Annotated in this window: 40 protein-coding genes and 2 tRNA genes; 12 read left to right on the top strand and 30 right to left on the bottom strand. The window is 70.8% G+C overall.

All coding sequences use genetic code 11. The annotated features are described in order from the left end of the window. Window positions 1-221 precede the first annotated feature (221 nt). On the bottom strand, window positions 222-476 hold the full coding sequence (locus ACFYWI_RS21640; protein WP_389234829.1) for a hypothetical protein: 255 nt from the start codon (window positions 474-476) through the stop codon (window positions 222-224). Window positions 477-1,182: 706 nt separating this feature from the next. Here ACFYWI_RS21640 and ACFYWI_RS21635 point away from each other — a divergent pair. Then, window positions 1,183-1,584: a cyclic nucleotide-binding/CBS domain-containing protein gene (locus ACFYWI_RS21635; protein WP_389234826.1), complete on the top strand. Its 402-nt coding sequence runs from the start codon at window positions 1,183-1,185 to the stop codon at window positions 1,582-1,584. A 75-nt stretch (window positions 1,585-1,659) separates the two neighbouring features. On the opposite strand, the gene ACFYWI_RS21630 is transcribed toward ACFYWI_RS21635, so the two are convergent. Then, the gene (locus ACFYWI_RS21630) at window positions 1,660-3,111 is read right to left on the bottom strand and encodes a catalase (RefSeq protein WP_389234823.1); all 1,452 of its coding nucleotides are present in this window, start codon (window positions 3,109-3,111) and stop codon (window positions 1,660-1,662) included. Between the two features lie 146 nt (window positions 3,112-3,257). Here ACFYWI_RS21630 and ACFYWI_RS21625 point away from each other — a divergent pair, with 146 nt between their 5' ends. After that, the gene (locus ACFYWI_RS21625; RefSeq protein ID WP_389234820.1) at window positions 3,258-3,674 is read left to right on the top strand and encodes a Fur family transcriptional regulator; all 417 of its coding nucleotides are present in this window, start codon (window positions 3,258-3,260) and stop codon (window positions 3,672-3,674) included. A gap of 171 nt (window positions 3,675-3,845) precedes the next feature. On the opposite strand, the gene ACFYWI_RS21620 is transcribed toward ACFYWI_RS21625, so the two are convergent. The 4 genes from ACFYWI_RS21620 to ACFYWI_RS21605 all read right to left on the bottom strand — a co-directional run bounded on the left by ACFYWI_RS21620 (window position 3,846) and on the right by ACFYWI_RS21605 (window position 9,353). Continuing rightward, window positions 3,846-3,919 (bottom strand) — tRNA-Met (locus ACFYWI_RS21620). A 67-nt stretch (window positions 3,920-3,986) separates the two neighbouring features. After that, window positions 3,987-6,119 (bottom strand): sel1 repeat family protein, encoded by a 2,133-nt coding sequence (locus tag ACFYWI_RS21615; protein ID WP_389234818.1) that lies wholly within the window; start codon window positions 6,117-6,119, stop codon window positions 3,987-3,989. Window positions 6,120-6,345: 226 nt separating this feature from the next. Next, a tRNA-Met gene (locus tag ACFYWI_RS21610) sits at window positions 6,346-6,419 on the bottom strand. A 42-nt stretch (window positions 6,420-6,461) separates the two neighbouring features. Beyond that, window positions 6,462-9,353: a UPF0182 family protein gene (locus ACFYWI_RS21605; RefSeq protein ID WP_389234850.1), complete on the bottom strand. Its 2,892-nt coding sequence runs from the start codon at window positions 9,351-9,353 to the stop codon at window positions 6,462-6,464. Between the two features lie 136 nt (window positions 9,354-9,489). Here ACFYWI_RS21605 and ACFYWI_RS21600 point away from each other — a divergent pair, with 136 nt between their 5' ends. Beyond that, window positions 9,490-10,047, top strand: a complete 558-nt coding sequence (locus tag ACFYWI_RS21600; RefSeq protein WP_389234815.1) for a PPA1309 family protein — start codon at window positions 9,490-9,492, stop codon at window positions 10,045-10,047. A 58-nt stretch (window positions 10,048-10,105) separates the two neighbouring features. On the opposite strand, the gene ACFYWI_RS21595 is transcribed toward ACFYWI_RS21600, so the two are convergent. The 4 genes from ACFYWI_RS21595 to ACFYWI_RS21580 form a co-directional block, all read right to left on the bottom strand. After that, window positions 10,106-11,197: a PDZ domain-containing protein gene (locus ACFYWI_RS21595; RefSeq protein ID WP_389234812.1), complete on the bottom strand. Its 1,092-nt coding sequence runs from the start codon at window positions 11,195-11,197 to the stop codon at window positions 10,106-10,108. An 83-nt stretch (window positions 11,198-11,280) separates the two neighbouring features. Continuing rightward, window positions 11,281-11,457 (bottom strand): hypothetical protein, encoded by a 177-nt coding sequence (locus ACFYWI_RS21590; RefSeq protein WP_389234809.1) that lies wholly within the window; start codon window positions 11,455-11,457, stop codon window positions 11,281-11,283. A 199-nt stretch (window positions 11,458-11,656) separates the two neighbouring features. Then, entirely contained in the window at window positions 11,657-12,115 is a 459-nt protein-coding gene (locus ACFYWI_RS21585) for a molybdenum cofactor biosynthesis protein MoaE (protein ID WP_389234806.1), read from the bottom strand. A gap of 164 nt (window positions 12,116-12,279) precedes the next feature. Then, a complete protein-coding gene (locus tag ACFYWI_RS21580) occupies window positions 12,280-13,407 on the bottom strand; it encodes an SDR family oxidoreductase (protein WP_389234803.1) in 1,128 nt (375 codons plus the stop codon). A 190-nt stretch (window positions 13,408-13,597) separates the two neighbouring features. On the opposite strand from ACFYWI_RS21580, the gene ACFYWI_RS21575 reads away from it, so the two are divergent. Both ACFYWI_RS21575 and ACFYWI_RS21570 read left to right on the top strand, forming a co-directional pair. Then, window positions 13,598-15,028: a zinc-dependent metalloprotease gene (locus ACFYWI_RS21575; RefSeq protein ID WP_389234800.1), complete on the top strand. Its 1,431-nt coding sequence runs from the start codon at window positions 13,598-13,600 to the stop codon at window positions 15,026-15,028. After that, a complete protein-coding gene (locus tag ACFYWI_RS21570; protein WP_389234796.1) occupies window positions 15,025-15,546 on the top strand; it encodes an NUDIX hydrolase in 522 nt (173 codons plus the stop codon). The genes ACFYWI_RS21575 and ACFYWI_RS21570 overlap by 4 nt, the downstream gene beginning before the upstream one ends. Before the next feature lie 119 nt (window positions 15,547-15,665). Here the strand turns inward: ACFYWI_RS21570 and ACFYWI_RS21565 are convergent, their stop codons facing one another. The 4 genes from ACFYWI_RS21565 to ACFYWI_RS21550 all read right to left on the bottom strand — a co-directional run bounded on the left by ACFYWI_RS21565 (window position 15,666) and on the right by ACFYWI_RS21550 (window position 19,484). Beyond that, on the bottom strand, window positions 15,666-16,421 hold the full coding sequence (locus ACFYWI_RS21565) for an AIM24 family protein (RefSeq protein WP_389234792.1): 756 nt from the start codon (window positions 16,419-16,421) through the stop codon (window positions 15,666-15,668). A gap of 18 nt (window positions 16,422-16,439) precedes the next feature. Next, a complete protein-coding gene (locus tag ACFYWI_RS21560; RefSeq protein ID WP_389234787.1) occupies window positions 16,440-17,120 on the bottom strand; it encodes an AIM24 family protein in 681 nt (226 codons plus the stop codon). A 13-nt stretch (window positions 17,121-17,133) separates the two neighbouring features. Then, complete coding sequence (locus ACFYWI_RS21555; RefSeq protein ID WP_389234783.1) at window positions 17,134-18,753, bottom strand: TerD family protein; 1,620 nt, start codon at window positions 18,751-18,753, stop codon at window positions 17,134-17,136. A gap of 107 nt (window positions 18,754-18,860) precedes the next feature. Continuing rightward, entirely contained in the window at window positions 18,861-19,484 is a 624-nt protein-coding gene (locus ACFYWI_RS21550) for a M48 family metallopeptidase (RefSeq protein ID WP_389234779.1), read from the bottom strand. Window positions 19,485-19,707: 223 nt separating this feature from the next. On the opposite strand from ACFYWI_RS21550, the gene ACFYWI_RS21545 reads away from it, so the two are divergent. Together ACFYWI_RS21545 and ACFYWI_RS21540 are read left to right on the top strand one after the other, a co-directional pair. Beyond that, entirely contained in the window at window positions 19,708-20,886 is a 1,179-nt protein-coding gene (locus ACFYWI_RS21545) for a ThiF family adenylyltransferase (RefSeq protein WP_389234776.1), read from the top strand. A 39-nt stretch (window positions 20,887-20,925) separates the two neighbouring features. Beyond that, a complete protein-coding gene (locus tag ACFYWI_RS21540) occupies window positions 20,926-22,323 on the top strand; it encodes an ABC1 kinase family protein (protein WP_389234772.1) in 1,398 nt (465 codons plus the stop codon). A 15-nt stretch (window positions 22,324-22,338) separates the two neighbouring features. On the opposite strand, the gene ACFYWI_RS21535 is transcribed toward ACFYWI_RS21540, so the two are convergent. From ACFYWI_RS21535 to ACFYWI_RS21515, 5 genes are all read right to left on the bottom strand, one after another. After that, entirely contained in the window at window positions 22,339-22,539 is a 201-nt protein-coding gene (locus ACFYWI_RS21535) for a hypothetical protein (RefSeq protein ID WP_389234769.1), read from the bottom strand. Window positions 22,540-22,635: 96 nt separating this feature from the next. After that, window positions 22,636-22,959 carry a hypothetical protein gene (locus ACFYWI_RS21530; RefSeq protein WP_389234766.1) on the bottom strand — a complete coding sequence of 108 codons (324 nt, stop codon included), beginning with the start codon at window positions 22,957-22,959 and terminating at the stop codon, window positions 22,636-22,638. Beyond that, a complete protein-coding gene (locus tag ACFYWI_RS21525) occupies window positions 22,956-23,324 on the bottom strand; it encodes a WhiB family transcriptional regulator (protein ID WP_389234763.1) in 369 nt (122 codons plus the stop codon). The genes ACFYWI_RS21530 and ACFYWI_RS21525 overlap by 4 nt, the downstream gene beginning before the upstream one ends. A gap of 191 nt (window positions 23,325-23,515) precedes the next feature. Next, window positions 23,516-23,839 carry a hypothetical protein gene (locus tag ACFYWI_RS21520; protein WP_389234759.1) on the bottom strand — a complete coding sequence of 108 codons (324 nt, stop codon included), beginning with the start codon at window positions 23,837-23,839 and terminating at the stop codon, window positions 23,516-23,518. Between the two features lie 165 nt (window positions 23,840-24,004). Next, on the bottom strand, window positions 24,005-26,179 hold the full coding sequence (locus tag ACFYWI_RS21515; protein ID WP_389234756.1) for an ATP-dependent DNA helicase UvrD2: 2,175 nt from the start codon (window positions 26,177-26,179) through the stop codon (window positions 24,005-24,007). Window positions 26,180-26,379: 200 nt separating this feature from the next. On the opposite strand from ACFYWI_RS21515, the gene ACFYWI_RS21510 reads away from it, so the two are divergent. After that, window positions 26,380-26,637 (top strand): mycoredoxin, encoded by a 258-nt coding sequence (locus tag ACFYWI_RS21510; protein WP_389234753.1) that lies wholly within the window; start codon window positions 26,380-26,382, stop codon window positions 26,635-26,637. Between the two features lie 76 nt (window positions 26,638-26,713). Here ACFYWI_RS21510 and nudC read toward each other — a convergent pair whose 3' ends face one another. The 6 genes from nudC to ACFYWI_RS21480 all read right to left on the bottom strand — a co-directional run bounded on the left by nudC (window position 26,714) and on the right by ACFYWI_RS21480 (window position 38,023). Next, the gene (gene nudC / locus ACFYWI_RS21505; RefSeq protein ID WP_389234750.1) at window positions 26,714-27,685 is read right to left on the bottom strand and encodes an NAD(+) diphosphatase; all 972 of its coding nucleotides are present in this window, start codon (window positions 27,683-27,685) and stop codon (window positions 26,714-26,716) included. A gap of 39 nt (window positions 27,686-27,724) precedes the next feature. After that, window positions 27,725-29,122 carry a dipeptidase gene (locus ACFYWI_RS21500; RefSeq protein WP_389234747.1) on the bottom strand — a complete coding sequence of 466 codons (1,398 nt, stop codon included), beginning with the start codon at window positions 29,120-29,122 and terminating at the stop codon, window positions 27,725-27,727. A 10-nt stretch (window positions 29,123-29,132) separates the two neighbouring features. Next, the gene (locus ACFYWI_RS21495; RefSeq protein WP_389234744.1) at window positions 29,133-32,666 is read right to left on the bottom strand and encodes a UvrD-helicase domain-containing protein; all 3,534 of its coding nucleotides are present in this window, start codon (window positions 32,664-32,666) and stop codon (window positions 29,133-29,135) included. Between the two features lie 111 nt (window positions 32,667-32,777). Next, window positions 32,778-33,614, bottom strand: a complete 837-nt coding sequence (locus ACFYWI_RS21490; RefSeq protein ID WP_389234741.1) for a hypothetical protein — start codon at window positions 33,612-33,614, stop codon at window positions 32,778-32,780. Between the two features lie 108 nt (window positions 33,615-33,722). Continuing rightward, on the bottom strand, window positions 33,723-37,487 hold the full coding sequence (locus tag ACFYWI_RS21485) for an ATP-dependent helicase (protein ID WP_389234738.1): 3,765 nt from the start codon (window positions 37,485-37,487) through the stop codon (window positions 33,723-33,725). A 101-nt stretch (window positions 37,488-37,588) separates the two neighbouring features. Continuing rightward, on the bottom strand, window positions 37,589-38,023 hold the full coding sequence (locus ACFYWI_RS21480) for an MGMT family protein (RefSeq protein ID WP_389234734.1): 435 nt from the start codon (window positions 38,021-38,023) through the stop codon (window positions 37,589-37,591). Between the two features lie 161 nt (window positions 38,024-38,184). Here ACFYWI_RS21480 and ACFYWI_RS21475 point away from each other — a divergent pair, with 161 nt between their 5' ends. From ACFYWI_RS21475 to ACFYWI_RS21460, 4 genes are all read left to right on the top strand, one after another. After that, window positions 38,185-41,190 (top strand): lysylphosphatidylglycerol synthase domain-containing protein, encoded by a 3,006-nt coding sequence (locus ACFYWI_RS21475; protein ID WP_389234731.1) that lies wholly within the window; start codon window positions 38,185-38,187, stop codon window positions 41,188-41,190. Window positions 41,191-41,265: 75 nt separating this feature from the next. Further along, on the top strand, window positions 41,266-42,846 hold the full coding sequence (locus tag ACFYWI_RS21470; RefSeq protein ID WP_389234727.1) for an alpha/beta hydrolase: 1,581 nt from the start codon (window positions 41,266-41,268) through the stop codon (window positions 42,844-42,846). 48 nt (window positions 42,847-42,894) lie between these two features. Next, window positions 42,895-44,478 carry an alpha/beta hydrolase gene (locus ACFYWI_RS21465; protein WP_389234724.1) on the top strand — a complete coding sequence of 528 codons (1,584 nt, stop codon included), beginning with the start codon at window positions 42,895-42,897 and terminating at the stop codon, window positions 44,476-44,478. A 244-nt stretch (window positions 44,479-44,722) separates the two neighbouring features. Next, the gene (locus ACFYWI_RS21460) at window positions 44,723-45,094 is read left to right on the top strand and encodes an amphi-Trp domain-containing protein (protein ID WP_389234721.1); all 372 of its coding nucleotides are present in this window, start codon (window positions 44,723-44,725) and stop codon (window positions 45,092-45,094) included. A gap of 445 nt (window positions 45,095-45,539) precedes the next feature. Here the strand turns inward: ACFYWI_RS21460 and moeZ are convergent, their stop codons facing one another. From moeZ to pelF, 5 genes are all read right to left on the bottom strand, one after another. Then, window positions 45,540-46,718 (bottom strand): adenylyltransferase/sulfurtransferase MoeZ, encoded by a 1,179-nt coding sequence (gene moeZ, locus ACFYWI_RS21455; protein WP_389234718.1) that lies wholly within the window; start codon window positions 46,716-46,718, stop codon window positions 45,540-45,542. A 72-nt stretch (window positions 46,719-46,790) separates the two neighbouring features. Further along, entirely contained in the window at window positions 46,791-47,552 is a 762-nt protein-coding gene (locus ACFYWI_RS21450; protein ID WP_389234715.1) for a spherulation-specific family 4 protein, read from the bottom strand. Further along, on the bottom strand, window positions 47,540-48,499 hold the full coding sequence (locus tag ACFYWI_RS21445) for an NAD-dependent epimerase/dehydratase family protein (RefSeq protein WP_389234712.1): 960 nt from the start codon (window positions 48,497-48,499) through the stop codon (window positions 47,540-47,542). The genes ACFYWI_RS21450 and ACFYWI_RS21445 overlap by 13 nt, the downstream gene beginning before the upstream one ends. Before the next feature lie 142 nt (window positions 48,500-48,641). Beyond that, window positions 48,642-50,132 carry a hypothetical protein gene (locus ACFYWI_RS21440; protein ID WP_389234708.1) on the bottom strand — a complete coding sequence of 497 codons (1,491 nt, stop codon included), beginning with the start codon at window positions 50,130-50,132 and terminating at the stop codon, window positions 48,642-48,644. Continuing rightward, window positions 50,129-51,808 (bottom strand): GT4 family glycosyltransferase PelF, encoded by a 1,680-nt coding sequence (pelF, locus tag ACFYWI_RS21435; protein ID WP_389234705.1) that lies wholly within the window; start codon window positions 51,806-51,808, stop codon window positions 50,129-50,131. The genes ACFYWI_RS21440 and pelF overlap by 4 nt, the downstream gene beginning before the upstream one ends. Window positions 51,809-52,007: the final 199 nt, after the last annotated feature.

Raw genomic sequence — 52,007 nt, 5'->3', positions numbered from 1 at the left:
GACATCAACGTCGGCGGACAGCAGAAGTCCAGAGCAACCACGGGCGGCTACGTCGTCCAGGGCCGAGGCGGCGCCGCGTGGTGCCCGATCGAACTTACAAGGCAGGTGTCGGCGGCGGCCCGCGTGCCAGATCCGTGCCAGAACGAGCGGTCAGCCAGCTCAACATGAGCTGCGGAAGTGCTGGATTTTCGGATCAGACTCCGCCGACCTCGGTGTCTGCGCTACACCACTCGGAACTGAGGGATGCTCCCAGGCGGGCAGACCATCACTTCATCGGGGCCGTGCAGCACGAGTGCCCGGCCGCCGTTCTCCATCAGGTATTGCCTTAGCCTTTCTCCCAGGTCCATGCGGAGGCCGTCACCCGTCAGGTTCTGGTCTGGTTCCAAGGAGAGCCATGGCTCCTTAAATGCGGTGATGCGGGTTACCTCGAGGTGTCGGCCATCGGCCATCAGGGCTGTTACAAGTACTTGGCTCATGTACTCCACCCTGTACTCCGAGGCAGCTCTGCGCCCATGTGGCTGAGCCAGCCGCCGTACGCAGGCGCCGTGGCGTGAGGCAACGTACAGCAGCGAATGCAGCATCTACAGCAACCGATGGCGACCGACAACGGACACAAGCCCACGGCTGACCAGCCCGGGAGACCTCAGCGACCTCCCCGCCGGTAGTTCGGGACGAGAGGGGCAGCCCGTGGCTTACGGCAGCCAAGCGCACACCCGAACGTCAGCCACCGTCATGCCGGTAGTTCGCATCGAGACGCACACGGCGCAGCACCCCCACTCGGGCCGTCTCCGGGGCCGTGCGGGGGCGCTCAGCGGTGACCGACGACGACAACCGCCGACAGCTCATCCGCAGCTCAGGCGATCGATCGACAACTCAGGCCCTGGCCAGGGATCCGGCGCGTCACTTCCAGCGCTACTGAGCAGGCTTCGGCGCGGCGGCCGGGACGGTTTCCGGGCCGGCGCCGGGACGGTACCGACGCGGTACCGACCCGCCCCGGCGCGGCCCTGGCACAGCGGCGACCGGCGTACGCCCCTCATCAGCGCCTTCTCCGCGCCGCCCCATCGGGTCATGCGCGCCCTCTTGCTGCCGTCCCTCAGGACTGCGACTCTGAGAGTCCCCCCACTTGTGAACTTGTGAATCGGTTCTCTAACGGCCCGATCCACCAAGGAGGTGGCTCCGTCCATGCTCGTCCGTGACGCCATGAGCACGGTGGTCCTCACCATCGGACCCGCACACACACTCCGCCAGGCAGCCCGCCTGATGGCCGCGCGATGCATCGGCGCAGCGGTCGTCCTCGACACCGACGCCGACGGACTCGGCATTCTGACCGAGCGCGACATCCTCAATTCGGTGGGTATGGGGCAGGACCCCGACCGGGAGACCGCCGGCACCCACACCACCACCGACGTCGTCTTCGCCGCACCGTCCTGGACCCTGGAGGAGGCGGCCGAGGCAATGGCGCACGGCGGCTTCCGTCATCTGATCGTGCTGGAGAACGGCGGCCCGGTCGGCGTCGTCTCCGTGCGCGACATCATCCGCTGCTGGGCCCCGGTCCGGCGCCGGACGGCCACTCTGACCGGCTGAACGACAGGAGGGCCGGATCCCTGACCAGGGGGTCAGGGATCCGGCCCTCCGCTCGACGGCAGCCGGTCCCAGGTCCTAGCCGCGAAGAGCCTGGACCGCGGCGTCGAGCCGCTTGCCGAAGTCTCCGTCCGCCTGACGGAAGTTGTTGACCGCGCGCTCCGCGATGTCGTCGCGCGACACCTTCGAGATGAACTGCGCAAGGTTCTCGATCAAACGAGTCTTTTCGTCCTCGGACATCAGGCGGTAGAGGTTGCCCGCCTGGACGAAGTCGTTGTCCTCGGCATGCGCGGGCGCCTCGTGGTCGCCGGTGGCACCGGACACCGGGATCGGCCGCCACAGCGGGCGGTCGGTCTGGCGCGGTCCGCCGAAGCTGTTCGGCTCGTAGTTCTTCGCACCCTTGTGGCGACCGTCGTACAGGAAGCCGTCACGGGAGTTGGTGCGCGCCTCGGTGGCGCGCGGGCGGTTCACCGGCAGGTGGTCTGCGTTGATTCCGACGCGGTAGCGGTGTGCGTCGCCGTACGCGAACAGGCGGCCCTGGAGCATCTTGTCCGGGGAGGGACCGATGCCCGGCACGAAGTGCGCGGGGCTGAAGACGGACTGCTCGACCTCCGCGAAGACGTTCTCCGGGTTGCGGTTGAGCTCCAGCTTGCCGATCTCGATCGGCGGATAGTCCTCGTGCGGCCAGACCTTGGTCAGGTCGAACGGGTTGAAGCGGTAGTCCGCCGCCTCGGCCGCCGGCATGATCTGGACCTGCACGGTCCAGGTCGGGAAGTCACCGCGCTCGATGGACTCGCGGAGATCGCGCTGGTGGGAGTCCGGGTCCACGCCGGAGAGGCGGTTGGCCTCGTCCGTGGTCAGGTTCTTGATGCCCTGGTCGGTCTTGAAGTGGTACTTGACCCAGAAGACCTCGCCGGCCTCGTTGTTCCACTGGTAGGTGTGCGAGCCGTAGCCGTTCATGTGACGGTACGAGGCGGGGATGCCGCGGTCGCCGAACAACCACGTCACCTGATGGGTGCTCTCCGGGCTCAGACCCCAGAAGTCCCATACGTTGTCGGCTTCCTGGCTGCCGGTGTACGGGTCGCGCTTCTGGGTGTGGATGAAGTCCGGGAACTTGATGGCGTCCTTGATGAAGAACACCGGGGTGTTGTTGCCGACGAGGTCGTAGTTGCCTTCTTCGGTGTAGAACTTCAGCGCCCAGCCGCGCGGATCACGCACCGCGTCGGCGGACCCGAGGTTGCCCGCGACGGTCGAGAACCGCAGGAAGGTCTCGGTCTGCTTGCCGACCTCGGAAAGGAACCCGGCGCGCGTCCACTGCGAGACATCGCGGGTCAGCGTGAAGGTGCCGTAGGCGGCGGCGCCGCGCGCGTGGACGACCCGCTCCGGGATGCGCTCACGGTTGAAGTGCGCGAGCTTCTCGAGCAGCAGCTGGTCCTGCACCAGAACCGGCCCGCCGACGCCCGCGGTCTCGCTGTTCTGATTGTCGGCGACCGGCGCTCCGGCCTCCGTGGTGAGCGGTCCTAGCGTCACGTGCGCCTCCTGCGTCATTGCCTGCGAGTCCTGTCCCTCGGCGTTTTCCTGACTGCGATCCTACAATGGACTTTGTCTAAGTCAAGCAAGCATCTAAAGTCACACCCGTTCGGGACCTGGCTCCCACCACTGTTAGGCTGGTCCTTATGAGTGACCTTCTTGAACGACTCCGCGGACGCGGCTGGCGCATGACTGCCCAGCGGCGCGTCGTGGCCGAGGTCCTCGACGGCGAACATGTCCATCTGACGGCCGACGAGGTGCACGCTCGCGCCGTGAAGAGACTCCCGGAGATCTCCCGGGCGACCGTGTACAACACGTTGGGCGAACTGGTGAGCCTCGGCGAGGTGCTCGAGGTCTCGACGGACCGTCGCGCCAAGCGCTACGACCCGAACGCGCACCGACCGCATCAGCACCTCGTGTGTGCTCAGTGCGGCGCGATCCGTGACGTACACCCGTCGGGCAATCCGCTGGCCGACCTCCCGGACACGGAGCGCTTCGGCTTCACGGTCTCGGACGTCGAGGTGACGTACCGCGGCACCTGCCCGAACTGCGCATCCGCGTAGCACCCGGCTTTCGCAGCCCCCGGCACACACGCCGGGGGTTGCGCGCATCCACGGACGCGCGAATCGCCGCATGCAGAACGCCGCATACGATCGCCGCACCATCGGCCCTGTGAATCGACGCGCACACGCCGAAGGCCCGGATCCTTGAGGATCCGGGCCTTCGGCTGTGAGTAGCGGGGACAGGATTTGAACCTGCGACCTCTGGGTTATGAGCCCAGCGAGCTACCGAGCTGCTCCACCCCGCGTCGGTGAACCCAACCTTACGGGCCCCCGCCGACCAGCGCAAATCACTGTGAGGTGACCTGCGCAACACTACGCGGTGAGCTCCTGGAGCAGCGCCTCGCGCAGCCGCGCGGCCCGCTCCGCCACCTCGGCGGGCCCCAGCTCGACCGCCCTGGTGCACCAGAGCTGCCCCTCGGTCAGCTCGCCCCTGCGCGCCGCGAGCAGCGCGAGACGCAGTGCAGCCCTGCCGTGCCCGGCCCGGGCCGCACGGGCCCACCACAGGGCCGCCTCGCGCTCGCTGCCCTCGCGAGCGAGCAGCAGCCCGAGGTTGAACGCGCCGTTACGGCTGCCGGCCTCCGCGGCCTGCCGGTACCAGCGGGCGGCCTCGGCCATGTCGCCGCGCGCCGCCGCGAGCATGCCGACGCGCACCTGGGCACGCCGGTGCCCCTGCTCGGCGGCCCGCTCGTACCACTCCTCGCACTCGCTCTTCTCCGTCATCGGCTCACCGAGGGCCGGTGGTGCGGACGGCGGCTGACGGGAGTCGAGCACGGTGGCGAGCCGGAAGGCTGCCTCGGCACTGCCGCCGCCCGCCGCACACCGCAGATGGCGCTCGGCGCCGTGCTCGTCACCGTCCCTGAGCAGGGCGATGCCGACCTGGAGAGCGGCCTCGGTGTGGCCTTGGGCCGCGGCCCGCTCGTACCACGACAGTGCGGTGCGGTCGTCGTCGCGACCGACGTGGAGGATGCCCAGGTTGAAGGCGGCGTCGACGCTGCCTGCCTCCGCGGCCTTGGAGAACCACGGCTCGGCGCCGCTCGCGTCGCCGGCCTGCAGGAGCAGGACGGCGAGTGCGTTGGCGGCCTCTCGGTGCCCTGCGTAGGCGGCGCGGCGGTACCACTGCTCGGCCTGGGGCGTACGGTCCTGGGCGGCACAGAGCAGCCCGAGGTTGTACGCACCGTTCACGTCACCGGCGTCCATGGCGGCGCGGTACCAGCGCTCCGCGGTCTGGTGCTCACCGCGGGCTGCGTGCAGGGCGCCGAGGGCGTTGGCCGCATTGCCGTCGCCGTCCTGGGCAGCGCGCAGCCACCACACGGCGGCGCTCTCCTCGTCCCCGGCGTCGCGCAGCAGGAACCCGAGCGCACAAGCGGCCCGGGCCTCCCCGTCCTTGGCCGCGGAGAGGTACCAGCGCCCGGCCTCCTTGAGCTCGCCGCGCTGCTCGAGGATGGCCCCGAGGTGCAGCGCGGCACGGCGGTGTCCCCGCGCGGCGGCCTGCCGGAACCACTGTGCGACCTCGTCGAGCAGCGCGGGCTCGCCTTCGCCCGCGCTGTCGGGTGCGTCCGGACCGGCCGCGTCCCCACCGGGACGAGCCTGAAGCCCGGCGTCATCAGGGCGCCCGGGCAGGCCGGAGCGAACCTCACCGCTCGCGCTGTCCGCGGCACCGCCCGTACGGCCTCGCTCGGCCATGTCCCCGTCGGCGCGGGCGACGCCGGCACGGCCACCCGCCTGACGCGCGGCACCGGCGCGCCCCATGCCGGTGTCCGCGGGGACACCCAGCCGCAGAGTGCCCGTGTCCTCACCACTGCCGGCCTGCGCCGCCGCACGGCGCTCCAGCGTGCGGGCGAGGCGGTACGCGGCCTCGCGATGGCCCTGCTCGGCGGCGGCACGCAGCCAGCGCTCCGCGCCCACGTCGCTGCGGTGCTCCAGAAGATCGGCGAGGGCGTAAGCCCCCAGCGCGTGGCCCTGCTCGGCGGACTGGCGCAGCCAGTACTCCGCGGCGGGCTCGTCGCCGCGCTCGCGGAAGTGGCGCCCCAGGGCGTGCGCCGCCGCCGCGGAACCGGCGACGGCGGCGATGCGCCACCATCCGGCCGCCTCGTCGGCGTAGCCACGCTGATGAAGGAGGACACCCAGGTTGTTGGCGGCGGCGCGGTCGCCCTCTGCCGTGGCACCGCGCAGATAGTGCTCGGCGCCGTCCAGGTCGCCGCGGCGCAGCAGCAGCGCACCGAGCACGCTCATCGACGCGGTGTCGCCGCCGTCGGCGGCGCTGCGATGCCGGGCCTCGGCCCCGGCGGTCTCCACCGCATCGGTGCCCGCCGCGCCGGCCGCTCCCGCGTTGTCAACGTTGTCGATGCGCCCGGCAGCGCTGATCTCGTCGCGCGCGTCCCCCGCATGCGGCTGCACAAACCGCCCTGTCTCCAACAGCGTTGCCCTGTCCCCCATAGATTCCATCGTCGCACCACCTGTAACCCGCGTACACCTGGTATACCGCGGCCAGTGAGGTCACTTCAGCGTTTTGTCGACATGCCCACAGAACGACAAGTGAAACACGCCCTGCCTCAACTCGTGCCCCGCGGCACGCACTTCACGCGACAAGCCACTCGGAAGTGCGCCGCACAGGTACGGGACAGCATGAAGAGGACCCGGATCCTCAAGGATCCGGGCCCTCTTCTTCGAGTAGCGGGGACAGGATTTGAACCTGCGACCTCTGGGTTATGAGCCCAGCGAGCTACCGAGCTGCTCCACCCCGCGTCGTTGTGTTGCAACCGTACCACGACGCGGGGATGGCCCTGCTCAGTCCCCTTCTGCCGGAGCCTTGGAGTCAGGCTTGGCCTGCGCATCGGCCGCACGCTGCAGCGCCGCCTCCAGGTCGGCCTGCGCCTTGCCGTACGCGGCCCAGTCCGTCGGTTCCTTCTCGAGCGCCGCCTTGGCCGCGTCGTACGCCTTCTGCGCGTCCGCGATCGCGGCCTTGAGAGCCGCGTCACCCGTCGCCGGCGGCTCGGTGGTGCCGTCGCCCGGTGGCGGGGTGGTCGGCGGCGTCGTGTCCGCGCCGTCCGCGCCGAACACCTGGCTCAGCGCATCGCTCAGGTTGTCGCCGAAGCCGATCTTCTCGCCGTAGACGACCGCCACCTTGCTCAGCAGCGGGTACTCCGAGCCACGGCCCTGGGCGTAGATGGGCTCGACGTACAGGAATCCGCTGTCCAGCGGCACCGTCAGCAGATTGCCGTACTTGATCGTCGAGTCCGCGCCCTTGAGGTCCCGGACGAAGTTGGCGACCGGCCGGTACTGGTTGAGCCTGTTCTGGACCTGCTCGGGACCGTCGACCTTGTCGTCCGTCACCCGCATCAGTCTGATCTTGCCGTAGTCCGCACTGTTGGCATCGGCGTCGATCGCCATGAAGGCACGGAGGTTGGGCCGGCCGCTGGGGGTGAACGTCGTCGTCAGTGAGAACTGCTGAGCGTCCTGACCCGGCATCTTCATCGACAGGTAGTACGGCGGAACCGCCTGGTTGTCCGTCGTCCTGGTCGGATCGTTCGGTACCTGCCAGGCGTCACTCGCGTTGTAGAACTGGTCGGGCTCAGTGACGTGGTACAGGGTCAGCAGCTCGCGCTGCACCTTGAACATGTCCTGCGGATACCGGAGATGGGCCTTCAGGTCGGCCGGGATGTCGCCCTTCGCCTTGACCGTGCCGGGGAAGGCCTTCATCCAGGTCTTCAGGACCGGGTCCTTCTCGTCCCACTCGTACAGCGTGACGGTGCCGTCGTAGGCGTCGACGGTGGCCTTGACCGAGTTGCGGATGTAGTTGACCTGGTTCTGCTGCGCCACCACGGCGCGCTGCCGGTCGGTCAGCGAGTCCGCGGTGGTGGACCCCAGCGTCGTACGCGAGGCGTACGGGTAGCCGTTGGTGGTCGTGTACGCATCGACGACCCACTGGATCCGCTTGCCCACCACGGCGGGGTATGCGTCGCCGTCGATGGTCAGCCACGGAGCGACCGCCTCGACACGCTCCTTGGGCGTGCGGTTGTAGAGGATCTTCGAACCCTCGCCGATCGCGCCCGAGTAGAGGATCTGCGGCTCGCTGAGCGCGACGGCGTAGGCGGCCCGGTTGAGCGGGCCGGAGAGGTCGATGCCGCCCTTGCCCTTGTAGCTCGTGGTGACCTGACCCCCGCCGTCCTCCTCGTAGTCGAGCTCCTTCTGGGGCCCGCCGACGATCGAGTACTGCGAGGTCTTCTCGCCGTAGTAGATCCGCTGCTGGTAGTCGCCGAGGCTGCCTTTGGACGGAAGGCCCGACTCGATGAAGTCCGGGGCACCCGAGGTGCCCGCGGCCGTGTCCGTGCCCTTGGCCGCGACCGCGCCGTAGCCGTGGGTGTACGTGAAGTGGTCGTTGATCCAGTTCCGCTTGTCGACCCCGGCGAGGTTCAGCTCACGCAGACCGATGACCGTGTCCTGGCCCTTGTAGCGGTCGACGTCGAGGGTCTGCGGGAACTGGTAGTACTTCCGCTCCTGCTCCAGCTGCTGGAAGGTCGGAGAGACGATGTTGGGGTCGTTGATCCGGTAACTGGCCGCCGACGCGGCCTCCTTGCGCTGCTGCTCGCCCGGCCTGAGCGCGCCCGTGCCCGAGTAGTCGGTGGGCTTGACGGTGTCGATGCCGTACGCCTTGCGGGTGGCATCGATGTTCTTCCTGATGTACTCGGCTTCCTTGGCCTGCTCGTTCGGCTGGACCTGGAACTTCTGCACGATCGCCGGGTAGAGGCCGCCGATCAGGATCGCCGACAGCACCATCAGTCCGAAGCCGATCACCGGTAGCTGCCAGGTGCGGCGCCACAGCGTCGCGAAGAACAGCAGAGCGCAGATGATGGCGATGCAGAAGAGGATCGTCTTCGCCGGCAGGTACGCGTTCGCGTCCACGTACCGCAGACCCGTCCAGTTGCTGGTCGCCTTGAAATCGCTGGACTTCACGGCGAGCCCGTAGCGGTCGAGCCAGTACGCGACGGCCTTGAGCGAGACGAAGACCCCGAGCAGCACCGACAGATGACCGGTGGCCGCGGCGGTCGCCCGCGCGCCGGGGCTGGTGACACGCAGCCCGCCGTACAGATAGTGGGTCAGCGCGGCCGCGATCAGCGACAGCACGGCGGCCGCGAAGCCGAAGCCGAGCAGGAACCGGTACCAGGGCAGGTCGAAGGCAAAGAACGACACGTCCATGCCGAACTGCGGATCCTTCTGACCGAAGGACACACCGTTGACCCACATCAGCCAGGTACGCCACTGGCTGGTGGCGGAGGCGCCGGCGATCAGCCCGACCAGAGCGGTGACCGCGAGGAGCACCCACTTCTTGTAAGGGGCGATGCCCATGCGGTAGCGGTCGAGGCTCTGCTGCTCCAGTGACATCGCGCTGAGCGGCGGCCGCAGCCGGTGCGCCAGCCAGATGTTCACCCCCACGGCCGCTGCCATCAGCAGACCGAAGACGGCGAACAGGCCGATCTTGGTCCACAGCGTGGTGGTGAAGACGGAGGAGTACCTGACGGAGCGGTACCAGAGCCAGTCGGTCCAGAACCCGGCGAACATGACGAACACCATGGCCAGCGCGGCCAGGACGCCCAGTGTCATGAGCAGGGTGCGGACACGCCGGGAGGGCCGGCCCACTCTGATCCGTGGCCCGGTCGGGCCTCCGCCGCGGTCCGGCATCTGGAAAGCCAACGTGCGCACCTCGAAGTTCGCGGTTGTGTGAAACGGGCCCCGCGATCGTAGAGCCCACTCATGCAACTTACTGAGGCTTTACCTAGTTCCCGTCCCGGGCCCGGAAGGAGGCAGGATATTGGTCATGTCCAATGTTTCTTCTTCCGGCCCCCCGATGGCCGCGAGCCCCCTCACCCGCGCCGTGCTCGAGATCGATGAGTACGCCTCAGGGCTCGGCTGGGACCAGCCCGCCCGCCTCTTCGCACTCGTCGACACCGCTCAGCTGCGCTCCCAGGAGCCGGGCCTCGCGGCCCAGCTCGGTCTCGACGAGGCCGACGCGGCCGCGCCGCTCACCCCGATCGAGCAGGACGAGATCCCTGCCGGCACCGCGCTGGACGAGTTTCTCGGCACGATCGCCTGGCCCGACACAGTGACCGGCTGCGCGCTGACGGTGGAGCGGCTGATGCTGCCGCCGTCCGCGGAGGACGCCGTTCCCGACGGCCTCGACGAGGCGGACCTGACCAAGTGGGTCGCCCGTCACCCGGACCGGCAGGAGGTCCGCATGACGGTGGCCGTGCTGCGCGACGGTGCGCGCGAGTCGGCCCTGCGCCTGCGTGAGAAGGACTCCCCGAACGAGGTCCTCACCGGGGCCGATCTGGTTCCGGGCCTGGCGGAGGCTCTGTCGGCGACCTTCGAGGCGTAGCCGGGCCCGGCGCAGGGCGCTGCTCCCCGGCCGGGGAGCAGCGCCCTGCGCCGTGCTGTCAGCTTGCGGAGCAGGCGGGCAGCCCCGCCGCATCGCCCGAGCGGATCTTCGCGAGCGCCTTGGTCGCGTCGCCGATGGTGCTCACCTTCACCAGCGTCAGTCCGTCGGGGACGTCGGATGCGGCCGCCGCGCAGTTGTCGGCCGGCGTCAGGAAGTACTGCGCGCCGGCCTCGCGCGCGCCCACGAGCTTCATCCGGATCCCGCCGATCGGGCCGACCTTGCCGCTGTCGTCGATCGTGCCGGTGCCGGCCACGAACTTGCCGCCCGTCATCTGGTCGGAGGTGAGCTTGTCGACGATCCCGAGGGCGAACATCAGACCCGCGCTGGGGCCGCCGACATCGGCGAGGTTGATGTCGATGCCGAACGGGAAAGTGTGGTCCGTTCCGGCCTGGATGCCGACGATCGCCCTGCCCTTGCCGTCGCCCGCCTTCACCGTGGTGATCGTGATCTTCTCGGTGCCCTGCGGTTCCCTGCCCGCCTTCTCCGCGGCGGCTGCGTCGTCCGCCGGGACGATCGTGAAGGCGACCCTCTCACCGGGCTTGTGCTTCACGACGAGCTTGGCGACGTCCGCGGGCGCCTTGACGGGCGTGCCGTCAACGGCGCGGATCACGTCACCGGCGTGCAGCTTGTTCTCCGCCGGGGTGTCCTTGACGACGGAGGAGACCACGACCCGGGACTGCACCGGGATCTTCAGCTGCCGCATCGCGGCGACCTTGGCGCTCTCCTGCGACTGGGTGAACTCCTCGGCGTTCTCCTGTGTCGACTGCTCCTCGGTCTTGCCGCCCGGGTAGAGCGTGTCGTGCGGCACCACCACATTGTCGTGGGCCAGCCAGCCGTAGACGGCTTCGACGAGGTTCATCCGGTAGTCCGCGCCGGTGACCCTGACGGTCGTCATGTTGAGGTGGCCAGAAGTCGGATAGGTCTTGCGGCCGGAAATCTTGAGCACCGGCTCACCACGCGCGGCACCCAGGGTGTTCACCGTCGGCCCGGGCGACATCTCCGAGTACGGCACGGGAAAGAACACCCCTGCGCAGAGCAGCGCGATGAAGATGAGGGTGGAGGCGAGCATCGTCGCAGTGCGGCGTGGCATGGAACGACAGTACGGGACGGGCCTGTGAGCGCACCGCCGGGGCCGGGCCGTGCGGGCCGGGGGGCATCTGCGTAAGGGCGGTGTCAGCGGTTGACGGTGTCGGTATCGGGGTCGGTCTTCTCCATCGCGTCACGGAAGCGCGCATAACCGGCAAGCTCGGCCACGTCCCCCGCAGCTCGGTTGCGCGAGGCCCAGCCGGCCCATATCGCAGCACCGATGACAGCGAAAAGCGGAATCAGCAACCATGCGAGAACTGCCATTGCGACCTCCCTCCTACTCACGAGCAACTCGACTGAGTGATCAGCAGATTAGTCATCCGCGAGTTCAACGCTCACGGCAGGGGTACGGTTACGCAAATCGGGGCACATAGGTCCGAACGGGTTTCGCGGCCCTCTCAGGGACGGCGTCACGCGCCGACTCACCCTCCCGCCACCCGTCCGCCACCCCTCAAGGATGGCGCTACGCGCCGACCCATTCTTCGGTGCCGTTCGAGAACTTCTGGTGCTTCCAGATCGGCACCTCGTGCTTCAGGTCGTCGATCAGCTTCCTGCAGGCATTGAAGGCCTCGCCCCGGTGCGGGCACGACACGGCGACGACGACGGCCAGATCCCCGACGGCCAGGTCACCCACACGGTGGACAGCAGCAAGCGCCCGAACGGGGTACTCCGCAGCCACCTTCTCGGCAATTCGGCGCATCTCGGCCTCCGCCGTCGGATGGGCCGAATAGCCCAGCGTGTCGACGTCGGTGCCGCCGTCGTGATTACGCACGGTGCCGACGAAGAGCGCGGTGCCGCCCGCCGCGTCGTCACCGACGGCGGCGAAGACCTCGTCGACGGAGAGCGGGGTGTCACGGATCGCAAGCAGACGGATGGGATCCTGCGCCGCCTGCTCACCGGGATGATCGTTCGTCGGTGCCATGCAGCCATCGTGCCCCACGGCACCGACAACACGGAATAGCCGCATCGACCGGTCGCGCATACGCCGGCTTGGAGCCTTCTCCATCCCGTACGGCCTCCTGCCCCCACTGAAGCCCATGAGGCCACGGAGGTCCCTGGATCCCCCGCAGCCCCCTGGCACTGCGCCTAGATCCGACGGCGCGCCTTGCGAGCGCGCCGCACCAGCGCGGCCGTCCCCAGCAGCGCGACCGTCGCACCCGCGGCGCCCGCGGCGGTGGCGTCCTTGCGGCCGAGGCGGCGGCCCGCGACGGTGTGCCTGCCCTCGACCTCCTCCAGCAGCGCGGCGAGCACCTCCTCGTTGGTCCATTGCGGCCGCCAGCCCGCGTCGTGCAGCCTGCTGACGCTGACCACCCAGGGGTGCATCGTGTACGCGAGGTCACCGGCCGGGGACGGGGTGAGCCCGATCCTGTGCAGCCGGGCCGCGGCCCCCAGGGCGACCGCCGACGGCAGCTCCATACGGCGGATGCCGCTGAGCTCCTCGACCTCCTCCTGCTCCAGCCAGCCGTCGCAACCGACCGCGAGCTCGCCCTCGACCTTCTCGAGCGCGGCGTACTCCAGGGCACTCACCAGGTCCTCGACATGGCAGAACTGCCAGGTGGGACGTGATCCGGCGACCACGAGCAGCCTCGGCGACTCGAAGTACCGCGTGAGCGCGGTGTCGGTTCCGCCCACCAGTACGGCGGGCCTGATGACCGTGACGTTGAGACCCGGGTGCGCACGGGGCGCCCGGCGGGCCAGGCGCTCGATCTCCAGCAGGTCGCCGACGCCGGTGGCCTCGGCGGTGGCGCGCAGCTCGGCGTCCTCGGAGAGCGGGATGTCGTTGTCGGGCAGCGCCCCGTAGACCATCGCGGAGGTGCACAGGACGACCCGGTGCACACCGGCGGCCGCCGCGGCGGTCAGCACGGTCTGGGCGCCTCGTACGTTGTAGGCGCTCCGCGCGGCGGGATCGGATTCCAGGTCGAGGTCCACCGCGAGGTGAACCACCACATCGGCGCCGCGCAACTTCTCCGCGATGGCCGGGTCACGTACGTCGAGAATGTGCCATTGCGCCTCGGACACCTCGCCCCGGCGCTCGTCGATCGCGACGACCTGCTTGACCTCCTCGGACGCGGCAAGACGCCTCGTGAGCAGGTCGCCGACGCCCGTGGCGGCACCCGTGACCGCCACGACGGGGCCACGGCCGGCGGGCCCGCGGCCGGGCGCCGCGGTTGAGTGGTTTCGCGCTGCGCGAACCTGCGGATCTGGGGAACTCACCAGGCGTCTCCAGCGGTTGTCTTCAGTACGTACACGCTTCACGCATACGCACCAGGTGGCGTCCATCCTGCCGCAGCCCACGCGTCGGCGGAGCACTGAGCCCATATGCGGCCCGGGTGTCTACGCTTGTGGTGTTGTCAGGCAGTCGCCGCCGGCAGTCAGCCGGTGGCCCTACGAGCCGAGGAAACCCGTGAGTGACACCCCATTCGGATTCGGCCTTCCGCCGGAGGAGCCGGAGAACGGCGACGAGGGCAAGAAGAAGAATCCCACCGGAGGTGGCCAGGGCTCCGGCGGATCCCCGGCCAATCCTTTCGGGGGGTTCGGTTTCGGGGACAGCGGCGGGGACAACCCCTTCGCCGCCATGTTCGGCTCCCTGAACCCCAGCGACCTGGGCGCGGCCTTCCAGCAGCTCGGCCAGATGCTGAGCTACGAGGGCGGCCCGGTCAACTGGGACATGGCCAAGCAGATCGCCCGCCAGACGGTCTCGCAGGGCACGCCGGACGGCACCAAGGACGCGAGCGTGGGTCCGGTCGACCGGACCGCGGTCGAGGAGGCCGTGCGGCTGGCGGACCTGTGGCTGGACGGCGCGACCTCGCTGCCGTCCGGCGCGAGCACGGCCGTCGCCTGGAGCCGCGCGGAGTGGGTCGAGGCGACCCTCCCGGCATGGCAGCAGCTCGTCGACCCGGTCGCCGAGCGGGTGGGCCTGGCGATGGGCGATGTGCTGCCCGAGGAGATGCAGGCCATGGCGGGCCCGCTGATCGGGATGATGCGCTCCATGGGCGGCGCTATGTTCGGTCAGCAGATCGGGCAGGCCGTCGGCGTGCTGGCGGGCGAAGTGGTCGGTTCGACCGACATCGGCCTGCCGCTGGGTCCGGCCGGCAAGGCCGCGCTCCTTCCGCTGAACATCGAGGCGCTCGGCAAGGACCTCGGGGTGCCGAAGGAGGAGGTGCGGCTGTATCTGGCTCTGCGGGAAGCCGCCCACCAGCGCCTCTTCGCCCATGTGCCGTGGCTGCGCTCCCATCTGTTCGGCGCGGTCGAGGGCTATGCGCGCGGGATCAAGGTCGACACGACCAAGCTGGAGGACGTGGTCGGCCAGTTCGATCCGACGCATCCCGAGCAGTTGCAGGAGGCGCTCCAGCAGGGCATGTTCCAGCCGGAGGACACCGCGGAGCAGAAGGCGGCGCTGGCCCGGCTGGAGACCGCGCTCGCCTTGGTCGAGGGCTGGGTGGACGCCGTGGTGCACGAGGCGGCGTCGAGACGGCTGACGTCCGCGGCAGCGCTGCGCGAGACGCTGCGCAGGCGCCGGGCATCGGGCGGTCCTGCCGAGCAGACGTTCGCGACGCTGATCGGTCTCCAGCTGCGTCCGCGCAGGCTGCGGGACGCCGCCCGGCTGTGGGCCTCGCTCACCGACGCGCGCGGCATGGACGGGCGCGACGCTCTGTGGGAGCACCCGGACATGCTTCCGACGGCCACGGACCTGGACGACCCGGACGGCTTCGTCCACCGCGAGCAGCTCGACTTCTCCGAGCTGGACAAGATGCTCGGCGAGGCAGCGTCCAAGGACGACAAGGGCGGTAAGGACGAGCGCGGCACCGACGACAAGGGCGACGACGAGAAGTGAGCCTGCACGACGACGCCGTGCTCGTACTGAAGGCCTACGAGCACCAGGAGGAGCTCCGGCAGCTGTATCTGGACCATCTGTTCGCGCACCCGGACGGCATGTGGAAGTCCTGCGGAGCCGGACATGTCACGGCGAGCGCCCTGGTGATCGATCCGGAGCGCGAGCGGGTGCTGCTGACACTGCACAGGAAGCTCGGCATGTGGCTGCAGATGGGCGGACACTGCGAGCCGGGTGACGCGACGCTCGCCCGGGCAGCGCTGCGCGAGGCGACGGAGGAGTCCGGGATCAGTGGTCTGAGGCTGCTGCCGGCAGGTCCGGTCTCCCTGGACCGGCATCCGATTCCGGCGCCCTGCAACTGGCATCTCGATGTCCAGTACGCGGCGCTGGCTCCGGCCGGCGCCGTCGCGGAGATCAGCGACGAGTCGCTGGATCTGCGCTGGTTCGCGTACGACGAGGTGCCGGACGTGGCCGACGCGTCGGTCGTACGACTGCTGGAACGCACGCGCACGGCGATGTAGCAGCCAACGCGTAAGGGGCGACCGTCAGGGCGGGCGCCCCTTACGCGTTCGGTCCTCGGCACTCATGAGGCCTCTTCATGAGACCTTGCAAATGATGTGCGGCTGGGCCCGGACCGGACCTAGTTCCAGGCGTTGTTCTGGTTCTGGGCGTGCGCGCCCTGCTGGCCCATGCCGTACTGGGCGCGCAGACCCTGCCCGAGGTCCGCGTTCTGCGGCGGCATGACCTCGCTGGGCTGCACCAGCACGAAGCCCTGGCCGAGGAAGCTGAGCTCCCAGCCCTCCCCGGTGTTGCCCCGGCGACGGCGGATGCCCGTCGAGTGCGTCTGGGACTGCATCTGCACCCGCAGCGCCGACGACCACGCGACGATCGCGTCCGCGTCCACGCTGACGTACTTGTCCGGTGTCACCTGCATCATCAGCGGCTGGCCCGAGGTCATCAGCGCGACCTTGCCCCGGCCGGAGATGTTGAGCTGATACTTGCCGGATCCGGAGATGCCGTACTGGCTGTCCACCGCGATGACCTCGGTGTGCAGCGTGGAGTCGAGCGCCAGTACGTAGGCGCTGTCGACCGTCATGCCCTCCTGGTCGACGTCCACGACGTGGACGTACTGCGCGAGGTTGGCGAAGTAGACGGTGCCCTGGCCCGAGCAGCGCATCAGGTCCAGGCCCTCACCGGTGTTGGCGCGGGCCCGTCGCTGGTTGCTCGTCTGGTATTCGCCGTCGAAGTCGATCAGGCCCTGGTAGGCGACCATCGCGCCCTTGCGGGCGAGGATGTCGTCGTGGCCGGTGAGCGAGACCCGCAGCAACTGCGGGTTCTGCACGACGTACCGGTCCTGGGACTGCTGCTCGGCGTAGCTGAAAAGCGGACTCTGCATGGTGTGTTCTCCTCCCCCTCAGTGCCGGATCCGCAGGCGGTCGGTACTGTCCTCGCTCGGCTGTACGACGACGATGCCCTGGCCCGAGAAGGCCATCTGGTACGCCTCGCCGCTGCCCCGCCCGACGAGCGAGGAGGCCTTGAAGCTGCGCTTTCCCTTCACCTTCAGGTTCGGGGACCAGGCGACAAGTGCGTCCGGGTCGACGTACGTCTCGTCCTCGCCACGGCCGCAGTCGACGACGATCGGCGTACCGCGCGAGGTCAGGGCGACCCATCCCGTGCCCGCGATCTCCACGTTCCACAGGCCCTGGCCGGCGAACTTCGCCATGCCCTTGACCTTCTCGACGCCCCACTGGAGGTGTGCGTCGAAGGCCAGCACATTGGTGCCGTTGACCGAGATCGAGTCGTTGTTGAGGTTGATGACGACGACGTCCGCGCCGTAGTCGGCGAGGTAGAGCAGGCCGTCGCCCGAGCACTTCATGATGGGTGTGCCTTCGCCGGTCACCCACTGGGAGGCGATCTGGCGGACGGCGGGCGGATTCGGCTCGTACTGCACGAAGCCTTCGTAGGCGACCATCGAGCCGGTGCGCGCGTACAGGTCCTGGCCACTGGCCATGGCGACCTTGAGCATGGTGCGGCCGTGGTTCTCCATCCGGGCCGCGACCGGGGTCGGGGCGAAGCCCGCGAGTTGCTGATTCATTGTCCGGGCTCCCTCAGACCTCGTACGGCTGGACGACGATGAAGTTGCCGGGGGCGCCCCGGAACTGGAGGTTCACGGTCTCACCGCTGTGTCCCGGGTAGGCGTTGCGGCGCAGCCGGACCTGGCTGGAGAGGATGACCTGCGACGCGGCCGACCAGGCGACGACCGCGTTGCAGTCGGCGAAGGTGGTGGGCGTGACCGGCAGGACCACCGGGATGCCGTGCGTCTTGACGACGACCGTGCCCGTGCCCTGGAACATCATCGTGAACAGCGCGCCACCGGGAATGCCATGGCCTTCGATGCGGCGGACCTCGTGCTGCAGCGACTCGTCGAACGCGAGGACGTTCTCCGCGGAGACGCAGATCCCGTCGCCCTGCAGCTCGATGGAGTGAAGATGCGCCCCGTTCTCGGCGAGGAAGACCTGGCCGCGTCCGGAGCAGCGCATCAGCTGCATTTCCTGGCCGGTGGCGTTGCCGACGATACGGCCCGCGAAACCGGCGCCCTTGTAGCTGAAGTCGACCTTGCCCTGGTACATGACCATGCTGCCCTGGCGGGCGAGGACAGGAGTGCCGCCCATGGTCAGGTCGACCCGCATCAGCTGCTGGTTCTGCGGGGTCCAGCGCTGACCGGTGGGAGTCTCGCGGTAGGGCTGGAGCGCGGCCTGCAGACCGGCGCCCCCCTGCGGGAGGCCCTGCGGAACGCCCTGCGGCATACCGCCCGGCGGCATGCCTGGGGGCTGCTGGCCGTACGGCGCGGGGGCCGGCTGGCCGTACGGCGACGGCATGCCCGGCTGCGGGACCTGGCCCGGAACCTGTCCTGGCATCTGGCCGAACTGCGGCTGCTGCGGCGGCTGTCCGTACGGGGCCGGCGCCGGGGGCGGCACAGTGCCCTGCGGCATCGGCGCGGCCACCGTCGGGGCGGCGTGCATCTGCGGGTTCGCCTGCGGGGCGGGCGCCGGGGCCTGGGCCGGAGCGCCGAACGCGGGCGCAGGCTGTGGGGCCTGTGGGGCGGGTGCCGGGGCACCGAACGCGGGGGCGGGTGCCGGAGCCTGCGGCGGCGCGAACGACGGTGCAGCGCCCTGCGGTTGCTGCGCGGCCGGCTGCTCCTCGGCGACCTCGCCGCCGAAGTTCTTCAGCAGCGCGTCGAGCCCGCCGTCGAAGCCCTGGCCGACAGCGGCGAACCGCCAGACGTCCTTGAGGTAGAAGTCGCCCAGCATCACCGCACGCTCGGTGGAGAACTCCGAGCCGTTGAAGGCGTACCGGACGACCTCCTCACCGCCGGCGACGATACGGATGTGTCCCGGGCCGATGTGCGACATCTGCCCCGCGCCGTCGATCGTCGCGGTGAAGGAGAGCTTGTGGATGTTCGCCGGAATGCTGTCCAGTGTGACGCGGAACGATTCGGTGTCCCCGGCCTGCGCACCCAGGAGCTGAATCGACTCCTCGGGCGACTTCGGCTGGTTGAAGAAGATGAAGTACCGGTCGTCCGAAAGCTGCTCGTTGGCATCGAGACCGAAACAGCTGATGTCGAAGGTCAGCCCAGGAGCCGCGATCTGCACACCTACGTACAGATCCGTCCCCGGCGTGAGATCACTGATCTTGGCCTTGTGGCCGCGTTGGAATTCCCTGGCCATGCGTTACGACCGTCCCCCATCCCGAATGTGAATGCGTCGCGCCAGGCTAACGGCTGAGTCCGACATTGAGCCAAGCCGGTACACATTCGGTACAGGACCGTCGACCGTCACTCCCCCGGCGCGACCGGCAGATGCGGGAGCCGGTCGGCCGCGACGACGCCCTCGAGGTACCCGCGGGCGCGCTCGGTGCGGGGGTATGCCTCCAGCAGCCGCCAGAACCGCGGTCCATGGCCGGGCACGAGCAGATGCGCCAGCTCATGGACGAGTACGTAGTCGACGACGTACTCGGGCATGCCCTGCAGGCGGTGCGAGAGGCGGATGCTGCCTTCCGCCGGAGTACAGGAGCCCCAACGGGTGTTCTGGTTCGTCACCCATCGCACCGATGCCGGCTTTGCCCGACCGTCGAAGTACTGCGCGGACAACCGCTCGGCCCGCTCGGTCAGTTCGACGTCGCCGAGGACGCGCTTGCTCTCCTGGGCGGCGAGCTTGTCGAGCATCACGCCCACCCAGCGCCGCTCCTCCGCCTCGGACATCCGGGCGGGAATCAGGACGATGGTGCGATCGCCCTCACGGTAGGCGGAGACGGTCCTGCTGCGCCGGGTGCTCCTGCGGACCTCGACCGCGCTCGTCCCCGATCCGCGTGGCGGGTGACGTGTCGCACCCTGCTGCTGACTCCCCGCGCTGTGCGGTGGGGTGTCCCCGGCAAGGCGAGGGGAAGGATCGAGGGGCACGCTCCGACGTTACCCGCTGTCAGTGAGGGAAGTCCCGCCTCGGGAACGGTTCGAACTTGATCCACTCCATGGCTGCACCATTTGAACGACTAATACCCCACACCTGTGGACAACTTTTCACACTCGTCGAAGCCACCGGGCATTCTGACATCGGATCAGCGAAGTGCCGACCCCCGGACCGGGCGGCATTTGTGACGTTCCGAGACCGACGGGGGAAGCGGATATGCATCCGATGATGAAGCCCGCCCTGAGGCGAGCTTGGCGAGATCGTCAATCCGTGCAGTTCGGGGTCACGCCCGCGCACGCGGTGGCAGTAGGACCGGTGGATACGGCGACCGGCTCCCTGATCGAGCTGCTGGACGGCACCCGTGGCCTTCCCCTGCTGCGCGATCAGGCACGGGCGATAGGGCTCCCGGACGGCCGAGTCGACGCGTTGGTGAAGCGGTTGGCAGCGGCGGGACTGGTGGACGATCCGACGGCCGGGGGGCCGGCGGCCGACGCCTTGCGCACACGGACCGGCGCGCTCGAGCGGTTGCGTCCCGATCTGGCGTCACTGTCCGTGATCCATCCCGAACCGGGCGGCGGGATGGGACGGCTTGTCGCCCGGCGGGCGATACGGGTTCAGGTGCGCGGCGCCGGCCGCGTCGGCTCCGCGGTCGCGGCGGCACTCTCGGCCGCCGGGGTGGGCCAGGTCGAGGTACTGGACGGCGGATGCACGGAGCCCGGTGACGTCGCCCCCGGTGGGCTGCCCGTGGAGGCGGTCGGTGAGCGGCGGGCTTCGGCCGCCCGCCGGCTGGTGCGGCGCAGCGCGCCCGACCGTCCGCCGCACCCGGCCGGAACACCGGGCGCGGTCGCGGGCGGGGGCGAGCCGGGTCTCTCGCTCGTGGTCGTGGCACCACGCGACGGGCTGGCCGCCTACGCGCCCGACCCTGTCGGCGCGCAGGACTGGATCGTGACCGGGACTCCCCATCTGTATGCCGGTGTTGTCGAGGGGACCGGTGTGGTGGGCCCGCTGGTACTGCCCGGATGCTCCGCCTGCGCCGGCTGTCTGGAACGGAACTGCGCGCAGCGGGACCCTGGGCGGGCCAGGCTGCTGGCCCAGTGGCGCTCCGGCCGCCGCACGGCGGTGCCGCCCGCCTGTGATGTCTCCCTGGCCACGACCGTGGCCGGCCTGACCGCGGCGCACGCGCTGTCGTTTCTGGACGGTGAGCTGCCGACGAGCGTGGGAGCACGGTGGGAGGTGTCACTGCCGTTGCTGCACTGGCGGTCCGAGACGGTCGCGCCTCATCTCGACTGTCCCTGCAGCGCGGCGGTGAAAAGTGAGAGGGGGCACACCTCGGGGTTCGGTCCGACACACGAGACAATGGCCGGGTTGACGGCCGTCAACGACGTAACGCCGTAAGGCATATGCGGCACCGCTGTCTGGGATTTGGAGGGGCGTATGTCTGATCTTCCCCGGAAGGCGGTCACCCGGACCGCCAAGTTGGCCGCACTGCCACTGGGTTTCGCCGGACGTGCGACATGGGGTCTGGGCAAGCGGATCGGCGGCAAGTCCGCGGAGATCGTGGCCCGGGAGCTGCAACAGCGCACGGCGGAGCAGCTGTTCAAGGTGCTCGGTGAGCTCAAGGGCGGAGCGATGAAGTTCGGACAGGCCATGTCCGTCTTCGAGTCGGCGCTGCCCGAGGAGGTCGCGGGGCCCTACCGCGCGGCGCTCACCAAGCTGCAGGACGCGGCGCCGCCGATGCCGACGCGCACGGTCCACGCGGTGCTGGACGAGCGGCTCGGCGAACAATGGCGCGAGTTGTTCCTGGCCTTCGAGGACAAGCCGTCGGCCGCCGCGTCCATCGGCCAGGTGCACCGGGCGGTGTGGCACGACGGGCGTGAGGTCGCGGTCAAGGTGCAGTACCCGGGCGCGGGGGAGGCTCTGCTGTCGGACCTGACCCAGTTGAGCCGCTTCGCACGGCTGCTGGGCCCGCTGATTCCCGGGATGGACATCAAGCCGCTGATCGCAGAGCTCCGTGACCGGGTGTCCGAGGAGCTGGACTACGAGCTGGAGGCGCAGGCCCAGCGGGAGCATGCCGCGGAGTTCGCGGACGATCCCGATGTGGTCGTTCCCGATGTGGTGCACCAGTGCGATCAGGTGCTGGTGACGGAATGGATCGACGGCATACCGCTGGCGGAGGTTGTCGCCGACGGCACACCCGAGCAGCGGGACCGCGCGGGCCAGTTGCTGGCCCGTTTCCTCTTCTCCGGCCCCGCTCGTACGGGACTGCTGCACGCGGACCCCCATCCGGGGAACTTCAGGCTGCTTCCCGACGAGGACGGCGAGGGCTGGCGCCTGGGCGTGCTGGACTTCGGCACCGTGGACCGGCTGCCCGGTGGGCTGCCGGGAACCATCGGCGAGAGTCTGAGGATGACGTTGGAGGGCGAGGCCGAGGCGGTCTACGGCCTGCTGTGCGAGGCGGGCTTCGTGAAGGAGTCCATCGATCTCGATCCGGACGCGGTGCTCGACTATCTGCTGCCGATCATCGAGCCGGCCGAGGTGGAGGAGTTCACCTTCACCCGTAGCTGGATGCGTCACCAGGCCGCCCGGATCGCCGACATCCGCTCCCCCGCCTACCAGTTGGGCAAGCAGTTGAACCTGCCGCCCGCGTATCTGCTGATACACCGGGTGACCCTGAGCACGATCGGGGTGCTGTGCCAGCTGAACGCCACCGTGCGGTTGCGGGACGAGCTCGAGTCGTGGCTGCCCGGCTTCCTGCCGCAGGAGGAGGCAGTCGGGGCCGAGCCCGAGGGGGAGCCGGTAGAGCTGACGGAAGGCGCGGCGGCCGAGGCGTAGGGCCTGGGAGCGCCGTCACCACCAGTCCGAGTCGAGACGACCCTCGATCGCTCTGAGGTTGGCGCGCGCACAGTCCTCGCAGAAGTAGTGGCGGACACCGTTCTCCACGGAGAAGGTCCAGGTGGGCGGTGTTCCCTCGGCGACCGCGCCGCAGCGGGAACATACCGCGCTCTCGGCGCCCTGCTGTTCGGGGTGAGGAGTCTTCTGCTCGTCCACCTCGTGACGATAACTCCGCGGGGGACCGGCCGCAGGTGCAACGCACCGCGGGGGCCGGTCCGAACGGACCGGCCCCCCCGGGAAGTGCGCTGTGCGTCAGTGCATGACGGCCATGGCCAGTGCGCGGCGCGCGCGCAGGGACACGCGCTCGGCGCGGCGCTGCATCCGCCGCGCGGCGACCAGGCGCAGGGCCTGGCGTTCCGCGTCGGCTTCACGCAAGCGCTCGCTCATATGCGCGCGAGCCAGGGCTTCTGGGATGAGTTGCATTTCGCGGGTCCTGTTCTGACGCGAGGCGTTCGCGCCGGTGGTGGTGACAGCTGGGGTGGCGGAGCCGTTCGGCTCGCTCGTGGAAGAGGACATCGGGGCCTGCTTCTTGGGATCGTGCGTGAGGGGTCGGTCGATGGTTCCGATGGCGATCATGCCGCGACCGGGTTCTTGCGCGGGCGACCACGCGGCCGCTTGCGGGCGACGACCACGCCCTGGACGAAGAGCTCTCCACCCCAGACACCCCACGGCTCACGCCGCTCCTTGGCGCCCGCGAGGCAGGCCTCCATCAGCGGGCAGGTGCGGCAGAGGGACTTGGCGTACTCGACGTCGGCCGGCGACTCGGCGAAGAAGACCTCCGGGTCGTAGGAGCGGCAGGGGACGGGTACGCCGAGGTTCTCGATGGCGTCGTCGAGCGCGGTGAGCGCGGTGAGGGGAGTCAAGGTGGAGTCCTCGGTGCAGGCGGGCGGGGAGATCGTCTCGGAAGGCGGTACGGACGGGGCGTGCGCTTCGAGTTGCACGGTGTGTTGTTCCTCGTCTGGTCGTTCCGGCTGGTGGCCGGTGGCGGGTCCCCCGACGGTGCCGGGGGGGCTGGTACCGGGTGCTGCTTGTCCCGAGGCCCCTTCGCTCTGTCATCCCGCTGGGGAAAACAGAAGGGCCGCGGATCCCGGGTGGGGTTCCGCGGCCCTGAAGGCGCCGGCCTGATGCTGGATCAGGCTGGATCACTCCAGGGTTCGAGCCCGCGGAAGGCCCACTTCGTGTGGTGCTGCATCGTCTGCTGGGTTTCGGCACTGGCAGCCGCAATGGCATAGGCCTGAGCCTCTGCCGCTGCTACTCCTGCTTCCAGTGCTTTGGTCGGTCGCTCATTGCGCTCCAGGACGGGGAGGCCGCCCAGGCCGGACGCAGGAAGCACGGCGGAGAAGCCGGACATACCGGTGCCGGTGAACACAGCGGAGAAGCCGAGCGAGCAGGCGGAGACGACCGAGCGATCGGTCATTTTGGCGGTGCTGTTGAACCTGGTGTCGATGCTGATCACTGGAATCGCCTCCTCTCGGCGTCTCGGGGACCGGCCGGGCCGGTCACGCTATTCGGATAAGTACAGCACGAAGACAGGGCCTCGAAGAAGCCGCCCCGTGTTCGTGGTTAAGAACCTATGGGGCTGGCTGGGGCGTGCGCAAACTATTTTTTCGACGAGTTTGTATCAGTCACTCTCGGCTCCGCCTCCAAGATCCTGACCTGCGCAGATGGCCAGGACGTCGGCTCCGAAGCGCTCGAGCTTGCGGCCGCCGACCCCGGAGATACCGGCCAGTTGGCCCTCGCTGTCCGGCACGGCCTCCGCGATCGCCATCAGCGTCTTGTCCGTGAACACGCAGTACGCGGGCTGGCCCAGCTCCTTCGCCTGGTCCGAGCGCCACTCACGCAGCCGCTCGTACAGCGCCTCGTCCATGTCCGAGGGGCACTCCTCACAGCGCATCAGCTTCATCTCGCCCGCGTCCGTGAGGGTCTTGCCGCACACCCGGCACAGCACCGGGCCGCGCCGCTTGCGGCGGCTGCCGCTGCCGCGCTCGATGCCACCCCCGCCGCCGGCCCCGCGACTGCCCGGCACGGCCGAGCCGGGCCGCAGACCGTTCAGGAAGCGGGTGGGGCGGCGGGAGGCGCGGCCGCCGGGTGAACGGGACAGCGCCCACGACAGGGACAGATGCAGCCGTGCCCGGGTGACCCCGACATAGAGCAGTCGGCGCTCCTCCTCGACCTGCTCGTCCGTCTTGGCGTAGGTGATCGGCATCATGCCCTCGGTGAGCCCGACCAGGAACACCGCGTCCCACTCCAAGCCCTTCGCCGAGTGCAGTGAGGCGAGGGTGACGCCCTGGACGGTGGGGGCGTGTTGTGCGGCTGCGCGCTCGTCCAGCTCGGCGACCAGATCGGCGAGGGTCGCCCCGGGCTTGGCCCGGGCGAAGTCCTCGGCGAGGCGGACCAGCGCGGCCAGGGACTCCCAGCGGTCGCGCACCGCGCCCGAACCGGCGGGCGGCTCGGTGGTCCAGCCCTTGGTGGACAGCACCGCCCGGACCTGGGCGGGCAGGTCCTCGGCGTCGTCGAGCAGTGAGTCGTTGCCACCGGCGCGGGCCGCGCCGCGCAACGCGACCCCGGCCTCCCGGACCTCCTGGCGTTCGAAGAAGCGCTCGGCGCCCCGCAGCTGGTACGGCACTCCGGCGTCGGCGAGCGCCTGCTCGTAGACCTCCGACTGGGCGTTGACCCGGTAGAGCACTGCGATCTCGCCGGCGGGGACGCCCGCGGCGATGAGGTCGCGGATACGGCGGGCGGTGCCCTCGGCCTCGGCCGGCTCGTCGCCGTACTCGACGTAGGCGGGCTCGGGACCGGGGTCGCGCTGGGAGATCAGCTCCAGGCGGTGCTCGGCGGCCCGGCCGGCGGCCTGGGAGAGCAGCCCGTTGGCGAGATGGACGACCTGGGGAGTGGAGCGGTAGTCGCGGACCAGCTTGACCACGGTCGCCCCGGGGTGGCGGGTGCGGAAGTTGAGCAGATGGTCCGGGGTGGCCCCGGTGAAGGAGTAGATCGTCTGACTGGCGTCGCCGACCACGCACAGGCTGTCGCGGTCGCCGAGCCACAGGTCGAGCAGCCGCTGCTGGAGCGGGCTGACGTCCTGGTACTCGTCGACGACGAAGTGCTGGTACTGACGCCGGATCTGGTCGGCGATGTCATGGCGGTCCTGGAGGATGCCGACCGTGAGCAGCAGGACGTCCTCGAAGTCGATCGCCGAGCGGTCGCGCTTGAGCTGTTCGTACATCGCGTAGACCTGGCTGATTTCGGCCGGGTCCCGCGGGGCGTCGCGCAGGGACTTGGCGACCGCGGCAGGGTAGTCGGCCGGAACGGTCTGGGTGACCTTGGCCCACTCGATCTCGCTGGTGACATCACGCAGCTCGTTGCGGTCGAGACGGATGCGGCAGCGTGCGGCCGACTCGGCCACCAGCTGGATCTTGCGGTCGAGGAGCCGGGGCAGCTCTCCGCCGACCACCTTCGGCCAGAAGTAGTGGAGCTGGCGCAGCGCGGCGGAGTGGAACGTGCGGGCCTGGACTCCGCCCGCACCGAGCTGGCGCAGCCGGCCTCTCATCTCTCCGGCGGCGCGGTTGGTGAAGGTGACGGCCAGCACACTGGCAGGCTGGAGTATCCCCGCACGCACCCCGTACGCGATGCGGTGGGTGATCGCGCGCGTCTTGCCCGTGCCGGCTCCTGCCAGCACGCACACCGGACCGTGCAGGGCGGTCGCCACTTCGCGCTGCTCCGGGTCGAGCCCGTCGAGCACCGCGTCCGCCGACTCGGGGACCTGCGGGAAAAGAGAGGAGTGCGTTGCTGCTGTCACCCCGCCATGCTGCCAGGTCGGCAGTGGTGCCTGCGGCCGTTGTCCACAGGAGTGCTGTATTGGTCCTACTAATGCGGGCCAATGTGGGAATGGTGGTCGGGTCCCGTACGTTCTACGCCGGTGGAACCCGCACGGAACACGCTGGGACACCCGCCCGGCGAGACCCGCGGGAAGAGCGAGACGAAGGAGCGCACGAGACGATGCAGGGCACTGTGACGATGTACAGCACCACGTGGTGCGGATACTGCCGGCGGCTCAAGAGCCAGCTGGACCGCGAGGGCATCTCCTACAGCGAGATCAACATCGAGCAGGACCCGGAGTCGGCGGCCTTCGTCGAGCGGGCCAACGGAGGCAATCAGACCGTGCCGACCGTGCAGATCCTTCCCGCCGGTGGCGGCAACGAGGTCGTGATGACGAACCCGAGCCTCGCTCAGGTGAAGCAGGCTCTCGGCGTCTGACGGCTGCCTCCGCGCATACGAACGGCCCCGGGCCCGGTCCCGGGGCCGCGCCATGTGCGCACCCTGACCGGACCGGTCAGGCGAGATCACCCGGCTTCGGGAGCGGCTTGCCGTACCACCGCTCGATGAGGCGTGAGGCGATCGAGATCCCGTAGGGCGGCAGCACCTCGCCGGACTCGAACGCGGCTCGCAGATCCTCCCTGGAGAACCAGCGCGCCTCCTCGATCTCCTCGCCGTCCACCACGATCTCGGACGAGGACGACGGCTCGATGCGCGCCACGAACCCCAGCATCAGACTGGACGGGAAGGGCCAGGGCTGGCTGGCGACGTACTCGACCTCGCCGACGGTGATGCCGGCCTCTTCGCGTGCCTCCCGGCGCACCGACTGCTCGATCGACTCGCCCGGTTCCACGAATCCGGCGAGCGTCGAGAAGCGCCCCTCCGGCCAGTGCACCTGACGCCCGAGCAGCGCGCGGTCGTCCTGGTCCGTGATGAGCATGATCACGGCCGGATCGGTACGGGGGTAGTGCTCGGCGCCGCAGGCCTGGCAGCGGCGGATGTGGCCGGCGGCCGCGATGACCGTGCGCTCGCCGCAGCGCGAGCAGAAGCGGTGCAGCCGCTGCCAGTTCTCCAGTGCCACGGCGTGCACCAGCAGTCCCGCGTCGCGCGGCGACAGCAGCAGTCCCGCCTCGCGCAGCCCCGCCGGCCGCGCCGACTGGTCCATCCGGCCGGGCAGGGCGTCCTTCTGGAGCGCGAAGTAGCGCACCCCGTCCTCGTCGGTGCCGAGGAAGTAGCGGTGGGTCTCGGTGACGGGGGCCTCGAAGGCGGGGGTCATGACCAGTTCGGTGCGGCCGTCAGGGGTGTCGTCGATCAGCGCCTGGCCGCCGCAGACCACGAAGACCCGGGTCGTGGGGTGGCTCCACGCCGCCGCGAGCCAGGCCTCGTCGAGGCGGTTGTGCGCTTCGCGGTCTATGCCACTGGGCGCAGTGAGACCGATCGGCTCGGTGAAGCCGATCGGTCGGTCATCGGCAAAGCTGTTGGTGCTCACGGTTTCTTCCAACTCCCCCGGGGTGGATTGGGTTCGGGTTCAGCGCAGGGCTTCGGCCATGTCGCCCCACAGATGGGCGCTCGCTTCCGCACCCTTGAGCAGCAGGTCGAGCTCGACCTTCTCGTTGGGTGCGTGCCAGCCGTCGGACGGTACGGAGATGCCGAGGAACAGGACGGGGGCGGCCAGCACGTCCCGCAGGTCGGCGGCAGGCCCCGAGCCGCCCTCACGGGTGAAGCGGATCTTGTGGCCGTCGAAGGCACGGCCCATGGCCCGTACGGCCGACTGCAGGGCCGGGTGGTCCAGCGGGGTCAGGCAGGGGCGGGTCGCGGCGCCGAACTCGATCTCGTGCCGGACGCCGGCCGGGACCTGAAGGGCGACCCAGTCGGTGACGGCGCGCTCGATCTTGTCGGGGTCCTGTCCCGCGACGAGCCGGAAGGAGAGCTTCACCATGGCCGTCGAGGGAATGATCGTCTTGCCGCCGGGGCCCTGGTAGCCGCCGCCGATGCCGTTGACCTCGGCGGTCGGGCGGGCCCAGATGCGCTCCAGCGTGGAGTAGCCGGACTCGCCGAGCGTGCCGTGCGACTTCGCGGTGCGCAGCCAGGACTCCTCGTCGAACGGCAGCTCGGCGAACAGCTCGCGCTCGGCGTCCGTCAGCGGCGCGATGCCGTCGTAGAACCCGGGGATCGTGACGTGCTCGTTCTCGTCGTGCAGCGCCGCGACGATGCGGGCGGCGACGGTCGCCGGGTTGGGTACGGCGCCGCCGAACGAGCCGGAGTGGATGTCCTGGTCGGGACCGTACAGCGTGATCTCGCAGTCGGCGAGGCCGCGCATGCCGGTGCACACCGTCGGGGTCGTCTCGGACCACATGCCGGTGTCCGAGACGATCACCGCGTCGGCGGCGAGGCGCTCGGCCCGCTCTTCGACGAGCGCGCGGAAGTTCGGGGAGCCGGACTCCTCCTCGCCCTCGATGAGCAGCTTGAGGTTGACCGCGGGTGCGGTGCGACCGGTGGCGGCGAGGTGCGCTCGCACACCGAGGGTGTGGAAGAAGACCTGCCCCTTGTCGTCCGCCGCGCCCCGGCCGTACATCCGGCCGTCGATGATCTGCGGCTCGAACGGGTCGGTGTGCCAGCCGTCCTCGCGGGCGGCGGGCTGGACGTCGTGGTGGCCGTAGACCAGCACGGTGGGTGCGTCGGGATCGCCCGAGGGCCATTCGGCGAACACCGCGGGTGCGCCGGGCGTCGGCCAGATCTCGGTGACGGGGAACCCGGTCCCGGCGAGTTCGGCCGCGAGCCACTCCGCGCTGCGCCGTACGTCCGCGGCGTGGTCGGGCTGTGCCGACACCGACGGGATGCGCAGCCATTCGGCGAGGTCGTCGAGGAAGGCTGTGTGGTGCTGCTCTACGTACATACGGACGGCGTTGTCCGGGGTGTCGCTCATGCTCCTGAGCCTAACGGGCACCGGCGGGCGATTCGTCGGCCGTCCCGCCCAGCAGGATGCGCTCGAGCCCGGCGCGGTCGGGGAGGTCGTCGGGTCGGACGATCGCTCCGCTGCGTACGAACACGAACGAGGCCGTCACCGCGTCCGTCGGCACGCCGTGCGCCTCTGCCCAGGCCAGGCGGTAGACGGCGAGCTGCAGCGGGTCGGCCTTGCCGTCGCGGGCCGTCTTCCAGTCGACGATCTCGAAGGTGTCCGGACCGGATCGGTAGACCGCGTCGATACGACCCCGGATGACACGGCCCGCGAGGGTGAGCTGAAACGGGGCCTCGACACGGTGGGGGGTGCGCCGGGCGTACGGGGTGCGCTCGAAGGCCTCCTTGAGCGCGGCCAGATCGCGCTCGTCCTCGATGTCGTCCACGCCGTCGTCGGCGCCGCCCGGCAACTCGTCCGGGCCGAGCATGGGCAGTGGCAGCTCCTCGAACCGCGACTCGACCCAGGCATGGAAGCGAATGCCCCTGCGTGCCGCGGGCTGAGGGGGCCGGGGCATCGGGCGGGCCAGCTCTTGGGCGAAGCCGTCGGGGTCGGCGGCGAGGCGCAGCAGCTGGGTGGCGGAGAGCGAGGGCGGTACGAGGACGTCGCGCACGCCGGCCCGGGTACGCCGCAGCTCGCCGGCGAGGGCGTCGAGGTCACGGTCCCAGGAGGCGATGGTGCGGGCGTCCTCGGGGGTGAGGGGGTTGTCGCCCGTCCCACGCTCCCCCAGAGCTCGGCCGGTCCCCCCGGGCCGGGAGGTGTCCGCGGGGGCCGACACCCCCGCAGCCCCGGTCACGCCCGCTCCGCGGCGCGGCTGTGCGGCCTCGGCCGGAATGTTCTCCCGCGGGTCGGGGTGCCGGGGGTCCGGGATGAGGGCGTCGTCCACCCGGGCCGAGGCCTCGTCGTCGTACGGGGCCTCGGTGGGCCGGTCCCAGTCGTCCGGATCCTCGGGCTCGGGCGGCCCATCCGGCTCGCGAGGCTCGGGCGGCCCATCCGGCTCGGGAAGCTCGGGCGGCCCCGCCGACGCGAGGGCGTTCAGGTGGGACAGGACCGTGTCGGCCGCCGCGCGGCGGCGGGACAGCGAGGTCGGATCCAGCGGGAGCGGCCAGGCGTGGTCCGCCGTCGTCCCGTGCAGTGCCGGGTTCTGTGCGTCCTCGGCCGGTTCGTCCGCCCAGACCTCGATCTCGCCGTAGCCCTGCGCGCAGTGGTCGTGGAGCGCCCGGAGGAACGCCGAGGGGCCCCGGCGCCGCTTCTGGCTCGGCCCCCACCAGTGCGCCGAGCCGAGCAGCAGCGATCGCGGACGGGTGAACGTCACGTACCCGAGCCGCAGTTCCTCGGTGTGCTGATGGTCCTTCATCGACTCCTTGAAGCTCCCGAGGCCCTTCGCGTCCCAGGACGCGACGTCCGGGAGCGTCCGGGCGTCGCCCCGCAGGGCGTGCGGCAGCACCTTGGACTGGGAGGTCCACGCCTCGCGCGCCTGCTCGCTCGGGAAGTGCTTGGCGACCAGGCCGGGGACGGCCACGACGTCCCACTCCAAGCCCTTGGCCTTGTGCGCCGTGAGGACCTTGACCGTGTTCTCGCCGCCCGGGAGCGCGTTGTCCAGGCCCTTCTCGTACTGCGCGGCGGTGCGCAGGAAGGCGAGAAAGGCGAGCAGGCCCACCTCCCCGTCCAGCGCTGCGAAACCGGCCGCCACGTCCAGGAAGTTGCCGAGGGTCTCGCGACGGCGTGCGGCCAAGGCGTGCGGGGACGCGGAGAGTTCGACCTCCAGGCCGGTGGTCCCGAGGACGCGGTGCAGTACGTCCATCAGCGGGTCTGCCAGCGAGCGCCGCAGATCGCGCAGTTCGGCGGCGAGGCGGGCGAAGCGGATGCGGGCCTCCGCGGAGAAGGGCAGGCCGTCGTCCTCGCCGCCGGCCGACTCCAGGAAGGTGTCGAGCGCGTCGGCGAGCGAGATGACCTCGGAGGGGTCGGTGCCCTCGACGGCTGCGGCGAGGCGCTGCTCACGGTCGTCGTCCGCGTCGGCGCGGTGCACCAGCAGCCGGGCCCGACGGCCCAGCAGTGCCAGATCACGCGGTCCGATCCGCCAGCGCGGCCCGGTGAGCAGGCGGACCAGCGAGGCGTTGGCACCCGGATCCTGCAGGACCTCGCACACGGCGACCAGGTCGGCGACCTCCGGGAGGTGCAGCAGCCCGGACAGTCCGACGACCTCGACCGGCACGTCACGGGCGACCAGCGCGCCCTGGATTTCGGGGAAGTCACCCGCGGTACGGCACAGGACGGCGATCTCGCCGGGTTCCTTGCCGGTACGCACCAGATGGGCGATCGAGTCGGCGAGCCAGTCGATCTCCTGCGCGTGCGTGGGCAGCAGGGCGCAGCGGACCATGCCGTCCCGCTCGGCGCCGGGGGCGGGACGCAGCGCCTCGACGCCCTCGTGCATCGCGCGCAACGGGGCGGCGAGGCCGTTGGCCAGGTGCAGCAGCCGGCCGCCGCTGCGGCGGTTCTCGCTGAGCGAGAAGCGGGTGGCCGGCCGGCCGTCGGCGTACGGGAAGTGTGCGGGGAAGTCGTCCAGGTTGGCGACGGATGCCCCGCGCCAGCCGTAGATGGCCTGGCAGGGGTCGCCGACCGCGGTGACCGCATGGCCCGTGCCCTGCCCGAACAGACCGGCCAGCAGGAGCCGCTGGGCGACGGAGGTGTCCTGGTACTCGTCGAGCAGGACGACCCGGAACTCGTCCCGCAGGATGCGGCCGACCTCCGGCCTGGTGAGTGCGAGCTCGGCGGACAGGGCGATCTGGTCGCCGAAGTCGAGAAGGTCGCGCTGCCGCTTGGCCGCGCGGTAGCGCACGGTGAGGTCGAGCAGTTCGCGGCGGGCCGCGGCGGCCTCGGGGACCTTGCGAAGCTCCGCGTTGCTGAGCCGGGTGGCCTCCAGGGTGTGCAGCAGCCCGGAGTCGTACGCCTGAAGCTGCTCGGGGCGCACCAGATGCTCCGCGAGTTCGGCGTCCAGCGCGAGCAGATCGCTGACCAGGGACGGGAAGGAGCGGGTGAGGGCGGGATACGGCCCCGGGGCCTCGCGCAGAACCCGCGCGGCGAGCTGGTAGCGGGTGGCGTCGGCGAGCAGCCGGGCGGTCGGCTCCAGCCCGATACGCAGCCCGTGGTCGGTCAGAAGTCGGCCGGCAAAGGCGTGGTACGTGGAGATGCGCGGCTCACCCGGCGGGTTGTCCGGGTCGAGTACGTCGGGGTCCGTCACCCCGGCTCGTACGAGGGCGGTGCGCACGCGCTCGGCGAGCTCGCCCGCGGCCTTGTTGGTGAAGGTGAGACCGAGCACCTGCTCGGGGGCGACCTGTCCGGTGCCGACCAGCCACACCACTCGGGCGGCCATGACCGTCGTCTTCCCCGAGCCGGCTCCGGCCACGATGACCTGCGGGGCGGGCGGCGCGGTGATGCAGGCCGTCTGCTCCGGGGTGAAGGGGATACCGAGGAGCTCCTTGAGCTGCTCGGGGTCGGTGATGCGCGCGGTCACCCGAGAGAGGCTAACGGGGACCACCGACAGCGGTGGTCCCCGTCCGGCCTCAGCCTCTGCCCGTACGTGTCACGGGTCCCGGTGCGGGTCCGGGGCGGCGGCCTCGTCGTGTCAGGCGGCGCCCGCGCCGGAATCCCCGGCCTCGCCGAGCTTCTCCATGTCGAGGACCTCGTCCGCCGGCGGCGCCACGGCGTTCACGGGCTTGTCGTAGTCGGAGAAGACCATCGTGCCGGGCTCGTCACCGCCGACCACATGGATCTTGAGGAGGTAGGGCTTGCCCTCCTTGGCCACGTACACCGTGGTCGTCTCGCCGCCGGGGTCCTTCTTCACGACGGTCGCCGCGGGCTGACCGTTGACCTCGGCGTCGGGGCCCTTGGTCATGCCCTTTCGATCGGACTTGTCCTCGTCCATGCTCTCGATCATGGCCTCGAGGTCGCAGATCTCGTCCATTCCGTCTTCGGACTTCACCTCTGCCGGCATCTTCATCCAGCGGCCCTTGAAGAGCTCGGCCGCGCCGGCGGCCTCCTCGTCGGAGGCGCCGTCCTCCTTGATGATGGCCGTCCAGAACGCGTCATTGCCCTTCATGTACATGACGTTGGCGGCCTGGAGCAGTTCGGCGGTACCGCCTTCCACGCCCATCTTGCCCGTGCAGGCGCCCTTGTTGTCGACCGCGAAATCGAGGTCCGTCAGCTCACCGTCGGTCTTGATCTTTCCCGCCATCCGGACGGACGTGGCGGACTTGGCCGTGTCGATTCCCTTTTCGGCTATCTGATCGGCAGTCAGGCCCTCGAACGGGTCGGCGGGAGCCTTCGACGACGTAGCGGCAGCCGGCTCCTTCGTCGCGCCGGAGCCCTCGGCCGGGTCATTGGTCTTGGAGCAGGCCGTCAGTCCGGCGATCGCGGTCGCACAGACCATCGCCGAAATCAGGAGCTTCCGATTGGCCGCCATGTTGTGTCTCTCTCCCTGTGGAACCTGCTTACCGCACCCTTATGCGACCCATGGAGGGCCCTCATTGGATGCACGCAAAGGGTGTGATGTGCACCACAGGCTCCGTGATCACTCCACGATGTGACGGCCCTCGGGCTGTGCGCTGCACGAGGCTCGGAACGCGCAGTGCGTGCAGTGCTGCCCGGTTGCGGGGGTGAAGCGCTCGTCCAGCACCCGTCCGGCCGCGGTGGCGAGCAGATCCCCGACCCACTCCCCCGCGAGAGGCTCCTGCGCCTGGACCTTGGGCAGTGCCTCGCCGCCCTCCTTCTTGGCCGCGGGCTGGCGCAGCTGTACGAGTTCGGCGCCGCCGGGCTCGGGGCGGCGCCCGCGGAAGGCCTCGTCGACCGCGCCCTCGCGCACCGCGAGCTGGTAGACGGCGAGCTGTGGATGGCGGGCGACCTCGTCCCTGGTGGGGGTCGCCTTGCCGGTCTTGAAGTCGACGACGTACGCGCGCCCGTGCTCGTCCTCCTCGACGCGGTCCATGGAACCGCGGATACGCACCTCGTAGTCACCCGCTGGGAGGGTCACGTCGAAGTCGTGCTCGGTGGCGGCCGGGGTGCGACCACCGCGGTCCATGACATGCCAGCGCAAGAAGCGTTCGAGCGCGATGCGGGCATGCCCCTTCTCCTGCTGCGACTTCCAGGGGGCGTCGAAAACGAGCGCGTCCCAGACGGAGTCGAGGCGCTCCATGAGGACGGCGAGATCGGCGGGGGTCTGCCCGGAGGCGACCTCGTCAGCGAGTACATGCACCACGTTGCCGAAGCCCTGGGCCGCGGTCGCGGGCGCGTCCGCCTTCACCTCACGCCCCAGGAACCACTGCAGCGCACAGGTGTTGGCGAGCTGGTCGAGCGCGCTGCCGGACAGCGTGACGGGCTGGTCGCGGTCACGCAGCGGGACGGCACTGTGCGTGGGGTCGTACAGACCCCACCAGCGATAGGGGTGCGCGGCCGGCACCAGCGGCTGGCCCTCGTCGTCGGTGAGCGCGGCGAGGCGGGCGAGGCGACGGGCGGCGGCCTCGCGCAGCTGCGGCGTCGCGTCCGGGTCCACGGTGGTGGCGCGCAGTTCGGCGACGAGCGCGGCGACGGCCAAGGGGCGGCGGGGGCGGCCGGTGATGTCCCGCGGCGGGACACCGAGCTCGGTCAGGAAGCGGGAGGGCTGATCACCGTCGTCGGCGGGCGCCTTGACCGCGGTGACCACGAGGCGGTCACGGGCGCGGGTGGCGGCGACGTAGAAGAGGCGGCGTTCCTCGGCGAGCAGCGCGCCGGGCGTGAGGGGTTCGGCGAGCCCGTCACGCCCGATGCGGTCCGCCTCCAGAAGGGAACCGCGACGGCGCAGGTCCGGCCACAGTCCTTCCTGTACGCCGGCGACGACGACCAGGCCCCACTCGAGGCCCTTGGAACGGTGGGCGGTCATCAGGCGTACGGCGTCGGGCCTGACCTCCCGCCTGGAGAGCGTGTCGGCGGCGATGTCCTGGGCGTCGAGTTCCTCCAGGAAGTTCAGCGCACCACGACCGCCCGTGCGTTCCTCGGCGCGGGCCGCGGTCTCGAACAGGGCACACACTGCGTCGAGATCACGGTCGGCGTTGCGCCCGGCCGCACCGCCTCTGAGCGCCGCGCGCTCCAGTCGCTGCGGCCAGGGAGTGCCGTCCCACAGTTGCCAGAGGGCTTCCTCGGCGGTGCCGCCGCCGGCCAGAAGCTCCCGCGCCTTGCGCAGCAGCGCACCGAGCCGCTGGGCACCGCGGGCGTACGCGGGGTCGTGCGCGACCAGGCGCTCGGGCTCGGCGAGTGCGCGGGCAAGGAGCTCGTCGGACGGCGGGGGCACGCGGTTCCCGCCGGCCCGCTCCTCGTCGCGCAGGGCGCGCCCGAGGCGTCGGAGGTCGGCGCTGTCCATGCCGCCGAGGGGTGAGGTGAGGAGGGTGAGCGCGGTCTCGGTGCCGAGCCAGGAGGTGTTCCCCGACCCCCCTCCGTCCCGAGAGCGGGGGGTGTCCCCGTCCGGCCCTCCGGCAGCGTCGCCGGCCTCGGCGTCCGGGGCAACGGCGCCGGCTTCGCCGCTCCCCTGGCCCGTGGCTTCCGCGGGCAGCGCCAGGACCGCCCGGCCCGGCGCCGAGCCGGTGCCGGACGCTGCGGCGTCCGGCGACACGTCGCCTGCGGACGGGCGCGCCCGACCCGCCCCGGCGACGTCGCCCTTCAGTACCGCGCCCACGGCGCCCGTCGACCCGTCGGAGCCCGCGCCCACGGCGCCCGGCGACACGTCCCCTGCGGCCGGGTGCGCCTCACCCGCCCGTACTGCTTCGGCGTCCCGGTCCGCGGGGAGCGGGGCCGGTGGTTCCGTTCCCGCCGTCCGGACCGCCGTACCCACGTCGTCCGGGCCGTCCGGCAGCTCGCCGGCGTCTCCGGACGTGGTCCGGTGCGCCGTGGCCGCCGTCGCGACCGCTCTGAGCGCTGTCAGGAGCGGGGCGACGGCCGGTTCGTGGCGCAGGGCCACGTCGTCGCCGTCGACCTCCAGAGGTACGCCCGCCGAGGTCAGCGCACGGCGGATGGAGGGGATGCTGCGGCCGCCGGCGCGGACGAGGACCGCCATGTCCTTCCACGGGACACCGTCCTCGAGGTGCGCGCGGCGCAGGATGTCGGCGATGTTGTCGAGTTCCGTGGAGGCCGTCGGGTAGGTGTACGCCTCGACGCGGCCGTCCTCCCGTACCGCCGCGAGTTCCCGGTGCGCCCTGACCTTGTCGCCGGGCAGGCGGGTCAGCGGCATCCTCCGGGTCAGCAGCCGGGTCGCGGCGAGCAGCTGCGCGCCACTGCGCCGGGACGTGGTCAGTACCGCTACCTGGGACGGCGTGCCGTCCGCGTGCCGAAAAGCGTCCGGGAAGTCCAGGATGCCGTTCACATCCGCGCCGCGGAACGCGTAGATGGACTGGTCCGGGTCGCCGAAAGCCACAAGTGTCCGGCCCCCTCCGGCGAGCGCCTGGAGCAGCCGCACCTGGGCCGGGTCGGTGTCCTGGTACTCGTCGACGAACACCGCGTCGTACGGAAAGTCGTACGGCGAGGCGGTCCGCTCGGCCAGCAGCACGGCCCGGTGCACCAGCTCCGCGTAGTCGAGCACCCCCTGCAGGTCCAGGACGTCGAGATATTCGGCCAGGAAGGACGCGGCCGCGCCCCAGTCGGGACGGCCGGTGCGTGCCGCGAAGCGGGCGAGTGCGTCGGGTCCGAGGCCGAGCTCCCGGCTGCGGGCGAGCACGGCCCGCACCTCGTCGGCGAAGCCACGCGTGGTGAGGCAGGCCCGCAGCTCGTCGGGCCAGCGGATGGCCGCCGCACCGGCACGCTCCAGGTCGATGTGGCCGGCGAGCAGGTCGCGTACGGCGACGTCCTGCTCAGGACCGGACAGCAGCCGCAGCGGCTCGGAGAACAGATCGGCGTCCTGGTGGGCGCGGACCAGGGCGTAGCAGAAGGAGTGGAACGTGGTCGCCTGCGGACCGTGCGCACCGCCCAGCCGCAGCGCCATGCGGTCGCGCAGTTCGACGGCCGCCTTGCGGCTGAAGGTCAGGACCAGGATGCGGGCCGGGTCCGCGCCCCTGGCGATACGCGCTGCCACGGCTTCCACCAGCGTGGTCGTCTTGCCGGTGCCCGGCCCTGCGAGCACCAGCAGCGGCCCCGCGCGATGGTCAACCACGGCGCGCTGAGCTGCGTCCAGAAAAGGGGGATCCATCGGGCCCGGCGGGGTACGCACCAGTCGGTACGCGCCTGGGGACCTTCCCCTGCGCCCTTGCGGGCGTGGGGGGACCCCGTGCCGCACCTGCTGGTGCGGCGGACGCCCGGTGGTGGAGGAGGAGCTCACGTGGATCGCCGGTCCTGGTGGGTGTGCTGATGGTGAGGATGGGGTTCGTGCCGCGCGCTGACGACGCTACGCCAGGGCGGGACGCGCGGGCGCCGGGACCTTCACGTACCCCGTACGGTGCTTCCTGCCCCCGCGCCCTCGCCGTGGGGCGGAAGCTGTCCCGTGTGAGCCTCGTCGCTGTCCGCCCGGTCCGGGGCGACGCCGTCCCACCGCGCACGCTTCATGTCGATGCGCGGCACATGACCCTCGGCGCCGCGCCCAGCGGCGCGCAGCGGCGTCCCCTCGGCCCGGTAGCGCTGCAGGGCGTCGAGCTCGTGGCCGGGCAGCAGCGTGCCGTCCGCGCGCACGACCCGCCACCACGGCACCGCCCCGCCGTACAGCGCCATCGCCCTGCCCACCTGGCGCGGTCCGCCCTCGCCGAGCCATTCGGCCACGTCCCCGTACGTCATCACCCGGCCCGGCGGGATCAGCTCGGCAACATCAAGCACCCGCTCGGCATATTCGGGATACTCGGCGTACTGCGGCTGCTCGTCCATCCGCCCCATCCTGCCGCACGCCACCGACAACGCCATGGCCGAAAGGCGCACCGTGCCCTGAGGGGCAAAGGGGCGTATCTTGCATACTTCGCGCCCCGGCAATGCACCCTGATGCCCCCCTCTGCCGTCCGGTCGTGCCACCATCGTGCGGGCGGTGACTGGTGATACGAGATCAAGAAGAGACCGAGACGGCGAAGGAGCAGGGCGTGCAGCCTTCGAAGGCGGCAAGCACCCCTGAGCCCGAGTCGTACCCGGAATCTGCCGGTCCGCAGGCCGGCCAGGAGCGGCCGGGCGCCGGCCCCTCGCACGTCGAGGCGTCGAGCGCCTCGCAGGCACGCGCCGAACGCCCGGGGGGCGACCGGCCCGGGACCGAGGACCCGTCCGGCGACGAGGACGCCAGGAACAGCGGCGACGGCAGGGACGACCTCGAAGCCACGGACCTGCCCGGCGCCCCTGGACGCCGTGCCGAGGACCGGCCGCCTGCCGAGGATCTGCCCGGCGCGGAGGAGCAACGGCAGGCCTCCGCGCACCGTCCTTCCGTTCGTCCGCCCCGGGGGTCCCACCGCTTCACGGACCCCGAGGTGACCCGCGCCGACCGGGTCTCCGGCGACGAGCCGCTGCTCCCCGCCCGGGTGCACCGCCCCTCCGATCTGATGCGGCTGCTCATCGGGGTCCTCGCGATCGCGATCGTCCTCGCCGTCGCCGCCTTCGCGCAGGGCACCACGTCCGGTCTTGAACAGGACATCAACAAGGGCACGGGCCAGGCCCCCGACCTGTTGGTCAAGATCGCCGGTCTGGCGTCCAGCATCGCGGTGCTGCTCGTCCCGGTCGCCTTCGCGATCGAGCGGCTCGTCAAACGCGACGGCCTGCGCATCGCGGACGGCGTACTCGCCGCGGTTCTCGCGCACGGGGTCACCCTCGCCACCGACCTCTGGGTCGCCAGGGGCGCACCGGACACCCTCCAGGACGCGCTGACCCAGGCGCAGACCGGTGGCGAGCTGACCGATCCCGTCCACGGATATCTCGCACCCGTCATCGCCTACATGACCGCTGTGGGCATGGCCCGCAGACCCCGCTGGCGCGTCGTGCTGTGGGTGGTCCTTCTCCTCGACGCCTTCGCCATGCTCGTCGCGGGGTACACCACCCCGTTCTCGATCATTCTCACCGTACTGCTGGGCTGGACCGTCGCCTACGGCACGCTGTACGCCGTCGGCTCGCCCAATGTGCGGCCCACCGGGCAGAACCTGCTGGCCGGTCTGCGCCGGGTCGGTTTCCACCCGGTGACTGCCCTGCGCGCCGAGGAAAGCCCGCCCGACACCGCCGAGCAGGGCGACCGCGGCCGCCGCTATCTGGTGTCGCTGGAGGACGGACCACCGCTCGATGTCACCGTCGTCGACCGTGAGCAGCAGGCCCAGGGCTTCTTCTACCGGGTCTGGCGCCGGCTGACACTGCGCTCCATCACCACCCGCCGTTCCATCCAGTCGCTGCGCCAGGCCCTGGAGCAGGAGGCGCTGCTGGCGTACGCGGCGATCGCCGCCGGTGCCAACGCCCCCAAGCTGATCGCCACCTCCGAACTCGGCCCGGACGCCGTGATGCTCGTCTACGAGCACCTGGGCGGCCGGTCCCTGGACGCGCTCGAGGACGACGAGATCACCGACGACGTGGTGCGCGGCGCCTGGCACCAGGTCAAGGCACTCCAGTCCCGGCGCATCGCCCACCGCCGGCTCACCGGGGACGCGATCCTGCTGGACGCGGGCGGCCGGGTGATCCTCACGGATCTGCGCGGCGGCGAGATCGCTGCCGGCGACGTGGTGCTGCGTATGGACATCGCCCAGCTGCTGACCACTCTGGGGCTGCGGGTGGGCGCGGAGCGCGCGGTCGCGGCGGCCGTCGTCGTGCTCGGCCCGGACGCGGTCGCCGACTGTCTGCCGCTGCTCCAGCCGATCGCGCTCAGCCGCTCCACCCGGGCGACGCTGCGCAAGCTCGCGCGCGAGCGGTCGCAGCGCGAGCGTGACGCGGTGCTGGAGGCGTCCGCGGCCGCCAGACGGGCCCGCACGGAGGAGCTCGCCGACGACCGCAAGGCGGCCCGCAAGACCGAGCGCGCGGAGAAGCAGGCCGACAAACGGGCCATGGACGTGGCCATGGAAGGAGCACGCGAGGAGGACCTGCTCTCCCAGATCCGTCAGCAGGTGCTCCTGATCAGGCCGCAGGCGCCGGTCGAACCGGTCCGTCTGGAGCGCATCCGGCCGCGTACGCTCGTCAGCTTCATCGCCGGTGCGGTCGCCGCGTACTTCCTGCTCTCGCAGCTCGCCGGCATCGACTTCGGCACGATCTTCTCGCAGGCGCACTGGGGCTGGGTGGCGGCCGCCGTGGCGTTCTCCGCGCTCAGCTACTTCGCCGCCGCCATGAGCCTGCTGGGCTTCGTGCCCGAGCGGGTGAGCTTCCTGCGGACCGTCGTCGCCCAGGTCGCCGGGTCCTTCGTCAAGATCGTCGCCCCGGCGGCGGTCGGCGGAGTCGCCCTCAACACCCGCTTCCTCCAGCGCTCCGGTGTCCGGCCGGGACTCGCCGTGGCCAGCGTGGGCGCCTCGCAGCTCTTCGGTCTCGGCGCCCACATCCTGCTGCTGCTCTCCTTCGGCTATCTGACCGGCACGGAACGGACCGCGTCCTTCACCCCGTCGAGAACGGTGATCGCCGGTCTGCTGACGGTCGCCGTTCTGGTGCTGGTGGTCACGGCGATCCCGTTCCTGCGGAAGTTCGTCTCGACGCGGCTGCGCTCGCTGTTCGCCGGGGTGGTGCCGCGCATGCTCGACGTACTGCAGCGGCCGATGAAGCTGCTCACCGGCATCGGAGGCATGCTGCTGCTGACCGGTGTGTTCGTGATGTGTCTGGACGCGTCGGTCCGGGCCTTCAACAACGGGGACCAGCCGCTGAGCTACGCCAGCCTCGCCGTGGTGTTCCTCGCGGGCAACGCGCTCGGCTCCGCGGCCCCGACGCCCGGTGGTGTGGGTGCGGTCGAGGGCGCGCTGACCTTCGGTCTGGTCCTGGCCGGGGTGCCGAAGGAGGTCGCGGCGCCGGCGGTCCTGCTGTACCGGATGATGACGCTCTGGCTGCCCGTGCTGCCGGGCTGGTTCGCGTTCAACCACCTCACCCGCAAGGGCGCCCTGTAAACCCGCTCCGGGGCCACACCACCCGCATGGACCGTCGCCCGCGCGGGCGACGGCCGCACGGCGCACGATGGCGACATGCCGATCTCTTCCTCCGCCGACGTCCGTGTCCGGGGTGGCGTCCGCCCCCGCGCGAGCCTCGCCGCGGCGACGGTCGCCGTACTGCTGGCCGCGGCCGGCTGCTCCGACGGTGACAAGGACACGGCCGGGGCGCAGGACCTCGCCTCCCAGACGCTGGAGTGGCGCGCCTGTCCGGCTCCTTCCGAGGCGGAGGGCGGCGGAACCCCGCCGTCGCCGCTGCCGGGGGGAACCATCTGGGAGTGCTCGTTCATGGACGCCCCGCTCGACTACGACGACCCGGACGGCGAGACCATCGAGCTCGCCCTCATCCGGGCCAGGGCGCGCGAGACGGCTCACCGGATCGGCTCCCTCATCTTCAACTTCGGCGGCCCCGGCGGCTCCGGTGTGGCGACCCTGCCCGCGGCCGCCGAGGACTACGGAACTCTCCAGGCCCGCTACGACCTGGTGAGCTTCGACCCGCGCGGGGTGGGCCGCAGCGTGCCCGTGGAGTGCCTGGACGACAAGCAGATGGACGCATACCTCTCCGAGGACGGGACGCCCGACGACCCGGCCGAGGAGAAGACCTTCGTCAAGGGCATCGACTGGTTCTCGGGCGCCTGTGAGAAGAACTCGGGCGAGCTGCTCCCTCATGTCGCCACCACCAACGCGGCCCGCGACATGGACCTGATGCGGGCGGTGCTCGGCGACGACAAACTCCACTACTTCGGCATCTCGTACGGCACCGAGCTCGGTGGCGTCTACGCCCACCTGTTCCCGAAGAACGTCGGACGGGCGGTCTTCGACGCGGTCGTCGACCCGACCGAGACCGCCGAACAGAGCTCCCTCGGCCAGGCAGAGGGCTTCCAGCTGGCCCTCACCAACTTCGCGAAGGACTGTGTGGCCCGCGGTGATGCCTGTCTGGTGCCCGGCTCCACCGTGCAGGAGATCCAGGACTGGATCCTCGCCCTCCTCGACCAGCTGGAGAAAAAGCCGATCCCGGCCGTCGGCGACCGCAAGCTGACCGCGACCCTGGCCACCACCGGCATCGCGCAGACGCTGTACTCCAAGGAGTACTGGAGCCTGCTGGAGCAGGGTCTCGACGAGGCCGACGGCGGCAACGGGGCGCTGCTGCTGGCCTTCGCCGACGCCATGAACGGCCGCTCCGAGGACGGCCACTACAGCAATATCCAGGCGGCCGGCACAGCCATCAACTGTGCGGATTCCCGCTCCCGTTTCACGCTCGGGCAGACCAAGGCGAAGCTGCCGGAGTTCCAGAAGGCATCGCCCGTCTTCGGCGACTACCTCGGCTGGGGGCTGATGGGCTGCAGCGACTGGCCGGTGCCCGGCGCCTGGAACACCCCGGACGTCTCCGCGCCCGGCGCGCCCCCCATCCTCGTCATCGGCAACACCGGAGACCCCGCCACTCCCTACGAGGGCACCAAGGCGATGGCCGGGGAGCTCGGCAAGGGTGTCGGAATCCAGATCACCTACCGGGGCCAGGGCCATGGCGCGTACGGCAGCAGCACGTGCGTGAAGCGGGCCGTGGACGGCTACCTCCTCGACGGCAAGGTCCCGGCCGACGGGACGGTCTGTCGGTAGGCCCGCCTAGGATGTGGATCTGTCGTCGAAAGCCATGGGGGGCGCACGATGAGCATGCGGGTAAGGACAGGTGCACTTGCCGCTGCCGCGCTGCTGGTGGCCGGGGCGGTCGTCGGCTGCAGCGGAGGCGCCGACAAGGACACGGGCAAGAACGCCGACGAGAAAGCCGGCAGCCCGTCCGCGTCCGGCAAGGCCACGCCCGGCGGGGGCGATCCGGCCCTGCCCGCCGCGCTGACCGGCCAGAAGCTGGACTGGAAGGGCTGCGAGGCGCCCACCGAGGCGTACGGCAGCTATGCGCGCAAGCCGGGAAGTCAGTGGCAGTGCGCCACGATGCGGGTCCCCCTCGACTACGCCCGGCCGTCCGGCGAGACGATCGGCATCGCCCTGGTCCGCTCCGAGGCCGGGGAGCCGGACAGGCGGATCGGCTCGCTGCTGTTCAACTTCGGCGGCCCCGGCGGCTCCGGTGTGGCCGCGCTGCCCACGGCCGACAGCTTCGGGACCCTGCACAGCCGGTACGACCTGGTCAGCTTCGACCCGCGTGGCGTCGCGCAGAGCGTCGCGGTGGTGTGCCGCGGCGACAAGGAGACCGAGAAGTCGCTGCGGCTCGACTCCACGCCGGACACGGCGGCGGAGGAGAAGGCCTATCTGGACGACGCGGCGGCCTTCGGCGCGGGCTGCGCCAAGAAGTCGGGTCGGGTCCTGGCGCATGTCGGCACCGTCGACGCGGCCCGTGACATGGACCTGATGCGGGCGGTGCTCGGCGACGACAAGCTCCACTACCTCGGCATCTCGTACGGCACCGAGCTCGGCGGCGTCTACGCCCACCTGTTCCCGAAGAACGTCGGACGGCTTGTCCTGGACGCCGTTGTCGACCCGTCCGCCGACTTCGTCGGGCACTCGCGCAACCAGGCCGTCGGCTTCCAGCGCGCCCTGGAGAACTACTTCAAGAGCCGCGGCATCAGCGCTCAGGACGGCACCGCGCGGGTCGTGAAACTGCTCGACCGGCTGGACCGCGGGCCGCTGCCCGCACAGCAGGGACGAACGCTCACCCAGAGTCTCGCGCTCACCGGGATCATCTCCACGCTGTACTCGCAGGAGAGCTGGGACTATCTCACCGAGGCTCTGAAGGAGGCCGAGGGCGGCGACGGCACCAAGCTGCTGGCGACGGCCGAGTCGTTCAACAACCGTGACGAGGAAGGGCATTACGCCACCCAGGACCACTCACAGCGCGCCATATCCTGCGCGGACGCGAAGGGCCGGGTCTCGGCGGCCGAGGTGAGGTCCCGTCATCTCGCCGACTTCACGGAGGCCTCGCCGGTCTTCGGCCCCTACCTCGCCTGGGACCTGGCCGGCTGGTGCGCGCAGTGGCCGGTCCCCGGGGAGTGGGAGACCCCGGAGGTCTCCGCCCAGGGCGCGGCCCCGGTGCTGGTGATCGGCACGACAGGCGACCCGGCGACGCCGTTCGAAGGCGCGAGGAAGATGGCCGACGAGCTCGGCGCGGGGGTCGGGGTGCTGATCAGCAACAAGGGCGAGGGCCATGGCGCGTACGGCACCAGCTCCTGTGTGACGAAGACGGTGGACGCGTATCTGCTGGACGGCAAGGTCCCGGCGAACGGCAAGACCTGCTCGTAACCTCAGCGGACGACATGGGCCCCGGACCGCGCCGCGATCGGGGGCCCTGCACCAGCTGTCGGCCGGCCGTGACCAACTGGATCACGTGACCGCGCCCAGCCGCGCCGGCCAGTAGGGCTTGGTCAGGTGTTCGGCCAGGTCGTCGGCCGTTCCGGTTCTTCACCAGGGCCATGAGGATGTCCGATCCGCTGCATGGCATCAGAATTGGCGTTGTCCACTGTTTCTGCCGGATCGGAGACAGCCCATGAAGGACCTCAAGTTTGAGCAGAAGCGCTCGCTGTCACGCCTTGAGGCGGCTGATCAGCTCACGGCGCTCGCGGCCGCGCTGAGGCAAGGCGGGGATGCCGAACTGGAACTCGGCCCCGGAACGCTGAGCCTGCGGATCCCCGACGAACTTCGCAGCGAGACGGAGGTCGAGGTCGGTGACGGGGAGATCGAGCTGGAGATCGAGTTCAAGTGGCCGACCGCACCGACCCGGACAGCGCCATCGCAGGCGGGGCCAGGCACAGAGGAGGCTGCGAGGAGGCGGAAGAGCGCGCCTGCCAAGCCCAGGCGGAGCAGCACCGGCACCAACAGGAGCAAAACCGCTAAGCGGTCCGCCACAAAGACGCCCTGAGCCCCGCCAAGGCGCGCATGGGCCGACGGCGTGCATCGGCGAGGCGGACACGCGGCCGTCGCTCGCGGGACGACACGGGGCGGCGCCTCGGCCGTCGCCCGGTCGGAGCGCTCGGTGGAGCGGCGGCGTCGGGCCAGGCGGGAATACGGAGAGGCCGGGCTCGCCGGGGCGGCCGAGGCTCAGCGAGGTCCAGGTCGCCCGGCTGGAGCGGGAGTTGGAGCATGGCCCGCTGGTGCAGGCCGGGCCGACCAGCGAGGGACGCTCGCGCGGGTCAACACGCTGATCGGGGTCCTGCCCACGGGAGACGGCCCCGGCACGCAACCGGGGCCGTCTCCGGGCCGTGGAATGTGGACCAGTGCCGACCCACGTCGACAACTGATGACCACGACTGCACATGGTCAGCGAGGTGTGAGCCCCGCGTTCCGCAGCTCGGCCGAGCTGCTGCTCAGTAGATCGGCTTCTCCGGCTCGATCTGGTTGACCCAGCCGATGACGCCACCGCCGACGTGCACCGCGTCGGCGAAGCCCGCGGACTTCAGCACAGCGAGGACCTCCGCACTGCGGACACCCGTCTTGCAGTGCAGGACGATGCGCTTGTCCTGCGGCAGGTCCTGGAGGGCGGAACCCATCAGGAACTCGTTCTTCGGGATCAGCCGGGCGCCGGGGATCGAGACGATCTCGTACTCGTTGACCTCACGGACATCGATGATGTCGATGTTCTCGCCGTCGTCGATCCACTCCTTGAGCTGCTTGGGAGTGATCGTCGCGCCTGCCGCCGCCTCCTGGGCCTCCTCGGACACGACGCCGCAGAAGGCCTCGTAGTCGATGAGCTCGGTGACGGTGGGGTTCTCGCCGCAGACCGCGCAGTCCGGGTCCTTGCGGACCTTGACCTGGCGGTACTGCATCTCCAGGGCGTCGTAGATCATCAGCCGGCCGACCAGCGGCTCACCGATGCCCGCGAGGAGCTTGATCGCCTCGTTGACCTGGATGGAGCCGATGGACGCGCACAGCACGCCGAGGACACCGCCCTCGGCGCAGGAGGGAACCATGCCCGGCGGCGGGGGCTCCGGGTAGAGGCAGCGGTAGCAGGGGCCGTGCTCGGACCAGAAGACGGAGGCCTGGCCGTCGAAGCGGTAGATCGAACCCCACACGTACGGCTTGTTCAGCAGCACGCAGGCGTCGTTGACCAGGTAGCGGGTCGCGAAGTTGTCGGTGCCGTCGACGATCAGGTCGTACTGGCTGAAGATGTCCATCACGTTCTCGGCCTCGAGCCGCTCTTCGTGCAGGACCACGTTCACGTACGGGTTGATGCCGAGCACGCTGTCGCGCGCCGACGCGGCTTTCGAGCGGCCGATGTCGGACTGGCTGTGGATGATCTGGCGCTGCAGGTTCGACTCGTCGACCTCGTCGAACTCCACGATGCCGAGCGTGCCGACACCAGCGGCGGCGAGGTACATCAGGGCCGGCGATCCCAGGCCGCCGGCGCCCACACAGAGCACCTTGGCGTTCTTCAGCCGCTTCTGCCCGTCCATCCCGACATCCGGGATGATCAGGTGGCGGGAGTACCTGCGGACCTCGTCGACGGTGAGCTCAGCAGCTGGCTCGACCAGGGGTGGCAGCGACACGGAGACCTCATCAATACAGCTGATCGGTAACTCAATACGGTGGTTCTTCCCGTAACACTGCCACGGCCCTCCTCATTCCGAGACACCTGGTCCGATCTGCGAGACGATTTCGTCCCAGTAGCCGGGCAGTGTCTCGAATGGCCCGGTCTGCCCCTTCCCGCTGCCGCTGCCGCAGCGATCGGTGAAGAAGATCGTCCCCGCGCCCTGCCAGCGGGCGATACGGGTGGCCTCCTCCAGGTGGGTGCGCGGCACTCCGTGTACGAAATGGACAAAGCGGTCCGGCGGGTAGTCGGCTGTCCACTCCGCCACCTGGGACCAGCGGTAATCCGTCCACGGTCCGGAGAAGGTGACCAGCTGGTCGGCCGCCTCCGCATACCCGGGGTGCGGATGCGAGCCGTGCCCCAGCACCAGATGGCCGCCGTCCACGACCGCCTCCAGTGTGGCCGTGGTACGCCGCACCATCGCGAGATCGGCACGCTCGGTCGGACATCGGTCCAGCAGGAACCCGTCGACCTGGTACCACTCCAGGAAGTGATGAGCATCACAGACGAGGTCGGCGAAGATGCGCGCCCCGTGGGACATGTCGAGATGGCCGAGAACCCGGACGCCCGCGTTGCGCAGCCGGCCCGCGGCTTCGAGACAGTGCGGGTCGGGTCGGTCGCCCGGGCCGTCCGCGACATTGAGGACCACCCAGTGCAGCGGTGTCCCGGGGCGGGTGAGCCCGGCCCACTCGACGGGGGCCAGCAGCGGATGGGCGTAGCCGGGGATGCCGAAGCCGAGTCTTTCGGCACCGGTCGCCGCGAGCGGCGTGTCCGTGGTGGTCAGATGCGGCATGCCGCCTCCATCCAGATGTCGGCGAGTGACTCCTCGAGGTTGATACGGGGCCGCCAGCCGAGCCGGTCCCTGGCAGTACGCACATCCGCCTGCTGCCAGTTGCCGCAGCCGTCGGGGTAGGGGGACGGCGTTGCGGCGAGGTGGTCCATGACGGATTCACCGCGCGGGGAGCCGATGGCGGTGCGGCCGGGGGACGCGTCGAGTTCGTGCAGTGCACCGGCGTACCCGGCGACGCGCGCCAGGATCGCGGCCGCGTCCCGCAGCCTTACGGCACGTCCCGTACCGATGTTCACGATGCCCTGCGCGGCCGAGAGAGAGGCGGCGTGCACGGCGCGGGCCACGTCGCGTACGTCGACGAAGTCGCGCTGCACGCCGAGGCCGCTGAGCTTCAGGTCGCCGTCGCCGGACTGCATGGCACGGCGCATCGCCTCCGCGAGCCGGCCGAGCGGGGAGCCTGCGGGGGTGCCGGGGCCTACGGGTGAGAAGACCCGCAGAACGATGGCGTCCAGACCGGCGCCGAGTACGAGTTCGGTGGCGGCGAGCTTGCTCACTCCGTACGGGCCGCCCGGGCGCGGAACGGCGTCCTCGGCGGTCGACGAGCCCTGCTGGGACGGCCCGTACTCGGAGGCGCAGCCGATCTGGACGAGGCGGGCACCGCAGCCGCTGCGGCGCAACGCCTCACAGACGGTGGCGACGGCCACGGTGTTGTGCCGGGTCAGCTCGCGGGCGCCGCCGCGGATGGCACCGGCGCAGTTGATGACGACCCCGGGATGGACTGCGCCCAGGAACCGGGTGAGGGCACCCGGGCTGCCGCCGGAGAGGTCGAAGCGCACATCGGCGTCGTCGCCGCGGCCGAGTGCGGTGAGATGGACGGCCGGGTCGGCGAGCAGCCGGTCGGCGACGAAGCGGCCGATGAATCCGTTGGCACCGAGCAGAAGCACCCTCATCGCGCGGCTCCTTCGGGCCGACGGGCCGGGGCTGGGGATTGCGGGTACATGTCGCTTACTCCTTAGTGGTGCGCTTGTGGTGCCGGTTGGCGAGGTGCCGGTATCTCCGCGCTGTCGGCTCTGCGGGAGATCGAGGTGTCCTTCAGGGGGTGTGCGCCGATGCCCTGCTCAGGGCTGCGGTGGTGTGGGCCAGCAGGCCCAGGGCAACAGCGCCGCAGGCCAGGGTCGGTACGGCTGACGAGCCCCAGGCGGCGATGAGCGACTCGACAGGACGTGCCAGGAAGCCGAGTCCGGGAAGCCGGCCGGACAACAGCAGTGCGGGTGCCGCCGCTTCGGCGGCGCAGGCGGTGGCCAGGGCGGCGGCCGCGGCTTCGGGGAAGCCGTGGACGATGAGCAGCCGGGCCAGGAAGAGCAGGACGCCGAGGGCGGCAGCGGGGACGGGCGTCCGGCCGGGAAGGAAGAGGCCGGTGAGCGCGAGGAGCGCGCCGAGTGCACCGCTGTACAAGGTGAGAGAGGCGAACAGCAGAGGGCGTGTGCCGGCAGCGAACTCGTCGAGTGTGCGGCTGCGTTCCAGCTTGCGCCGCGCGCGCACGGAGAACAGGTGGGCGCACCAGGCCGCGGGCGCGACGGCCAGGGCGAGGGCAACGAGTGGGCCGGGGTCCATGGGCCACCGCCCGTCGGGGCCGTCGGCGGCGACGCGGTCGACAAGCCCCTGGCCGTACACCGCGAAGACGAGCAGCCATACGGTCCAGATCCGCACGGCGGGGACCGTGCGGGCGCGGGCGCGCAGAGGGCCGCTGCGCAGACACAGAGCGAGCGCGACGGTGGCGGCGATCACCCCGACGACGGTGATGAAGAGCCGGAGCGCGCCCTGGGCCGGCTCCCTGCCCAGTACGGCCACGGTGCACACAACCCCCGGCAGAAGCGGGAGCAGCATCCGTCCGGCGCCCGGATCGGCGGCGCGCGCCGGACGAATGGCGCGTTCGTCGCCCCTCGGCACCCGCGCGTACAGCTCCTCGGCCAGGGAGAAGACGTCCCGGTGCCGAAAGCGCGCGGCGGTACGGTCGGTGACCCCGTGAGCCTCGAGCCCGGCGGCGATCTCGAGCGGATCGACGGCCCGCTCACACAGCTCCCGATGCCGGTGCATGAGCCCCTTGACGGGGTCCACGGGTCCACGCCGCGGGGCTGCGCTGTTGGGCACGCCGTCGTCCCGGGGCTCCGGCGCACGCGCCGGGCCCTTGTCGGGCACACCACGCCGGGGCGCGCTCCGCGGCCCGAGGGGTTCGCCGTCGGCCACACGACGCCGCGGCACGGCGGGTTCGCTGTCGGGCTCGGGACACCCCGGCGTGCTGCCGGACGCGGAGGCGGGCTCCGCCGCGCGCTCGTGCGTGCCTGCGGACAGGCACTCCGAGGCGGCAGCGCTGCCCGGCTCCGCCCGGAGCCCGGGCTCGGCCGCGCGCTCGTGCACGCCGTCCGCCGCGTCCCAGTGCTCGGGCGCGCGCGTGTGCCATGCCGCCTCCCCCGGCGGACCGGCGGGCGACCCGCCCCCCGCCGCCTCGGTGGGACGTTCGGTGAGCGTCTCGAAGGCCCACTCCTCGTTCGTGGTGGGCTCGTTGACACGGGATCTGGTCATCGGCCTGCCTCCTCGGCCGCGCGCACCAGTCCCGGACCCGTACCGTCTGCCCAACTCGGGGTATGGCCACCGGGTGCGGGTCCGGGGGCCGGCCAGCGGCCCGGCACATGGGACTCCGCGGGGTAGGCGAAGGGTCTCGGCTCCCCGTCCGCGTCCACCGATTCCGCCTCCCGCTGCACCGGGGAGTGCGAGATCAGCTCCAGGTAGATGCCGCGAAATGCCGTCAGGTTCTGTTCGACGGTGAAGAGTTCGAGGGCGCGGGCACGCGCCGCCGCGCCCAGGCGGTCACGGCGCTCCGGGTCGCGCAGCAGCGCCAGACACGCGTCGGCGAGCGCGCGCGGATTGCGCGGAGGCACTACCAGCCCCGTACCGCCGATGACTTCGACCACCGCGCCGACGTCCGTAGAGACCGTCGCCCGCCCGCAGAACATCGACTCGACCAGGCTGATCGGGAAGCCTTCGACGACGCTGGACAGGACGACCACCTGGCCCGCCCCGTACGCGTCGACGAGTTCCGGTGCCTCGGGGGCACCGATCTCCTCGAAGGAGACCGGGTTGTCGCCGATGGCGTGCGCGTCGGCGGCCTCGTCGGGGAAGAGCTGGGCGGCCAGAGCCCGGCAGTGGGCGAAATAGGCGGCGGACTCGGGACCGGAGAGGGGCGCGCCGAAGATCCGCAGTCGCGCCCGCGGCTCCTCCTTGCGGACCTCCGCGAAGGCGTGGAGCAGCGCGATGAGGTCCTTCGCGGGTTCGATCCGTCCGACCCAGACGAGGGTGTGCGGGTCACCGCCGCCCCCGTCCCCGAGCGCAGCGAAACGGTCCGCCTCCATCCCGGGGTAGACCGTGCGGAGTTTGGCGCGGTCGGCCCCGCACTTCTCCTGCCAGCGCCGGGCGTGTGTGTTTCCCGGGGTGATGACGGACGCCTGCCGGTACACCTCGGCGGCTAGCCGGCCGTGGAACGCGGCGAGCAGGGTCCGTACCGGCGAGCTGAGTTCGGCCTCGCTCGCGGCGAGATGGTGCGCGCGCAGCTGGACGCCGTACTCCGTGACCAGCAGCGGGACTCCGCAGAAGCGTTTGGCCAACAGCCCGGGCAGGGCAGCGGATCCCCCGGACGCGGCGTGGCAGAGGTCGACCGCTCCCAGCGCGTCCTGTCCGTACCAGTCGAGCGAGAGCGGCCGCAGTGCGCGTTCCAGGCCGTCGACGAAGGCGAGGTGGTCACAGACGGTGGCGCCCTGGGCGGCGCGGCGCACGCCCGGCGCGCGGCAGGCGGATTCGAGGGTGCGTGCAGCGAGTTCGGAGCGAAGTGCGGCGTACAGCCCGCCATGCTCCCTGGCCAGTTCGGCCAGTCCGTACAGACCCTGGGCGAAGCCGTCGCCCTCGTCGTCGTCCTCGGCGCACAGAGCGGCCGCGAGCTGCTTGAAGTGGCCCACGAAGCGCCGCCGTTCGCGACGGCCGTGGGTGCGGCCGTCATCCTCGGGCGCCCACAGCGACGCTGTACGCACTTGGCGGACCTGCGGCGGGAGGTGGACCCAGCCGTGTTCCTCCTGCTGGGCGCTGCGGCTCAGTGCGTAGAGGTCGAACTCGTGCTGTACCAGTCCGCGCACCAGCCGGTCGCACCACAGCCTGGACTCACCCGTCGCATACGGGTAACCACCCTCCGTAAGGAGTCCGATCCGCACGAGTGCACCCCCGATCTTCCTTGTGGGCGGCCGCCGTTCATTCCGGCGACTCACAGCGGAATGACGTTAAGCGGACATGCCGGTGGCGGGGGGGGGGGGGGGGGGGGGCCGCCCCCCCCCCGGGGGCGGTCAACTCGGAAACAAACCTAGTCAGGGTAACCGAGCACCCCGCGGCCCTGGCCTGACATGGCGTGAGCTT

It is taken from the genome of Streptomyces sp. NPDC002889, assembly GCF_042888425.1.
Lineage (GTDB): Bacteria > Actinomycetota > Actinomycetes > Streptomycetales > Streptomycetaceae > Streptomyces.
The sequence above is the reverse complement of the archived record's forward strand: the minus strand, read 5'-3'. Positions and strand labels throughout refer to the sequence as shown.

Coding starts and splice junctions, on each gene's coding strand:
- ACFYWI_RS21460 (WP_389234721.1), top strand. CDS start 44,723: ATGAAGGACCTCAAGTTTGAGCAGAAGCGCTCGCTGTCACGCCTTGAG.
- ACFYWI_RS21615 (WP_389234818.1), bottom strand. CDS start 6,119: ATGGAATCTATGGGGGACAGGGCAACGCTGTTGGAGACAGGGCGGTTT.
- ACFYWI_RS21565 (WP_389234792.1), bottom strand. CDS start 16,421: ATGCAGAGTCCGCTTTTCAGCTACGCCGAGCAGCAGTCCCAGGACCGG.
- ACFYWI_RS21510 (WP_389234753.1), top strand. CDS start 26,380: ATGCAGGGCACTGTGACGATGTACAGCACCACGTGGTGCGGATACTGC.
- ACFYWI_RS21590 (WP_389234809.1), bottom strand. CDS start 11,457: ATGGCAGTTCTCGCATGGTTGCTGATTCCGCTTTTCGCTGTCATCGGT.
- ACFYWI_RS21450 (WP_389234715.1), bottom strand. CDS start 47,552: ATGCCGCATCTGACCACCACGGACACGCCGCTCGCGGCGACCGGTGCC.
- ACFYWI_RS21465 (WP_389234724.1), top strand. CDS start 42,895: ATGAGCATGCGGGTAAGGACAGGTGCACTTGCCGCTGCCGCGCTGCTG.
- ACFYWI_RS21500 (WP_389234747.1), bottom strand. CDS start 29,122: ATGAGCGACACCCCGGACAACGCCGTCCGTATGTACGTAGAGCAGCAC.
- ACFYWI_RS21480 (WP_389234734.1), bottom strand. CDS start 38,023: ATGGACGAGCAGCCGCAGTACGCCGAGTATCCCGAATATGCCGAGCGG.
- ACFYWI_RS21585 (WP_389234806.1), bottom strand. CDS start 12,115: ATGGCACCGACGAACGATCATCCCGGTGAGCAGGCGGCGCAGGATCCC.
- ACFYWI_RS21530 (WP_389234766.1), bottom strand. CDS start 22,959: ATGATCGCCATCGGAACCATCGACCGACCCCTCACGCACGATCCCAAG.
- ACFYWI_RS21600 (WP_389234815.1), top strand. CDS start 9,490: ATGTCCAATGTTTCTTCTTCCGGCCCCCCGATGGCCGCGAGCCCCCTC.
- ACFYWI_RS21625 (WP_389234820.1), top strand. CDS start 3,258: ATGAGTGACCTTCTTGAACGACTCCGCGGACGCGGCTGGCGCATGACT.
- ACFYWI_RS21555 (WP_389234783.1), bottom strand. CDS start 18,753: ATGGCCAGGGAATTCCAACGCGGCCACAAGGCCAAGATCAGTGATCTC.
- ACFYWI_RS21470 (WP_389234727.1), top strand. CDS start 41,266: ATGCCGATCTCTTCCTCCGCCGACGTCCGTGTCCGGGGTGGCGTCCGC.
- ACFYWI_RS21595 (WP_389234812.1), bottom strand. CDS start 11,197: ATGCCACGCCGCACTGCGACGATGCTCGCCTCCACCCTCATCTTCATC.
- ACFYWI_RS21605 (WP_389234850.1), bottom strand. CDS start 9,353: ATGCCGGACCGCGGCGGAGGCCCGACCGGGCCACGGATCAGAGTGGGC.
- ACFYWI_RS21540 (WP_389234772.1), top strand. CDS start 20,926: ATGTCTGATCTTCCCCGGAAGGCGGTCACCCGGACCGCCAAGTTGGCC.
- ACFYWI_RS21560 (WP_389234787.1), bottom strand. CDS start 17,120: ATGAATCAGCAACTCGCGGGCTTCGCCCCGACCCCGGTCGCGGCCCGG.
- ACFYWI_RS21635 (WP_389234826.1), top strand. CDS start 1,183: ATGCTCGTCCGTGACGCCATGAGCACGGTGGTCCTCACCATCGGACCC.
- ACFYWI_RS21490 (WP_389234741.1), bottom strand. CDS start 33,614: ATGGCGGCCAATCGGAAGCTCCTGATTTCGGCGATGGTCTGTGCGACC.
- ACFYWI_RS21440 (WP_389234708.1), bottom strand. CDS start 50,132: ATGACCAGATCCCGTGTCAACGAGCCCACCACGAACGAGGAGTGGGCC.
- ACFYWI_RS21640 (WP_389234829.1), bottom strand. CDS start 476: ATGAGCCAAGTACTTGTAACAGCCCTGATGGCCGATGGCCGACACCTC.
- ACFYWI_RS21545 (WP_389234776.1), top strand. CDS start 19,708: ATGCATCCGATGATGAAGCCCGCCCTGAGGCGAGCTTGGCGAGATCGT.
- ACFYWI_RS21445 (WP_389234712.1), bottom strand. CDS start 48,499: ATGAGGGTGCTTCTGCTCGGTGCCAACGGATTCATCGGCCGCTTCGTC.